The organism is Anaerococcus sp. C0059F3, assembly GCF_056590475.1.
Window position 1 is genome coordinate 115,344 of record NZ_JBWPWE010000002.1, and the last position, 50,026, is coordinate 165,369.

Below are 50,026 nucleotides of genomic sequence, written 5' to 3' on the forward strand. Positions count from 1 at the left end.
TATGTCGATTATTGTTGATGAACTTAAGACTCTAACTGTAATTGACGTTAATACAGGCAGCAGAAAATCAAAACAGGGAAAAAAAGACTTTCTTTTGAATGTAAATTTAGACCTAGTTGACTTTATTGCTTATAATCTGAAATTAAGGAATATCGGAGGAATGGTTGTTATTGACTTTTTAAGGTCAGACGGGCAAGATTTGATAAAAGACACATTTAAAAAATTAGCAGAAGCTTACGGTCTAGAGGCAGAAATATTTGGGTTTTCTCCCATGGGACTTTTTGAATTATCAATAAAAAGAAGAGGCGATAGTTTAAAAGCTAACCTTGCGAAAAGATCTTTACTTTTCTAGGTTAAATGCTTTTACTAAAGCCTCTTTTTCTTTTTTTGTAAGTTTTTTTATCCTTGCCTCAAGCTTAAGGCCAATGGATTTGCTGTCGACTCTTTTGTAATAAACTAGACTTACAGGAAGCCTTGACCTGGTGTACTTAGCACCTTTGCCTGAATTGTGGGCCTTAACTCTCTCTGTGACATCATTGGTATAACCAGTATAGAGGGAATTATCCCCACACCTTAAGATATAAACAAAGTGCATCAGGAAAATCTCTCGTTTAGGACTTGGTTGATGATGTCAACATCGAATCCCTTGCTTGCAAGGTGCCTAAAAACCTTGGCCCTGTTTTCATAAGAAAAGTCGTTTTTGATCTTCTTATCAGCAAAAAATCCTGCTTTCTCAGCTTCTCTTTCGTCAGAAATCATATAGATATAATCTTCGATTAAATTATCATCGATGTGTTTTCTTTTGAGCATAAAGCGAATCTTGCCCCTAGACCAGTTTGAAATCTCATCCTTATCCCTTATGTAGGCCTTGACATAGGACTCATCATCGAGAAATCCATAGTAATCAAGATAGGCAATGATTTTTTCTATTACATCTTCTGAAAACTTTTGTTCTTTTAGTTTTTGCCTTATTTCATAGGTTGATTTTTGCGAATAAGAAATCTTATTTAAGGCGTAATTTTTGGCCCTATTAAATTCATCATTGGCTAAAATCAACTTGTAGGTAGGAAAGTCAATTTCCTTATCAATTTCAAAGGCATTTTCGTAGTAGAGATCGTAGTCTACATAAAATTTCTCATTTGATATTGTAAGTCTAATTAAATTGTATTTGTCTGAATATTCAATATTTTCGATAATCATTTCATAGAAAGAATTGCATTATAAACTAAGGGAGCAACCATGGCTATAGAAATGACAATTGCAAATATTTTTAAAATTAATTTCCTTGTAGTTTTCATAATTCACCTCTGTAGATATTTTACTACAAAGAATAGAAAAAGAAAATTTTTAAAAAATTTGCATTATTTTTAAATCCATGGTATTATATTATTTGTCAGTAGGAAAGACCTGGGCTAATTACTTTGGAAATACTAAAGAAATAATAAAAAATATTTGACAAAAGTAAATAAAAGTTGTATACTTATATAGTCAGTATGAATAGTGAAGATACAAACGTGGTGGGTATAGTCCAGTTGGTTACGACACCTGGTTGTGGCCCAGGAGAGCGTGAGTTCGAATCTCACTACTCACCCCATGCGGGATTGGCGGAATTGGCAGACGCGCTAGACTTAGGATCTAGTGAGAATTTCTCGTGAAGGTTCGACTCCTTTATCCCGCACCAATTAATAAGCTTTAATAGCTTGATTTCAACGATTATAATTTTACGGTTACCAGTAAGTTACCAGTAGAATTATAATCGTTGTTTTTTTATGCTTTTTTCTATTTCTGTCCCTGCTTCTTATCCTGCTTTTAGTGCAGTTTTAAAATTATAGGTTTGGAACTGGTTATATAGATATATATCTACTACTTGGATATAAGATTTCTTTGTGGTTTCTATGGATTCGTGTCCCATTAAGTCCATGAGATCTATATCACTTATGCCTGACATATGAGCTATTGTGGCGAAGGTATACCTACATTGTATAGGGGTTGTTTCTTCTAGTCCTGCCTTTTTGAGTGCTCCTTTAAAGATTGTGTTTCTAAAGGTGGTATCACTTGGATGAGATGGCTTTGGGTTTTGTGGGTTTATTCTTGTGTTTTCTACTATATAGCCTGTGGTTGATTCTTGAGCTAATTCTTTTAATATATCGTAGATTCTATCGTGTATAAACATTATCCTTCTTTTGCCTTTATTGGTTTTCATACCAAAATCTCTAATGATTCTTTTTTTGAAGTCAATGTTCATAGTTTTTAATTTCCTATATTCCGATGTCCTCATCCCTGTAAATATCATGCAGAGTATGTGGCGAGCGTCGGGGTTGTATGGGATAGATTTGAAAAGTTTGTCTATATCTTGGGTGTAGAATATAGTTTTTTCTTTGGTGTTTTCTTTACCTTTTACATCCAGTAGTTTTGCTCTATCTTTATCTACTAATTCATGTTTTTCTGCAAATTGGTAGATTTTACTTGCTACGTGTTTTAACCTTGAGATTGAGTCTTTGGAGTAATCTTTTCTTATTTTTTGGCCGTTGATGGTTTCATAGTATCCTTCTTTTACTTTCTGATCTATACATCTTTGCATCTCCATAGTTTTTATTTCCATTATGTTTTTATTCCAGATAGGGTGGAAGGATAGGAAGGCGTCCTCGTATCTGTTTTTTGTTTTATAACTTAGTTTTAAAAAATCATCTGTCTTTTTATATGCTTCGTAAATTTCCCTGAATGTTTTTATGTCGTCTACACATACATAATTGTCTAGGGCGGCTTTTGCTTCTTTCCTTGATTTATAAAATCCAACTGTGGGTCTATATTCTTTACCATTTATGTCATAGGTGGCGGGGAGTCTTGCCCACCATGGTGATTTTCTGCCTTTGACGTAGGTGATTGAGCCTTCACCATTGGCGAATTTTCTATCTCTTTTCATTGTTTTGTCCTTTCTTTTTTATGTTTTACCCGGGTTTTACCGTTGGTTGTGGTATGGTAATTGTGTACGATTCCTGCCCTTTATTGGGCGGGGATTTTTTATTGTCTTTTAGTGTCTGTTTGTTTAATTTTACAGACTTTGAGTGTCTATTGCCAGGGTTTTTTTTAGCCTCAGGGAGGGTAATCCTGAGGCTGTGGGTTGATTAAAATCCACTTACTTCGTAGTCGTCTAGGTCGATGACTTGACCTTCGTCGGTGCTGAAGCTCATGGCTTCGAATTTCCATGTTTCTCCTGCTTTTAGGTTGTTTATGTTTGCCATGGCTGTGCCTAGTTTGTTGCCATCTTTATCTTTTACTGCGAAAGTAATTTGAATATAAGATTTGTCTGAGTCGGTGTTATTTTTTAAGATTCCTGTTGCTTTTGGCGTAAATCCTGATTCATCAACTTTAAGGTCGGTGATTTCGTATGCGACTTTTTCTTCTGGTTTTGCTTCTTCTTTTGTTTCCTCTTTTGCTGCCTCTTGTGAAGTTTCTGATGTTGGTTTATCAACCACTTTTGCCTTTTCTTCTTTTGGAGAAAAAATTACCCCTAATACAATAATTACTACAATTGCGATGAACCATTTTCTTTTATAGATTGGTTTCTTTTGTTTTTCTGCCATAATTTACCTCCTATATAGCATTTTTTATATAAAGCCTTTCGGCTAAATATCAGATTTTTCTTCTTATCTCTTTTACTATTCCTAAGATCCTGACGGGGTCGTCGCCTTTTCCGTAGGTTGTGGGTGAGTAGTTGGGATTAATTGGTTGTAGGGTTATTGTGCCGTTTTCATTTTTTATTACTGTTTTTAGGGTCGCTTCATACCCATTGACGTAGACTGCAGCATCGGTGCCGCTTTCGCAGTCGGGACATTTTTCTATTATCACGGTGTCGCCATTTAGGTATTTTGGGTACATGGAGTCGCCTTCGACTTTTAGACCTAAGTATTCTTTGTTTTTGTCGTATTCTTTTAGGGATAGGTCTTCGGTGTCGGTGATATCTTCTATTGCTTCTATTGGGATGCCTGCTGGTATGCTGCCGTAGACGTTGATTGTTATGTAGTCTTGGCCTTCTACTGGGCGTTCGTTACTTAGAATGTAGTCTAGGGTTACATCGAATGTTTGGGCGTACTTTTTAAGTATGTCTGCCCCTGGCTCTCTTTGATTTCTCTCGTACATGCTAACTGTAGACTTTGCTACATTTAAAATCTTTGCCATATCTGTTTGGGTTTTATCATTTTGTAGCCTTAAGTTTTTTAATTTTAAACCAATATTCATACAAGTCCTCCTTTGTTAACATATGGTGTATTTATTATATATTATATACACTTATAGTGTACTTGTAAATAGTGTAAAGTAGACGATTTGAAAACTTTTTGTTAAATATCTAATAAAACGCTTGACAAGTACACGAATTGTGTATATAATATGATTAACAGTTTAGAAAAGGAGGTTGTATGAAAGCGGAAGATATTAAAAAATTCCTTGAATTTAGAATGAAATTTACAAGAAGAGAATGGTTTGAGATTAATAAGGCTGTTGCTGACCAAGAGAACAAAAGAGCCGACCAAATAATGTTGGACGACTCTGATGTTAATGAGATTCAAAACAGTTTAAAAAATAATTCTTTTTTAGAAATCTGTTAACTGTATGAATATTGGATTAATTCTATAAGAACGTCCCTTGTAGATTAATTCAACATAATCCATCTGATAATATGAATGTTCTTGTTTTTTCTTGTTAGGTGCCCAAAGTTCAGCGTTTTCTTCAAACCACATAGCTGGAGATCTCATGCTGGCCCCTACCTTGCAATCAGGGTCATCATTTAGGCAAACCCATTCTCCTAATAAACAGGCATGTATTCTTGGCATATCAACACCTCCTTTCTTGCTATTATAATAATATTATACCATATATAGGGGGTAAATAAATATGAATACAATATGTAGTGGTTTAAGAGAATTAAGGATAAAAAATAAGAAGACTCAAAAGGAGATGGGAGAGATTTTAGGAACTAGTGCTAATATGTATCAAAAGTATGAGTATAGGCAGGTTGAATTACCTGTAAGGCATGCCAAGAGGTTAGGTGAATACTTTAAATTTGATTGGTGGTTACTTTATGAAGATTAGAGGGGGTGGTTGTTATTGAAAAGGTAAATACTAAAATTGCTAGGAAGTTAAGGAGTTTAAGAGAAAAAAGTGGTAAGACTCAGAAAGAGTTAGCTGATATAATGGATATTTCGATAAGTGCTATTAGTATGTACGAGAATGGTGAGAGAATACCTTCTGATAAAGTTAAGAAACAATATGCTTTACTTTTTGATGTTTCTATAGAGGATATATTTTTTTAACTTAAAAGTACACGTAACGTGCACAAAATGAAGAAGAAGTACACGAATGGAGGAATTATGAAAGAATTAAAAATATTTGATAATGAAGAGTTTGGGCAAGTTAGAACATCGATTATTGATGATGAACCATATTTTAGTTTGAATGACGTTTGTAGGATTTTAGAGATAAACAATCCTAGTCAAGCAAAGTCAAGACTTAATAAAGATGGGGTCATTAGTAATGAGGTCATCGATAGTATGGGAAGAACTCAATTAGCTAATTTTATAAATGAGTCGAACTTATACAAGCTAGTTTTCCAAAGTAGAAAACCAGAGGCTGAAAGATTTGCGGATTGGGTTACATCGGAAGTGCTTCCAGCTATCAGAAAGCACGGGGCTTATATGACTGACGGTGTAATTGCAAGAACTTTATCTGATCCCGATTATTTGATTATGCTTGCTACTAATCTCAAAGAAGAAAAAGCTAAAAGAGCCTTGGCAGAGGCACAAAACGAACGTAACAAACCTAAAGTCTTGTTTGCTGATGCGGTTTCTGCTTCTAATAAGTCTTGTTTGGTGGGTGAGCTTGCCAAGATGATTAGCCAAGAGGCTATAAGGACAGGAAAGGCACAAAAGAAGATTGGACAAAATAATCTCTTTGCATGGTTGAGAAATAACGGCTATTTGTGCAAGGCTGGAGAGAGAAAGAACCAGCCTAAGCAAGTCTACATCGAGCAAGGACTCTTTGAGATGAAAAAAGGATCTTATGTTGATAGCAGCGGGGCAAATGTTGTGACTACAACTACAAAGGTTACAGGCAAGGGGCAGATATATTTTGTTAATAAGTTTTTAGGTTAGGAGGTGCTTATAGGTGGAGAAAAGATTAGTTAAGAATGAAGGAGTTAAGGAAGCGGCAAAGATACTTGGTGTTACTGAGTATGCGATTGTTTGCGGTCTTAAGGCTGATAAATATAGCTTTGGTGCTACTTTTGTTGGCAAGGGTAGTGATCAGATGATTTATGTTGATATGTTTAGTTTGAAGTTAGTTGAAGAAGGAAAGATTTCACCTTTTAAAGGTGGATGGGTTTTATAAGAAGGATTAGATGCAAGTTTTTAAGATACCAAGAAAAGAGAGAATTGAGCTGATGAATAGCAGGAAGAAAGACCTTGATTTTATGGATAAGATTAAGCGTAGGGAGTTAGAGGGGGCGATTAAATTTCGCTTGACTGAGAAAATCCTGGTTACCCTTATAAGTCTGATGTGGCTAGGTTTAGGGATTGGAGGTTTTACTCCTATGTGCGAGATATTGTGCATACCTTTTGCGATTATCACACTTTTTGGTGGGTTGTGGATTATATAAAGAAAAAAGGCCTAGCCGAAGCTAAGCCAATTTAAAAAATAACTATAAGAATATTATACCAATTTTGGAAGAAAAGAAAAGGTGGAATATGAAAACTAGGGAATTTATGCAGCTTGAGGACAAAGAGAAAGAGAAGAAGTTTTATTTGGAGCATAAGTATCGAAGGTCTGTCGGTGGCAAATCGCTATATTTTACTATATACATTTCCCACGATTTGCTGCTTGTAAAATCTCGAATTGTTAGCGAAAATCTCAAACAAAAATTTACTCTTAAAGAAATTGAAGAGATCAAAGAAAAATACGATACTGATTTAACTGACTTTGAGTTAGTGGAGGTTGAAAATGAAGGCTAAAGATCAAGTGAATTTCTATGATGCGGTTTGGAGCATGGAGGTAGAAAGTTTAGAAAAGGTTAGAAAGATTCTTCTTAAAAAGAAGATGACTAACGATAACATCACTAAGCTTAATTTGGTTGATGTTGCGATTGCGGAAAAGCACAGAAGAAAAGGATATATGGAGAAGTTATGAAAATAAAATTTATACAAGAAAAAGAGTTTGAAGTTGATATTGATTTAGAGGTAGTTTACAAAAAGTTTGATGGGGATGTGCAGAAGGCGGTTGAAAGTGGCGATTATGAACCAGTTTATGTTGGAAATAAAGATTTGGTAGTTTTTGATAGTGATTTATCACATAAAGATGTGCTTTTTAGAGATTGCCTTATAGAAGAAAAGCGTAGAGAGATGGAGAGGGCAAGAGCATGAGGATTAGTTTTGCACTTACTAAAGAGTATGACGTTTGGATTGATATGGAAGAGATTGATAAAAAATACCTCGGTGATACTAAAGCAGCGGTTAAGGATAAGCTTAAGGAGGCGGAAGAGACCGACATTTATTTAGATGATATTGAGATTTTAGAGGAGGAAAAGCACTTCCCGGATTTGATGTATCAAGCAAGTCAGGAAGCAGCGTATCAGGCAGAGAGAGACCTGCAAGAGAGCCAGTATTTGAGGGATTTGATATGAAGAAGATTGCTAATGTTGCTAAGTTAAGCCGTGAAGAATGGCTTGAGATGAGGACTAAGGGCCTTGGCGGGTCGGATGCAGCGGCCGCCTGTGGTCTTAATCCATGGAAAAGTCGAGCTAGCCTTTACCTTGAAAAGACGGGTCAGGTTGTAAAAGACTTTGATAATGAAGTCATGAGGCAGGGTCGAGACCTTGAGGATTATGTTGCTAAAAGATTTACCGAGGCGACTGGCAAGAAAGTTAGAAGAAATAACTTTATGATGGCATCCAAAGAACATCCTTTCTTACTTGCTGATATTGATAGGGAAGTGGTCGGGGAGAATTCCATCCTTGAGTGTAAGACTACTAGCCCTTTTGCAAAAGATAAGTGGGCAGATGGGGCTATTCCTATCAATTATGAGCTGCAATGCCACCATTACATGATGGTTACGGGGGCTGAAAAATGCTATATTGCTTGCCTTATCTTTTCTACTGATTTTATTATCAGGGAGATTGAGAGGGACGAAGAAGTGATTGGGATGCTGAAAGCCCAAGAGGTTGATTTTTGGGAAAATTATGTCTTGGCTGGTCAGATGCCTGCACCTGATGGGTCGGCTGAATATGATACAGCTCTTAAAGATAGGTTTAAGGGCGGTCTTGAAGATTCTATTGATCTAGATGTTGATGAGTTAGATTTCAAGTCCTATCTTGAGACCAAAGACCTTATAAAGGACTTGGAGACTTCTACAAAGGAGTTTGAGCAAAAGATTAAGCTACAGTTAGGAGACCACGATTTTGGAGCGACAAACTTTTTACAGGTTAGCTATAAGCCTTTTACTACTACTAGGATTGATACTGCAAGAATAAAGAAAGAAAGACCAGAGATTTTTGAGGAGTTTTCAAAGACAAGCGAGTCTAGGAGATTTAATTTGAAGGAAGTTGTGAATGAATAAAAAGAATTATAGGGATATTAACGCGTTGTTGGAAGAGCTGATAAAGATATCAATGCATGGAACGATAGATACTATGTGGGAAAGTAGCGAAGAAGAATTGATGAAACATTTCGAAAGGGTAATGACTACGCCAGACGATGAAAATCGTCCTACATTATTTTCTTTAATGCAAATGGCAGGATTAATAGGAACTGTTTTAGTAACGAGACACAAGAAAGATGAAAATGAGCTAATGAAGATGTTGAAAGATAGCGACGCTTTATTTGTGAAGGAGATTATAAGTGAATAAGAGAAACAAAAATTATGCAGATGTTTTAAGCGATGTGACAAAAGATTATATCGAGACTTTAAAAACTGAAATCACTAGGTTGAGAGTTGAAAAGGCTCAGCTTATAAATAAACAACATGAGATTCTAGGACAGTTAGATTTAGCTAGAGATCAAAGGAATAAATATTATCAAATGACGGAAAAACTCGAGAAAAGAATATCAGAATTAGAAAAACAAGAAGAGGGATTTTAGGAGGATAAAACATGACTAATGCAAAACAAGCACTACAAAAAAAGAATGATTCTAGGACACCAGCACAAAGGAAGCAAGACACAGTTAGGGGACTGCTTAAGTCTATGGAGGGGGAGATTAAGAACGCTTTACCTTCTTACTTACCTGTTGAAAAGTTTATCAGGACTGCCCTTACTGCTATTAATTCTAATCCTAAGCTTGCATCTTGTAGTCAAGAGAGCTTACTTGCTGCCATTATGAACTCAGCACAATTAGGCCTTGAGTTTAATACACCACTTGGGGAGGCTTACCTCATCCCTTATGGTAATAAGGTTAATTTCCAGCTTGGCTACCAAGGACTTTTAAAACTTGCCTATAATACTGGGCAATTTAAGAGGATTACAGCCCGTGAGGTTAGGGAAAACGAAAAATTTGATTTCGATTATGGGACTGGTGAGATTACTCATAAGCCTTGCTTGACTGGCGATAGTGGGGATGTTATCGGCTACTATGCAATTTACCAGACCAAGGACGGCGGGCAGGATGTCTTTTATATGTCAAAGGACGATGCAAGAAATTATGGGATAAAGTTTTCAAAATCTTTTAATTATAGTGATAGCCCTTGGCAGACTAATTTTGATGCTATGGCTAAGAAGTCGGCTCTGATCCAAGTCCTTAAGTATGCACCTAAGGCTATTGAAAGTCAGGCTCTAGTACAGGCGACTAACTTTGATAATGCTAACTTTGAAAAGTCTAGGACTGTTGAAAGCGGTGAGAGGGTTTATCAGGTTGATTATGATCTTGAGCCTACTGAGGTGGTCGAGGTCGAGGAGAAAGAGGCTCCAGCTAATGTCGATAAGGAGACTGGCGAAGTTATCGAGGTGGATAAGCAATCTGGATTATTTGATGATGATTTTGAGCCTGTCAAGGAGGTCTAATTGGGTGATAATAAGAGGTATTATTGGCTAAAATTAAAGGATGATTTTTTTGATAGCCGAAAGATGAAGAAGCTTAGAAAGGTGGCTGGTGGTGATACTTACACCATCATCTACCTTAAGCTCCAGCTTTTAAGCATAAATAATGAAGGGGTTATTGAATTTGAAGGGACTGACGAAGATATTTATCACCAGTTGGCCCTTGACATTGATGAAGAAATTGACGATATAAAAATGACCTTGGCTTTTTGTAATGCCAACGATCTTATCGACTATGTGGATGATGATGTTTTTCTAAGTGAAGTGCCAGCCTTGATTGGGTCGGAAACGGCTTCAACAAGACGTTCAAGGAAGCATAGGAGAAAACAAAAAGCGTTGCAATCGAACGGTCGAGCGTTGCAATGCAACACCAATGCAACAAAATGCAACACAGAGCAAGAGCAAGATATAGAGCAAGAGCAAGAGAGAAGAGAAAAGAGTAAGAGCAGCAGAGAAGAAGAGCTGACTTATCGCTGCTACTGCCAATTTATTAAAAACAACTCAAATATTGATGATAGGGACTTGTTTGATAAGGCTATCGAGCAATATGGTTGGAGAAATGTCTTATATACCCTAGTTGTGATTAGGGATGAAAGAAAGGTTAAGGTCTCTAGTTTTAAGTATGTGCTTGAGATGTTAAGGGACGTAGAAAAATATGATGACTTTACTGTTAGCTATGTGGCTAATAGGGAGATTAACGAAATGGAGAAAAAGAATGAAGATTGATTTTAACAAGGAGGAGCTGGCGGTTTTGTCGGCTCTAGCCCATGATGCTACAAAAAAAGCGATGGCAACTGTACTAGAAAATCCAAGAGTTGTGATCGAGTCAGATTTTTATTTGAGTTTAGCCACTATAAACTTTAAAATAATGCACGCTGTAGAGGATATGAAGGAGAAAGTCGATGAATAAGGTTATTTTAATCGGTCGCTTGGTGCGTGATCCAGAGCTAAGATATACCCAATCAAACCAGGCGGTTTGCACTTTTACCCTTGCGGTGGATAAAAAGTTAAGCAGGGAGAAAAGAGAGGAAGCGGAGGCGGCGGGGAGACCTACTGCTGACTTCCCTAGGATTATTGTTTGGGGAAAAATGGGTGAGAATGCATCTAGATACCTTTTTAAGGGCAGTCAATGTGCTGTCGAGGGCAGGATTCAGACTGGGTCATATAAGGACCAGGACGGAAAGACAATTTACACTACTGACATCATAGCAGAAAATGTCGAATTCCTTTCCAGACCGACTCAGGACGAGCGAAAAAGCAATTCAGGTGTAAATACCCACCAAGGAAATAAAAATCAATCTGACGGCTTTTTTGAGGACGATTTTAGCGAGATTCAGGATGATGGAAGGATACCATTTTGATGATAGGAGGATTGTATGAATTTAGTTGTAGGATTTGTGAGTGGAACAGAAAGAAAAATTGCTATTGATAGTTTTGAAGTGAGTGAAGAATTAGGATGCATAAAAGCCTATAAAAGCAACTTACAGATTGGGATGTTTTCTTTTAATCAAGTTTGTTACTGGTTTGTGGAGGATTGATGGCTTATAACAAGTATAAAAACAGGAAAGTCACTGTTGATGGTATCACATTTGATAGCATGAAGGAGGCTAGGAGATATAAAGAATTAAAGCTTTTGGAGAGGGGCGGGGCTATTAGTGGCCTTGTCCTCCAGCCTAAGTTTGAACTGATCCCCACGATTAAAAGAGAGGGGCAGAAGACGGAGAGAGTAACATATTACATCGCTGATTTTGCCTATACTGAAAAGAAGACGGGCAAGGAAGTAGTGGAGGATGTAAAAGGCTTTAAGACGGATGTTTATAAGCTTAAGAAGAAGATGTTTTTGTTTAAGTATCCTGAGTTGCATTTTAGGGAGATATAGGAGATAAAAGTATGAAAACTACAAAAAGAAAAGAATTTACAAAATGGCTTATTGATAAAGGGCTTGAAATCAATACTCAACACAGAACAATTGATTGTAATTATGAGGGGATGTGTGCTTTTTCAATTAGTGATATGAACAGATATAACTTAACCTTGACTGGTATTTTCAATAAATTGCCAGATGTAGATATCACAGAATTGTATATAAAAATCGTTAATTATGCTTATTTGGATATAGATGAAAGATTTAAGGAATATGAAACTGAAACAATCCCTTTCAATTTGAAATTAAAAATTAGTCACGATGATTACGTTAAGAATAAAAAGTTGAGTAAAGTTGACAAAAGTTGAGTAAAACGGAGAAGAGTTGAGAAGATGAATAAAAAAGTTTATTTAGTTGAAGGATTTCATTATGACAAACCTGAAGGCTGTCTCGATTATATTTCGTTCGATGGTGTGTATTCTGATTTGGACGATGCAAAAAAAAGAATGCTTGAGCTTATGAAAGAGGCTGATGACACCAGAGAAATATACGGGATTAAAGAAATTGAGTTTGACAAGGAAAAGTATGAACGCTTTGGAGGTTATGCTGAATGACAGAAATCAGACCAGATTATTATAAGAGTGGAGGCTTAGAGGCCTTTGACGTTATAGATGCCTTTAACCTTGATTTTAACCTTGGCAATGCTTTTAAGTATATAGCTAGGGCTGGAAAGAAAGATAGCAAGGTTGAGGACTTGAGGAAGGCTGTTACTTATCTTAATAGGGAGATTGAGAAAGAGGAGAAAAACCGACCTGATTGGATGACTAGATGTCTTGGGGAACCAGTTAGGGGTTGTGAGAGAGAAAAATAGGAGAACAAGAAATGATAAAAGAATTAGAAAAGAGAAATTTAACATTGGAAAACTTTAAAGAATTAGTGGAAAAATCAGATAACAAGAAAGCTAAAAAGTTACTACCTTACATGTTAAGTGACGATTGTTCAGAAGAACAACTTAATAGGTTGGTAGAGTCATTTTTCAAATTAGAAGAAAAATCAAATTAAAGCTATCGAAAGCGATTACGAAGCTGGGAGGCAGGAGAATTTATGAGGATTGACGAGCTAAAAAGGATTGCAGAAGAAAATGGATATGAGTTTCACGATGAGCATGGACTAATTACAATTAGCAGAATAAGTCTCGACTATGAAAATATTGTGAAAATATCCAAGGGTAGATTAAATTGTTTATGGATTCACAATACCCGTTGTGATGATAAAGATTTAAACGTGATTAAGGCAGCGATTGATTTTGCAGAAACACCTCCAGAGGATAGGGAGGAACAGAAGAAGTTTTACTTGAGGCATAGAAGGATTTGCAGCAAAGGTTTTTACTTATACTTGCAAAAATTGTCTGATGTTGCCGATATGATGAGTGTTAGAGTTTTTGACTTTAGCGGTAATGATGATATAAAGTTTAGCGAAAAAGAGATTGAAGAAATCAAGAAAAAGTTTGATACGGATTTGAAAGATTTTGAGTTGGTGGAGGTGGAAGAATGACCTTAAAACCAACTAAAGATGTTAAAGAATATGAAAAGTACGGGTTTAAAAAGTGTAAAGGTATTTATGGTAAAAATGGTTGTTATTACTTATGTGTAGCTAAAGGTTGCAAAATGATTTTTCTAAGCCAAGCAATGATTGATATTATAGATTGGTCTGATAGCGACCCAAGAATCCACAAAAGACCTAATTGTAGATATAGCGATACGAGGACAGCCTTAGATATCGTTACAGGTCTTGCAATTAATGGAATGATTATCACGGAATAATTGATTATAGAACGGAAGGTTGAAGAATGAAAGTAAAAGATTTAATTAAAGAATTATCTTTATATGACGGTGAAGATGATGTTTTAGCTTATTTTTATGAGAAAGAAAGCGATGTAGAGTACGAGTGCGATTTTAAGGTTGACGGCGATGTAATCCCTTTATTGAATCTGGAAGAAATTAGGAGGTATTGAAAATGACTAGAAAAAGGGATATTAACGACTGGCTATTGTGGCTGATGGTTTTTAGGATTTTTGTGGATTTTCATGATTTGCAGGTTGCGATTTTGTATTTTGTTATGGCAGTAGTTTTGTTTTTAGCAGAAAGAGGATTGGAGAGATACTTTGAGAGGAGCAAGGCATGAAAGTAAAAGATTTTTTAGATTGGTTTTCTGACTATGACCCAGAAAGCGAATTGAAATTTGAATTGTTTGAATTAAAAGACGAGTTAAGGCGATGTGGAGTAGTTGAGACCCCTTTAGATGCTATAGATGTTAATTATTCTGATAAAACTGATAGTGTTTTTGTAACCATGAAATGGGGAGATTAAGATGAAAAAATGTAAGCTTGAATTAAACGATAAAGAAGTGACGGCTGATTTTTATGGTATATATCAGTATTCTAAAATCGTTGATTTGCAACCTATAAGAGGAAGGTTAGAAGAGGGAATTATTACACTTCCAGTAGCTGTGGTTGATTATGGTCGTGGTTTAGAATTGGTAGATGTAAGAGAAATTAAGGCGGTTAGTGGTAGAAGTTTAAGGGATTTTTTTAGGAGTGAATGGAATGAATTTTGAGGATTTAAAAGATAAGGTTTTAAAATGGGCAGATGATAAGGATTTGCTCCATTCAGAAAATGCGGATAAACAGTTTATGAAGTTTATCGAGGAGGTTTTTGAGTTTAAGACGGAGATGGACTTCGACATGAAATTTTTTAAACCACAGTTTAAAATATGGCTAACAGATGATGATATAAAAACTGAAATGGGAGATATTTTCGTTACTTTGATTATCCTTTGTGAGCAGATTGGGATTGACCCTGAGGAGTGTTTGTCTATGGCTTATGAAAAGATTAAAAATAGGCGTGGTAGGACTCTACATGGGACTTTTGTGAAGGAGGAGGATCTTGATGAGTAGGATTATATATTTAATTTCTATTTTAGATAAAATAAGTAGTTTTGCTTTACTTTTTTTAATTTTATCGATTGCAGCTTTACTCATAGGGGGATTGCCCTATCTTGATACTGTTGGCATACTAGATGATGCTGAGAAAAAAATGGTTAAAAGGTTTTTAAAGGGTGCTGGGATATTTTTTGTAGTGTCAACCCTAGCTACTGTGCTTATACCTGCCAAGGAGGAGATGTATATGATGGCTTTGACTAAGGATTATGAGGTTGAAGATGTTTACAGGATGACCAAGGATGAGATTAAGGGAAGTATTGATTATGTTTTTGATAAGATTGAGGAGTTAAAAAATGAGTAGATTTAAGGATAAAATCAATCGTGCTAGGGACCGTGAGAGGTGCGGTCGTGTGAAGGAGAGGCTTAGGAGGTATGAGCTTGACCTTGATACTATGGCGGAGGTTTTGGATGAAATCGAAGTTAAAAGGGATAGGCTTGATTGTCTTAAGTCGGGGATGGGTAATTCTAATCCTACGAAAGGGGGTGGTTCTAGTCAGGAAGATAAGATTGTTAAGATTCTGGATGATTTGAGGGAGCTTGAGGAAGGGCTTGGTCACTTGAGTGCTGAGACTAAGGAGGTTAGGGAGGCTATTAAGGCTTTGCCTGATCCTCAGATGGCGACTATTGTTTATTCGGTTTGGATTTATAGGTCTGAGTCGATGAGGTCGCTTGGGGAAAAGTATAAATTGAGTCATTCAGCTATTTGGAAGAAGTCGGATGTTGCTTTACTTTTCTTGTATAAAAAGCTTTTTAATTAGGCTTTAGGTTGACAAAAACAGCCTTTTATATTACAATTAAGGTAGAATGTTAAAGTGTAACTAATTTTAGATGTTCTGTATTAACTCGAAATCAATAGACGGCGATTGTGCCGTCTTTTTTTATGCTTTTTTAAGTCTATGAGTCAGGCTATCCACTTTTAGCACCTCCTTTTTAAATAGATTTTTCGCGGTACTCGGGAAGTGGGTTTTTATTGTTCTTTCCCCACTTATAAGAGAGTGACTTCTCTTAAATGTTTTTCAAATGCTAATTGTTATTGGTGGATGGTCTGGCTGATAGGCTTAAATTATGGGAAATATAAAGATAAAGAAAGTAAAAAAAGGTTATATTTTGTATGATGCTTGTGGGGGGTGGTAGACATTCCCACTTTTTTAATAGAAGGGCTGCGAGGAGGTGTTTGACTTATATAAATAAGGGCATTTTACCTAGTCAGCCTTATTTTGTTGAGTCTTGTAGGAGGTTGTTATCTAAGAAGGAGTTCGAGAGGTTGAGACCTCAGAAGAAGAAGGATAGGTATTTTAATTCTCAAAAGGGTGTTAGGAGATAGAAAGGGGTGATGCTCATTGGCGAGGGATGAATATGGTCTTACGTCTAATCAGAGAGCCTTTGCTGATGAGTATATCAGGAACAAGGGCAATGCGACGCAAGCTTATTTGTTTGCTTATCCTCATATTAAAAAAGAAAATACTGCTTGGACAAATGCTTCAAGATTGCTAAGGAATGCTAAGGTTTCTAAATACATTGCTGATAGGACTAAAGAGATTCTAGACAAGCAAAAGATGGGGCAGGATGAAATAATCACTACCCTTACTTCGATTGCTAGAAGAGATGTTCAAAAGTCTTATTTTAAGTCTTATAACCATCTTACAGGTGAGGTTGAAAAAGAATATACTAATGAGTTTCAACCAAGTATGAAGGATGCTACAGATGCTTTAGATGTATTAGTTAAGTTTCTTGGTGGTCCTACTAATAATAAAAAGACTGAAATGCAAATTAAGAAGATGGAGGCTGAAATTGAGTCTTTGTCGGCTAGAGATGATAGGGAGCTTAAGATTGATAAGTTTTTGGATCTAGTAGAAGGTGAACTTGATGAGTAGGCTTAAAGAAATTTACACTGATAAGCAAATAGAAATATTAAGAAAAACACGGTCTCAAGACTGGTTTATGTTAATTAATCACGGGGCTAAGCGAAGTGGTAAGACTGTTTTAAATAATGATTTGTTTCTTATGGAATTAAGGCGTGTTAGAGATATTGCAAAAGCTGAAGGTGTTGATGAGCCTATGTATATTTTGGCTGGTGTATCTTCTAAAACTATTCAGAATAACATCTTGACTGAACTTACTAATAAGTATGACATTGATTTTAAGTTTGATAAGCATGGTTCTTTTAAGATGTTTGGAGTCAAGATTATACAAGCTTTTACAGGGACTATTGGAGGATTGGGAGGTATCAGAGGTATGACAGCCTATGGGGCATATATCAACGAGGCCTCACTTGCAAGACGTGAAGTTTTTGACGAGATTGTTTCGAGGTGTTCGGGTAAAGGTGCTAGGATATTATGTGATACTAACCCTGACAATCCTGAGCATTGGCTTAAGAAAGAATATATCGATAATCCGACTGATAGGATTTTGTCTTATAAATTTACTATTTTTGATAATACTTTTTTGGATAAAAGATATTTGCAAGATACCATCGAGACCACGCCTGCTGGGATGTTTACGGAGCGTAACATTTACGGGAACTGGGTGTCTGGTGATGGAATGGTGTATAAGGATTTTGATGGAGAAAAACATTTCATCGATGATATTTCTGATTATAAATTTAAAAGATATATAGCTGGTGTTGACTGGGGATACGGTCACTATGGAGCTATTGTGGTGTTTGGTGTGACTGATGATGATAGATATGTTATGATTGAGGAACACGCCGAGACAGGAAAAGAAATAGATTATTGGGTGGATATTGCTAAAGGTATCAAGAAAAGATACGGCAATATCCCTTTTTATTGCGATTCTGCGAGGGTCGAGCATATAGATAGGTTTATCCATGAGGGATTAAAGGCTTATCTAGCTAATAAGGCGGTTATACCTGGTATTGAGTATGTGGCTACCCTTTATAAGACTAATAAGCTTTATATTTATAAGCCTGTGGCTAAAAGATTTTGTCAAGAAATATATTCTTATGTTTGGTCTGATAGAGCAGGGGCTGATAAGGTCAAGGAAGAATTTGACGATGTGCAGGACGCTATTAGGTATGCCCTTTATACTGATAAGGCTGATGGTGGTATCAAGACCATGAGTAGAAAAGCACTAGGAATTTAAAGGAGTTAAAATATGAAGGTTTATTTGGTATTAGAGACTAACTTTGGAACGGTAGGGGACTATGGTTCTTCTTCTGGTTTGATTTGGGCATCTTTGAATAAAAAAAAGGCTAAAGATTTCATTGATGAGAAGAAAGAAAAATTAAACGAAGATGGAACAATAAGATTTGATTGTGATATTGATGAAGAAGATCGTGACTATTCAAGACGTGGCTATTCAAGATATGATTATCGATTATTAGAGTATGAATTGGAAAAAGAAGAATATCAATACATAGACGGACTAATTGAGTAGGAGATAGGATTTGAAAGTTGAAAGTTATATAACAGAAAAGATGGAGTTGCCAGAAAGGATTTGCTTACCAGCAGATACCGAGGTGACTCCTTCTTTGATTAAAACATTAATTGAGATTAAAAACGAAGATAACAAGAGGTATTTGACTCTACAAGGATATTATGAGGGTAGGGCAAAGATTGACGAGAGGAAGAAAGAACCGCATAAATCTAATAATAAGATGAGTCTTGATTATGCTTCTTATATAGTGGATATCCTCCAAGGTATGGCGGTTGGTAGACCTGTTATATATGGGGTTAGTGTTGAAGATAGAGAAAAGTTTTCTGTTGTTCAAGATATATTAGATTTAAACGTAGAGCAAGATGAAAATACAGCACTGGCAAAGATGAGTGGTATTAATGGATTGGGTTATGAAATAAATTATGTAGATGAAGAGGGAAATTATAAATTCAATGAGGTTAAGCCTCAAAATATAATCTATATTTATGATGATAAGATTAATCCTAAACCATGGTTAGCCCTTTATGTGAGGGATGAGATTAGCCTTGAAAACCTAACTGCAGATGAAAAGAGTCAGGCGGTTACGGCTTATATGGTGGATAGTATCCAAGAGTATAAGACGGGAAAAGATGGTTATATTCTAGTAGATGAGTATGAGAATATCCTGCATAAATTCCCTGTTATAGAGTGGGCAAATAACGATGAATTTATAGGTGATTTTGAAAGAGTTTTATCTTTAATCGATGCTATAAATTTGATTTACTCTGACAATGTCAATAATTTTGAGGAGCAGGTCAACGCCTTACTTATTTTATGGGGAATGGTAAATACTGATTCTGAAGATTTTAAAAAGCTAAAAGAAGATGGTGTGTTACTTGCTACTAGTCAATCGGCAGGCAAGCAAGATGCCAAATTTATTACAAGAGATATAAACGATGATTCTATACAAAACCTTATAAAGAATTTAGATGAGGCAATCCACAAGTTTTCTAAGGCTCCTAATGTATCAGATGAAAAGTTTTCTGGTGTTGCATCTGGAGAAAGTCAAAAATACAAAGTCTTTGCAACGGATCAAGTGATTGAGTTAAAACAAAGAAAATACCATACAGCCCTAACTCAAAGGTTAGACCTTATATGTGAGTATATAAGACTTAAGCATGGTATAGACCTTGATTATAGGTCCATAGCCATTAATTTCCAAGATAATAAGCCTTATGATGAACTTAAAAATGCACAAACTGTAAAACAATTATTAGATGCAGGTACTTCTAAACAATTTGCTTTTTCTAAATTAAAAGGAATTGATGATGTCGGTGAAGAATTAGAAAGACAAAGGCAGGAAAAAGAAGAAGCCTATCAAGATTATGCGGATTCTTTTCTAGCTGATACAAAAGAAGAATGGGTAGAAGATGAAGGCGGAATTCGAGCGTATTTCACTCGCGATTGAGAAGTTAATCAAGAAAAGGTGTAAGGGTATCAATCAGAATTACAACCGCTCCTATAAGCGAATAAGACGTGAATTAAGGAGACTCTATGATGAGTGCGAAGTAGAAGGACAATTGTCGATTGACGACTTAAGGAGATTTAAGGAGTTGGAAAGACTTGATGCCTTGACTAGTCAGATTGTAGTGTCGATGTTTAAGGATAACGAGGCCCTGATTGAAAAAATCCTTTATGATATAGCGGATAAGACTTATAAAGAGTCTGTAAAGCTGACGGATTCGGGGATTGTTGCCATCAACAAGCCTATAAATGCTAAGGACATAGTAAGAAAGAGGGTAGGAGGTCGTGTTTGGGTCGAGAGGGTCGAGCATAGGGCTTCCAATACTAATTATGATGTTAATTCTCTTATTCGTGCTGGTATGGAGCGAGGGGATTCTTATACTCAGATTGCTAGAGACCTTAAGGGTAAGCTTGCCAAGGATAATGCTAGCCTTAATCGATTAGTAAGGACTGAGGGGTCTAGGGTGGTTGAGGATAGTAAGTTCTCCACTTTTGAAGAGATTGCGAAAAATCCTAAAATCGAGGTCTACAAGATTTGGCACACTATGAGCGATGAAAGGGTCAGGTCAAGCCATCAAGCTATGGAGGGTGTCAAGGTCAAGATGGATGAAGAATTTACCCTGCCTAGTGGGGCGACTTGCCTATATCCTAAGACTACTGGATACCCTGAGGAGGATATCAATTGCAGGTGCTATGTTGAATATGTGACGGAGATTAACAAAGATGAATGATTTTGATGAGGATTTTAAGGCTGATTTATCTAAAATTCTTTTTGCTTTGATAATAGTAATCTTAGAATTAATGATTCCTACAGAATCTTCTGGAAATGAATTTGTGGATATGTTATTAAATTTTGGAATATTTTGGTTAATCGCGGAAATAGTTGGTTTGTAAATTTAATCGTGAATTAATCGTGTGAAAAATCACACAAAACAAGTAAATATCAAAGAATTAATCGTGCGGAAATCGTGCGATTTTTTATTGTCTTTGACTGGTTAGACGTTAAAGAAGCTAGGGATTATATGGTTGACGAACCTTAAACGGGAGGATGTATGGAAAAATTATTGATTAGTGATATTGACTTGCAAAGATTTGCTGAGGAAGGCGAGGGTGCAGGTCAAGACCAAGACCAAGATGTCAATCAAGGTCAAGAAGGGCAGGAAGAAGCAAAGACTTATAGCCAAGAAGATTTAGATAAGGCTGTAAGCGAGGCGACTAAGGGCTATGTGAGTCAAGAAAAGGTTGAAGAAATCATTGCTAAGACCATAGCCAAGGAGAGGAAGAAAGCAGAAGATGCCGAGAGGTTATCAAAACTTTCTGAAAAAGAAAGAGCTGAGGAACAGGCTAAGTTAGATAAACAAGAGATTGAGGAATTAAAAGCTAAGTTAGCTATGAAAGACCTTGAAGACGATACGATCAAGGAGCTAAAAGAGCAGGAATTGGATTCTGATTTTCTTGAGTTTGTTATAGCAGATGATGCGGAAAAAACTTTAGAAAAGATAAAAAGGTTTAAACCGTTATTTGATAGGGCTGTTAATCAAGCTGTAGACGAGAGAGTAAGAGGGAAAAGTCCACAGGGGACTAACAACTTAAGAACTAAGAAAGATGTGCTAAGTGCTGAAGATATAAGCGAGTATGCACAAAAACAAAGAATTATTTAAGGAGAAATAAATTATGGCAAAATTACAAACTAATGCAAAATTCAATCCAGATAATGTTTTATTATCAGATATGAAGACTGGAGATGTACCAGCAGAACAAGCGGAGTTAATACTTAAAAAAGTAGTAGACCAATCACTAGTGACTAAATTAGCTAAATATGAGCCTATGAATGCTTTAAGGAAGAAATTTAATTATCTAGCTGAGGGTCCAGGTGCTTATTGGGTAAATGAGGGTGAAGTTATTCAAACTTCTAAATCTAAATGGTTACAAATTGAGATGGAGGCTCACAAACTAGGTGTTATTATTCCTGTTTCTAAAGAGTCTTTAAAGTATTCTGTAACTGATTTCTTTAATCTACACAAAAAAGAAATTCAAGATGCTTTCCAAATAAAATTTGATAAGTCAGTTTTATTTGGTGGAACTGATTCACCATTCCCTAAAGGTATATCAGTATTTGAAAGAGCTACCACTGAAGGTAATATTGTTGAACAAACTGCAAGCCCTTATCAAGATGTCAACAATTTGATGGCTTTAATAGAGGATGCGGACCTTGAACCACAAGCTGTGGCTACTACTAGAAGATATAACAAAGACTTAAGAGGTGCTGTTGATACTAGAGGTCTACCAATCTTTAATGGTCCTAGGGATGGTGTTACTCCTGATGTTTTAGGTTTACCAATTGTATATGGTAATGGCAAGTCTTGGGATAAGGATAAGGCCGTTGCTATTGTCGGTGATTTTGATAATCTATACTACGGCATCCCTCAAGGTATTGAGTATTCAATTTCTGAAGATGCTACACTTACTTCAATTGTTGGAGAAAATGATAAGCCTATAAACCTATTTGAAAGGGATTTAATTGCACTTAAGGCGACTATGTATGTTGCTTTCTTGACTGTTAAGGCTGATGCCTTTGCCGCACTTAAACCTAAGGCTGTAGCAGGAGCTGGAGCATAATGTTTTATAAGGCAAAGGGTCCTAAGGGGGACATAATCGAGGTTACCTCAAAGACTTATAGGGTTCTCTATGAGTCTAGAGGGTATGTCCTTGTAGAAGAAGAACCAACTATTAGGGAAAACCTAAAAGTTGATGAGGAAGTTGATTCCAATAAGGAAAATACTGATGAGGGAAAATCTTATGAGGATATGACGGTAAAAGAGCTTAAAAGCCTTTTAGACGAGAGAGAAATTCATTATAAGGGAAATGATAAGAAAGAGAAATTAATCGAGCTAATCGAAGGATAGGAGGTGTCTATGGATAAGTTGACGCCTGACATGAGATTTGAAAGAGACCTTGACAATGAACTTGTCGATGAAGCTTTGGCAAGCGAAAATATCGAAGAAGAATTTGCAAGATTAAGACCGCTTTATAAGGAGTGGGTCGAGGATTATTGCAATGTGACTTTTGAAGATGGGAAAATCCCTGCCTCTGTCAATATGGCTTTAGATGAGTTGGTCAAGACTGACCCTAAAAGTTTTAATATATCATCTGAAAAGTTATCTGATATGTCTATAACATACATTGGAGGCTCTTCTGGAGGCGGAAATGGCGGGGGCATACCTTTATATATCCTTGCATGGTTAGAGCCTTATAGGAGGCCTTTTTTAGTGTCTGACAAGAGGAAGAAGCCTTATGTTAGAGATTGACCTTATAGATAATTCAGGACTAGATGAGGTTATAAAAAATCTTGAAGAGTTGGAAAAGTATTATGTTGTAGTCGGGATTACTGCTAAAAATGACAGTAAACTTATCATGATTGCCAATGTCCATGAATATGGATGTGATATTCCTGTTACTAACAAGATGAGGGGTTTTTTTGCTTATAACTTTGATGTCCACTTAAAGAAAAGTACCAAGGTTATAAAAATCCCTGAAAGGTCTTTTATCAGGTCGGGATTTGATAAGTGCAACGAAAAATTTGCTGATTATCAAGATATCCTTATGGCAGTTGTCGATGGGAATATATCGGCAAAAACCTTTTATGAGATTATAGGCCAAGGTGGGGCTGATATGATTAGGGATTTTCTAATCAACGAGGTAAAAAGCCCTGCTAATTCTGGATTAACTATGAAGATTAAGGGGTCATCTAATCCCCTTGTTGATACTGGTAGGCTTGCAAATGCCATTGATTATGAAGTAAGGAGGACTTGATGTTTAATTTTAAAAATTTGATAGATAAGTACTCCAAGGGGAAGGTCGTGGCAATTGTAGAAAGCGAGGGCTATTACGATCAAGACCAAGCTGGAAAGTATATCGAGGGGGAGAAAAAGGCGGTTATCTTGAAACCTGCTGCAATTGTCCCTTTATCCAAGGACGACTTAAGGCTTGATAAGGGCGGTTTTTACTCATCGGATAATAGAAAGCTTTATTGCTATAAAAGACTTGAAAAAGGGGTCTACATCTACAATGTGCAGGCTGATAAGACCAAGGCAAGATATGGGATAATGGCTGAGGCTGACTATTCTGATTATGATAAGGGTTTGTTTATCTATATTTTAGAAAGGGCAGATAAAGATGATTGGGAAACTTAAAGAAGAAATTGTAAGGGGTCTACATGCCTATACTGGTTTAAGGGTAGTTGATACTGATAATAACTTTAGGCGTCCTAACAAGCCCTTTATTAGCTATAAAATCACGTCTATTAAGACTAATGCTAATGGGGAGGGTAATTACTCATCTGACTTTCCTAAGTCGCTTAAAAGTCAATTTAAGCACGATTATAGGGAAAAGGTCGAACTCCAGCCCCAAGTGGTGATTAGTTTTTCTTGCTATAGTGATGATATTGCTGAATGTATGGATAAAACCTACCAAGTTTGGGATTATTTTAAGCATGGCGGAAATGATGAGTTAGCCCTTAAAAATATTGTAGTTGTAAGGGTCGAAGATATCACGGATAGGACTATCGTATTGGGTGATAGGTATGAGTATAGGTATGGATTTGATGTGGAATTACGATTCTTGCATGAGATCGAGAGGATAAGACCTACTATAGAAACATATGAATTTAAGAAAGGAAATAATAAATGATATTAGATTTTCCAGTAAATATTACTAGAAAAACTGTTGCGGTATCTGAGAGAGGATTCGGAACAATCTTAATCCTTGATACTGAAACAGAGAGAAAATTTGAAGTCTTAAGCCCTGAAGGGATTGAGAAATTAGGCAAGGGAAAAGCTTATAAGATAGCACAAAGACTTTTTATGCAGAAACCGCAACCACAGGAAGTGGCTATTTTTGGTAAAAAGGGAAGTGCGGAGGAAGCTTTCAAAGGAGTGTTAGAAGTCAATAGCGACTTCTTTTTTGTTGTTTGTACTGATAATTCGGTTGAGGCTATCGAGGCTTTATCTAATCAATGCCAAGTAAACAATAAAATTTATGCGGTTACAGTTAACGATTTAGACCAAGCAAAGGCTCTTAAAGGTGTTGGTGATAATACTTTTGTAGGTTTCCATAACAATCCTGAAGCTTATCTTGCTGAGGGTCTAGCTGTGGTTATGTCTTATAAGATAGGTGGTAAGACTGCTAAATTTAAGCAAATTCAAGGGGTTGATGAGGCAGAGATTGGTCTGACTGACCTTAAAGAATTGGAAAAGAAAAATATTTTCACCTATATTAAAAAGCTTGGAGTACTTCAAACTACTGAGGGGAAAATGCTTTCAGGTGAATATATCGATATTGTCCTAGGCGAGTATTGGATAAGATTTAGGATGGAAGAGAGGATGCAAAGGCTGGCTATTACTCAAGATAAGATTCCATATACTAATCGAGGTATCGGGATGCTGGTATCTGTGGCTGAGCAAGTCCTTAATCAGGCGGTGGATATGGAGATTATCGAGGCTGGTCAATATAAGGTGGATTACAGAAAAAGAGAGGATGTCCCAAGTAATGATGTAGCCTTGAGAAAGTATGACTATATAGTCTGGACTGCTATGCTCCAAGGGGCTATCCATAGCGGACAAATTTCTGGATATTTGACTTATGATTTAGTGAATAAGGAGGATGAATAATGGTTAGAACTTACGATCCTGATAAAGTTTTAATTTCATTGGGGGCTATGTTTCTTACAGGTCATGCTGAAGATACCAAAGTTGAGACTGAAAAAAATGAAGATGACGTTTATACTACTGTCGGTATAGGTGGGGATGTTACTTATAGTGAAAATGCTGATAAGACTGCAAAGGCTAAGATAGCTTTGATGACTTCTAGTCCTTGTTTACCAAGAATTTATGAATTGGCTAAAAATAAAGAGTCTTTCCCACTATCAATTATCGATATGAATGACGATTCTGAAAATATTGTCTGTGATGATTGTAGGATTATAAAAAGACCTAATAAAGTGACTAAAAAACAGGCAGAAGCCGTTGAATTTGAAGTTTTTATACCTGAATGGAAATAGGAGGATTAGATGACTGAAAGCAAGTTTAATAATAAAAAAGTAGAAGCAGGTGGGGAAGAATATGTTATTCAAAAATACCCACTTTTAGAGGCTTTAAAGATTAAAAAATCTTGGCTTAATAAAAATATGCCTGAAGGGATTGATGATATAAAGATGTATGAGGCTTGCCTTGATAACTTTGTAATATCACCTAAAAAGTCTATAAATGATTTTGAAAATCTAGAAGATTTGACTGACTTATGTATGGAGTGTCTAGAGTATAACTTTATGGGAAAGTCCAAGTAAAAGCCCTTGAGGATGAGGTAGCGGGTTTGTATGAGTCATATTACAGACCTGCTATGATTCTTTTAAGGGACGGGATTTTGTCCTATGATGATATAAAAAAACTCACTGATGATGAGTTTAGAGAGGTCTTTTATGCTTATAGCCTGCTTCGTGAGGAGGAGGACGAGGAGTATGAGAGATTAGAGGAAGAAGCGAGGAGGAAGGCTAAGAATGGCTGATTCAAGAGAATTAATTATAGGTATTAGGACAAAGGATGCCAGCAAAGCCTCCAAGGATATTAAAGATATAGACAAGTCCATAAAGGGGGCTGAGAAGTCTACTAGAGGCTTTAAGAAAGAAACCGACGGGGCGAGGAAGTCCCTTTTTTCTATGGCTGGAGCTGGTAAGGGCTTACAGGATTTAGGGGGCAAGATTAGTGCTTTAGGCGGTAAAGTTAAGAAATTTGGGACTGGACTTTCTAAGGCTACATTGCCACTTATGGCGGCTCTTGCTGGTGGTACTAAAATGTTTCTTGATTTGGATAATTCGATTAGGAAGGTGTCTACCTTAAGTGGAGATGTATTACCTGTTGAAAAAATCAGGGAAGAAACTAGAAGAATATCTGATATGTCGGGTATTGCATCTAAAGAAGTTGCTGAGTCTATGTACGAAGCTTTATCGGCTGGTGTAGACCCTAGTAAGGTTACAGGATTTACAGAATCGGCTGTTAAATTAACTAAGGCTGGATTTACTGATATGGCAACTGTAATTGATGCAACTACAAGTGTTTTAAATGCTTATGGTGATAAGGCTTATGATGTGAGTAAAATTCATGATATTATGGTTATGACTCAGAATAAAGGTAAAATCACGGTCGATGAACTGGGTAAGTCTTTAGGTAGGACAATACCAGTAGCTGCTGCTAGTGGGGTTGCTTTAGATCAATTAGGGGCTGCGTTCTCAATACTAACAGCAAACGGTGTGCCTGTAGCTGAGACAACCACTTCTATTAGAGGGTTATTATCTGAATTATCTAGCTCAGGAACAAAAGCTGATAAGGCATTAAGACAAAAAACAGGTAAGAGTTTTAAAGACTTAACAAAAGACGGGAAAAACCTTGCTGATGTTTTGAAAATATTAAATAAAACAGCAACTGCAAATGGCCAATCAATAAAAGATATGTTTGGAAATATCACTGCACAAACTGCAGCTGATGTTTTAAATAATAACGGTCTGGATAAATTCACAGAAATGCAAAAAATAATGAATGAATCAGGCGGGACTGTTGATGCTAACTTTGAAAAGATGTTAGGACCTGGAGAAAAGCTTGCTAGGGTAAGTAATAAGATTAAGAATAATTTAATTGATTTAGGCGGTCAGGCTGTGCCTTATCTTGAGATTTTAGGAGATAAGATTGGAGAGCTTTCTGACTGGTTTAAAGGTCTTGACGATGGTACTAAGTCAACCATAGTGCAATGGGGATTATTGCTGGTTGCAGCAGGGCCTTTAATTGCTATATTTGGTACTATTTTAGGAGTTTTAGGCAAGGTCTTTATAGTAGGCGGATTTCTTTTAAAAGGTGTCGGGCTATTAGCAAGTACTGCTGGTATTTTAGGACAAGGCTTGATGTTTATTGTTACTGCTGGAGGACCTGTTATATGGGTTTTTGCAGCGATAGGCGGTGTTATAGTTTGGTTGATAACACACTTTCAATCTATCAAGGCAAGGGCTGACGAGCTAGGAGGCGGTCTTGGTTGGCTAAGGGCTATTGTTGAAGAAGCTGGGGCTTCTTTTACCAATATGGGAAATTTAGCTCACGGAGCTTTGGAGAGAGTGCGTGCCAAATGGGAAGCGGTTAAAAACTTCTTAAAAAATCCTATAAAGGGTGTTATCAGTATTGTATCTAATGTCGTTGGTGGGATTAAAAATGCTATATCTGGCGGTAATGCTAAGGGAGCGAGACCTGCATCTCATGCGACTGGTCTAAATTTTGTACCTTATGATAATTACCTTGCTAATCTCCATAAGGGTGAAATTGTCCTTACTGCCAAGGCTAGTGAAGAGTATAGGGCTATGGGCGGTGATAAGGATAGAGTGCCAAGGATGGTGACTAATAATTCAACCACTAATACAAGCACTAATACTGTTAATAACACTAATAATAATTTGCCTCCAGTAAATATAAATGTTTATGGCAATTCGTCTCCTACTGATACGGCTATAGAGGTTAAAAATGTAGTAGAAGGCTTATTCAGAGATTTGAGACTACAGAGGGTGTAAATATGCAGAAAATGTTGATTAGACTAGGGGATGTCAAGCTTGATGCCCTTGTTAGAGAAAGCACTGATTTTGATGCGGAAGTTACATCTAAGGAGGTAGAAAAAGGGGCGGATATTTCTGACCACATGAAAACCAAGCCCTTGACTGCTTCCTTATCTGGAGTTATGGTTGAGGATGCGGATGCCAAGCTTGAGGCTTTGAAGAAGTATCAGAAAGAGGGGGAACTATTAACCTATATAGGCAAGTCTACTCTTGAAAATGTAGTAATTACTAGCTTGCAGATTGAACATACAGCAAAGAATGCCAAGGGATATGACTTTGATATTAGGATACAAGAGGTTAGGGTTGCAAGCCCTGAAACCTTTAAGGTATCGGTTAAAAATCCTAAGAGCGGTAAGCAGGATAAAAAGACAGCTAGTAGGGTTAAAAAGCCTAGTAATGAGGGAAGAAAGCAGGTGCGATCTAAATGAGATACATTGATATTGAAAAAGAGAAAATTCCATATAGCTTTGAGGTCGTGCTTGCTAACGAAACCTTCCAATTTGAAGTCTTCTACAATGTAGTGGGGGACTTTTTTACTGTAAATTTATATAAAAATCATGAGCTTGTAGTACTTGGGGAAAAAATTGTTTACGGTGTAGATCTCTTTGATAATCTAAAACATTTGCCAGTGCCTAAGGTGACTATAAGGCCTTTTGATACTACAGGTCTTGCTAATCGTATAACTTATGAAAATATGAACGAGGATGTGTTTTTGTATGTTTTGGATTAGAGATATAGAAGTACTTGCTGGAGGTAAGAAGTTTGAGAGCCTAGGAGAAAACGGACTTACTATTGGATTTGATATAAATTTTTCAGATGGCAAAGAGCCTGATGTGTCGGAGGTTACAATCTACAATCTTTCTGATGACTCTATAAACCAGATTAAGAAAGATGGATATTGTCTTGTAAATGCGGGATATAAGGCTCTTGAAAATAAGGGAAATGTCCTATCTGGAGATATAGAAGAAGTTACCACCACGTGGCAGGGTCTTGATAAGCTTATTAAAATCAAGGTTACAGACGGTGGAAAATCATGGAGAAAATCTTGGATTTCTAAGACTTATAAGGAAAATACCAAAGCGAGCCTTATCATGAGGGATATTGTCAATATTATGGGCTATGAGATTGTCGAAATTAAGCCTAAAAATGACAAGGTCTATAAATTAGGGAAGACCATAAATGGTTATTGTTCTGATATACTTAAAATGCTTGTTAAAGATACGGATTCTAAGATGTTTGTAAATAAAAATAGGATAACAATCAGAGACCAAGAAAAAGGCTTTGAAACAGGCTTTGTTTTAAGTGCTGAGTCTGGGCTGGTTGGTAGTCCTACTATCAATAGAGATAATACTGGAGATAAAAAAGAAAAAATTACTTGGGAAGTTAGGTCTTTACTTAATCCTAAAATCGAGACGGATTCTCTTATCATGATTAAGAGTAAGGTTTTAAATGGAAAATTTAGGGTTATCAAGGGCAAGCATACCAAGGATTTTGAGACAGTTATCACGGTGGAGGAGGCATAGATGGAAAATGTTAATAAGTTTTTCAACGAGTTAGGCGAAGGGATAAATAAGGGCTTAAATGTAGCTAAATTAGCTAAGGTAGTTAAGTTTTATCCTGAAAATATGAAGGTCGATGTTATGCCTTTTCCTACCAAAGATTCAGCTATGATTCTTAATGTCCCTTTAGCGACTATATCCACTAAAGATTACCTAGTTTACTACCCTTTAAAGCCTGATGATATAGTAGTGCTTCTTTTTATTGATTATGATACGGACAATATCTTACTTGGTGAAGATAGCCTTGAGACCGAGAGGGGGCATGACTTATCTGACTGTGTCGCTATTGGCTGTATTTCTCTTTTTAAGGAGTCTTTAATCCCTGCGGATATAAATGGTCTAGTCATACAAGATAAGGGCGGTAAAACGGCGATTAAAGTCAATTCTGGGGGTGTAGAGATTGAAGCTCCTACCATTACCCTTAAAGGATTAGCGACTTATAAGGGCAAGGAAATTGCAGTCAAGGGGGATTCAGTTAGTCTGGATAATAGAATTATATGAGTTATAAGCATACTTTTGAGATGATAGGCGGAGATATTGTTGTCGATGGGGACTTAAGGCTTGTAAAAGGGCAGGAGGAACTAAGACAAAATATAGAAAACCGCCTATCTGTTAATAAAAATGAATGGTTTCTTAACCTTGGTCTGGGGCTTGATTATTCGGCTATATCTGGAAAAGGTATCACGGATAAGGAGATTGAGCTTGCGATTCGTGAGTGTTGTCTGCAAGATGATAGGATTAAGGAAGTTAGAGAGGTAAAAGTTAGTCGAGATAGTCGATTAAGGACGGCTAACATCGATATAACAATTATTGATAAGGAAGAAAATGCCATCTACTTAAAGGAGGTGGTCGATATTGGATAAGGAAATTATGCGTATAAGTGACGGAAAATATGGAGTCACTAAGTACGGATTTAGGAGAAAATTATATAGTGAGGCTCTGCAAGAACGTATCACACGTGCAAAGAGGGTTTTCGGTGTAAATGTTGATACATCGGAGACCTCTTTTCTTGGGAAATTTATAAGAAATGCGGCTTGGGATGAGGCTATCCTATGGGAAGAGATTGAAAAGGTCTATAAGTCGGCTTTTGTTGGCGATGCGGAAGGTTCTAACCTTGATGGGGTCGGTCAGTATCTGACAATTACAAGAAGGCCTGCGGTTAAGGCTAAAGGGACTGTAAAATTTACTGGTCGAGATGATACCTTAATCCCTGCTGGCTTTAGGGTCGGTACTCCTGATGGGCGTTTGTATGAAACTCTCGAGATTGCTTATATAAAATCAGGGTCGGTTGAAGTTGCTGTACGATCAATAGGAGCTGGCAAAAAATATAATGCTAATATTGGTGAAGTTACTGAAATCATTAATCCTACTTTCGGGATTGAGAGTGTTGAAAATTTAATCCCTATTGAGGGAGGTCTTGACCTAGAAACTGATGAAGAATTTAGGGAGAGATATAAAAAATCCTACTCTAGAGGCGGAGGGTCTACCTTGCCTGCCTTGACTGCTGCGATTTTAGATATTGATGATGTAGTCGATGCGGAAATTAGAGAAAATACGACTATGGAAACCATTGATGGCATCCCGCCTAAGTCGGTTGCTTGTTATGTTTTTGGTGGTACTGATGATGAAATAGCTGAAACCATATACAAAAATAAGCCTGCTGGTATAGAAGCTTTTGGTGAGGTTGTGAAAAACATCGAGGATACCAAGGGAAATAAGCATAGGATAGGCTTTACAAGGGCTAGGACTGAGGAAATATACATTAAGGTAAGCCTAAAAAAGGGTGAGGACTATAAGGGAGATGAAGCGGTCAAGCGTGCAATTATAAATTATATCGGCGGTACGGATTCTGACGGTATAGCTTATAACGGATTAAAATTAGGTAAAGATGTAATCCTATCAAAGGTTATAGGGTCGATGATGTGTCTTGGTGGTGTTGATGATGTGGTGGTTACGATGGGAAAAGATAAGAAAAGTCTTGAGGAAAAGTCAATCACCATTGATAGCAAGGCCATAGCAAGAACCAAGCCAGAAAGTATAGAGATAGCCTATGTATAAGTATGAGGAAGCTTTTAGCCGACTACCCGAGCGATTCAGGAAGCCTAATAATAAGAAGTTATACTATGTCCTTTATGGATATGGTTTTGATGAGATGGAGAAGGCTCTGGAAGGTGTCGAGGATAGCCGAGATTTGAAAAAGGCTAGCGCTCGAGCTTTGGATTTGCTTGGAGCAAATGTCGGGCAAAATCGCCAAGGCGAAGATGATGAGAGATACAGGCTTTTAATCCAAACTAAGATAATAGCTAACTTATCTATGGGTGATATACCTACTATAAACCACGTCTTGACTACCCTGATTGATGATGAGTATCTGGGGCTTGTAGAGGGCTTTAAGGAGATGAGAGAGCCTGCAAGCTTTTTAATTGATTTTGATGGCTTTACTAATCAAGATTTAGATGTTTTGATCTCTAGAGTAAAAGCGGCGGGGGTTGCCTATAAGACTAGAAGGGTATATAAAACTGATGTCAAGTTTTCATCCGCCTCTATTTCTGGGGAGCATATAGTAATATCCCAACCTGCACTTGATGACCTTATAATTGACAGGCCTTTTACTGTTAGGGCTACAAATAGCGGTACTTATGAGCATATCGAGATTAAAAATTAGGAGTATTTATGAGTGAGAAATTTTATAGTTTAGTGACCAAGGTGGGGCAGGCTCAGATTGCTAATGCCTTGGCTTTGGATAGAAAAATTGAATTTGGGGATTTTGCTTTGGGTGATGGGGGTGGTAGTGTTTATGACCCTTCTGATGACCAGCAAGCCCTCAAAAATGAAGTTTGGAAAGGGAAGATTACATCCTTGACTGTTGGAGAAAAAAATCTTAATGAAGTTGTTATTGATACCTATGTGCCATCCGATGTTGGAGGTTTTACCATTCGTGAGTTTGGGATTAGGGATAAGGCTGGTAATCTTTTAATCGTTGGTAAGCATCCAGAGACCTATAAACCTATAGCAATTGATGGGACTACTAAGGATTTGACCATAAGGGTCATCCTTAACATATCAAATGCGGAAAATGTCATAATCCAGATTGACCCGTCTGTGGCTCTTTTGACAGAAAAGGACCTTGACAGGCATAATTCAGACCCTAAGGCTCATGGTGGCTTGCTTGATTTTCATATCAAGGATAAGGATATTCACACCACCAAAGAGCAAAAAAACCAGTGGACGGAAGCTAGTAGGCTAACTTTAAAGCATATAGAAAATGCTGATATCCACGTGACCATTGAGGATAAGGCTAAATGGAATTTAGGGACAGGCAAGGCTGATAAAAATCAAAAAGATATTGAAGCCTTGACTGTGGAAAGTGCTGACTTAAAGGCTGACCTTGATAAGATGAGGCAACTCCTACTAACTGATATAAGGGAGAATGAAATAAGCATTGATTTTGCTGACCTTGAGGGGATTAAGCTATCATCTGGAGTCTATAATACTGATAGAAAGAGGGTGGAAATATAATGGTGAAAAGATTAAGAGATTTGCCTGTTGGGGCCTTGGTTAAGGATGAAGATACCAAGTATTATGGGAAACCCATTATCTGGAAGATTGCGGATAAAAACCATGAGGGGTATCCTGCAAATTCTGTAACTTTAATTACTGATAAAATAATTTCGCTAAAAGCCTTTGATGCTAAAGAAGCAAAGAATAGCGATGGCGATAGAAGAAGCAGCGGAAATAATTATTATAAATATTCAAATTTGCTCCAATGGCTAAATAGCGACAAAAACTCTTGGTACACAGCTCAACACGGAGCGGACGCTCCGCCATCAAGAGACAATGTTTGGGGCAATCATAACCCATACGACAGTGAACCAGGATTTTTATATAACTTTTCAGTGAACTTCAAAGAAGGTATGTTAGAAACTAGCTTAAAAACCGTTAGGCACAGCCTAGATGGCGGCGGAAGCGAAAACGTAGTTAGCAAAATGTTTTTAGCTTCTAGTACAGAAGTTGGCCTAGCTAACGAAAACGGAATCGCAGAAGGCAGCAAATTTCCTATATTTGACGGAGATTCAAGCAGAAAAGCATATCTAACCCAGGAAGCAGCTACTAAAATTGGCGAATCAAACTCTTCTAAACCTCGTATTTGGTTTCTTAGAACCCCTTATACGTCCTATTCGGAATACGTCCGCTGTGTCAGTATCAACGGTAACTTGAACTGGTACTTTGCGTACTATAGCGGCTATGGCGTTCGCCCGCTTTGCAATCTAAAATCAAGAATAATGGTATCTAACGATACAGATTCGGACGGAGCATACACTATAGAGTGGAATGAACCACCTACTAAACCTGCTAATCTTAAAGCCTCTGATAAAGTCATCTCAAAATTAGAAACCGAGATTACATGGTCTGAGTCTACTGACCCAGAGGGAGATGCAATTTCCTATAAGCTTGAGAGGGCTTTGGATAGGGGGACTTTTGTTGAGGTCTACAAAGGGGCTTTAACTAAATTTAAAGATGTAATCAAGGATAAAGGGCATAGGCTGGTGGTCTATAAAGTTACCGCTATAGATGCTAACGGTGATGCTTCTGAAAGCCTTGAAAGTGGAGAAATCCCTGTGATTGATAATGAAATCCCAGTTATCGAGACTGCTTCAAGTGATTTAGGTAAGCTTACTACTTCCTTTAATGTGTCTTATAAAATCAAGGACGGAGACTCTGGGCAAACATGGACTGTGACCGAAAGCCTTGATGGAAAAGTTTTAAAGACTTTTGATGCCAAGGTAGGGACTTCTTATAACTCTAAGTTATCAGCTAGCGACTGGCAAAAGGTCTTGAATGGTAAGCATATCTTAAAAATTGAGGTTGTCGACTCCGAGCAAGGTAAGGATGTTAAAGAGATTAGCTTTGAGAAGGATGTAAGAAAACTTGACTTTGAGTGTGCTAAGGCGGGACTCCAAGGGATAGATAAGATGCCAGAAAGGGCGATTTTATCCATGGGGGCAACCATACCAAGCGGAGCTAGTATCAAGGTTGAAATCACCAATAATGCCTTGGATTCTAAGCCCGTTTGGCAGGATTGTACAACTCAGGTCCTTGGTGGTGATAAGATTTTCTTTAGCAATAAATCAAAGACTGCGACTAAATGGGCAGTTAATATCAGGGTTACAGCTGATAAAAAGACTGCAACCGAGGTCTTAAGTGTATCAAGTATAGGAGGATTTTACGACTAATGGGCGTTAAACATAAAAAGCATGAGCCTTTACCAAAGGTGGAGGATGTGGCAAAAGAGATTAAAAATGTGGAAAAAAAGATGAGTGATACAACCTCTTATTTTGCTGAGGCACAGATTGAGGGGATAGAAAAGCAGAGTCAGAGTGAGCAAATGCTTTCGATGGGGATCGCTGAAATTTATGATGAGATTACAAAAATCAAAGAAGTACTCAAAATTGAATAGGTTAAGTATGGCAGTATCAGTTGGTACTGCTTTTTATATACTTAAAAGTTTAAGAGAGAAAGGGGGTGAATTTATGATAGGGATAGCTTTTTGTTATGCAGTTTGCATAGTTAATGGTACTAGAAAATTCTCAGATGTTAAAAATCCTAAGCTTAAAGCTTTAGTTAAAAAGCAACTTGAGGATATGGGAGCTGGTGATCTAGCAGTAGAAGAGTAAGGATCTAGGGGCTTTATAGCCCCTTTTCTTTTTTATGGGGAGTGATTAAATTGTGATTAATATTATTAGAAGTATATCAGACCTAGGAGTCTTGATTGTTATAGCTGGGATATATCTCTGGGTCTCTATCTCTGACAGGAAAGAGTATAGACAAAGTCAGACCAAGTGGATGGAGGAGTCAACAAAAATATCTGAAAAATTAGCAAACATTATAGCAACTAACACCGTCAGGTTAGATAATTTTGAGGATAAACTCAAAAATCATGATAGTGTGGCGGAAAGTCACTTTGATGACTTGGGGTCTAGGATAGAAAAGATTGATGCCAAGCTTGAGACCTTGCAAGAGACTACAAAAGAGCTTGCGACTAAGGAGATGGCGGAGGAAATCAAGAAAGAAGTGAGAAATTTAAAAAAGGATTAGGGATTAGCTAAGTCTAGTCTCTTTTTTGATGCACAAGGTTTTGGATTATCTTCACAAGGATAGTCACAAGACCTTGATTAAATGTTGAAATTGCAAGTGTTTGATTTGCACACCTATATGCACAAGGAGGTATATATGGGAAGTATTGAAAAGATGATGAAGTATGCGGAGAGTCGCTGGCATAAGCCTAGGTATGTTATGGGCGGAGGTAGGATTGGAAAAGAGGCTTCCTATCAGTCATCTACTGATGATTGCTCTAGCTTTACCTTTAAGTGTGGCAAGGTCGGAGGATTTATTCCTGAGTCTATGTATAATGGCAGCACTGAAGACCTTTTTAAGCTAGCCCGTCAAGGAAAATATCTAAAAGAGATACCTTATAGTGAAGTACGAAGGGGAGATATTTTTGTTAAGGGTCGTGAAGGTGGGTCTGGTGGTGCTTATGGTCATACTGGATTATTTACCAGAAAAGGGGAGATTATCCACTGTAATTATGGCAATGGCACGGTAACCACTAATAACGAGAGCGAGGGCTATTCTTACTATTTGGATAGTTCAAAGGTGCCTGTCCGCTTTTTCAGGTGGGTAGGTGCTGATACTGAAAAGGCTAAACCACAAAAAAGCTTGCAGGATTTAGCAAAAGAAGTGATTGACGGCAAGTGGGGTGTTGGTGCTGATAGGCAGGCCAGACTCCAGAGGGCAGGTTACTCTTATAGGGATGTCCAGAATGAAGTCAATAGGCAACTAAGAAACCGTCCTGTTTACTATGTTGTAAAGGCTGGGGATAGCCTCGGGGCGATTGCCAAGGCTCATGGTGTAAGCCTTGATAGTGTGATTAAGCTTAATCCACAAATTAAAAACCCTAATTTAATTTATAAGGGTCAGAAGATTAGGATTAAGTAGAAAGGATAAAAGATGAAAGATAGTTTTATGATTTTAATTGGGATTGCTTGCATGATAGCGGTTTTAAGCTTTGTAAGAGAGCAGATAAAGTTGACTAGGGTTAAAGTGGAAAAGGAAGAAAATCAAACTAAGAAGTATGTCTATGACCAAGTGCTGGATTTGGCGGAGACTATAGTTGCTAGCCTTAATCAAACTATGGTCGAGCCTTTAAAAGAAAGCGAGACTTTGGAGTTTGACGAGAAAGCAAAGGAAAAAGTCTTGAAGGATGCCAAGGAGAAAATCAAAAAAGATTTGGATGCTAAAAGCAAGGAGCTTTTAAAAGAGTATCTTGGATCAGAGGAAATTTTTGATGAGTATATAGACGACGCAGTCCATAGAAGAGTCCACGAGGCTAAGAAAAAGAAGTAAGTAAGTAAAAAAGTTTATGCCGACTGGCTACAGTACAAAAATATATAGAAACGAGGTATTCCGAGATTTTACACTAAAACCCGCCTGTACTGGGGCGGGTCTTTTTTTGTGTTTTTTTTAAATTCTTGTATATGTAGGTCTTTAGTTAATCTTTTCAGAGGGTATTTATATGCCTTGATAATTTGAGGGGCTTAAAACGTAAAATATGAAGCTTTGTTGAAATTTCAATGTTTATTTTTTATGTTTATTGATTTTTTTAGATATGTTTGTTTTATGAGATATTAGTCGTAAATTTTTAAAAAAAAGTCTTGACAATATATAACACCCGTGTTATAATAAGATTAAGATAAGAGATACAAAAAATAAAAAAATTAAAGGAGATCAAAATGGAAAAACAATTAAAAGCTTATGAAGATAGAAAAGATTACACAGTAAAAGGCGAACAATATGACAAAGGTCTAGAAGATTTATTTTTAAATTTGCAAGCAACAGCTAATATTGATTACACAATATATATTGATACTGTAACTGGCGATATAGACGCAATGCCATCTTGCAACTATAGAAGCTTAGCTGATACTTACTATGGTAGAAAGGTAGCTATACTTGATTGGAAAGCAGATGGTGGCGACTCAAGACTAGGTGATGCCTATACTTATGATGAGCTAGAAGATTACGCAAGCGAAGAAGATATAAAAGAATTAAGAAAAAAATTTGAGGAAGAACACAAAGACGATTTAGATTGCTATGACGAAATTGAAGATTTTTATAGCGACTTTGCAGATGATTACAAAGAATTTTTATTCAACGCTGAAAATAAAGCTATAGACAAGGGCGTAGATGAATTTGCTAGAGAGTCAATCGATATTTATATAGATCAATTTGATGAAGCTTATGCAGCACTTTTAGAAAATAAAGAATTTTAATAATAGCTCCGATTAAGGGGCTTATGAAAAATACATAAAAATTTTAAAGGAGATAAAAAATGACAAGAGATATTTATATAGATGTTGATGCAAAGGTTAGTGGTCAAGATTTGCTAGATATGTTTAGAGAGGTTGATTACGATGGACAACCTGAACATGAAGTAGTAAGGCTTGAAATCAATGAGGATGGCGAATATTGTTTTAAAGATGATAATTGTGGTGAAGATGATGATACAGTTTATACTCAAATATACGAAAGAAGTGAGTGGTTAGAAGACCCTAACGAAGAAGTTATTATGGAATATTGGGTTCACGCACTCAATGAGTTTTATCGCCACAATCCTATAAAGATAGGCAGAGAAAGATATATTAAAGAAAACGAAGATGGCGAAGAAGAGTATGTTGTAGAGCATAAAAGATTATGGGTTGCTTTTTATTAAAGCAATGTAGGGAAAATTGGTATAAAAAAGCTCTCATATAGAGAGCTTAGTCGCCCCGCTAATGCGGGTATAAAATTTTTCCCCTTAACTTTTTAAAAAGTAGGGTCACCTCCGCTAATGCGGATATCTATAGTTTGATTATATTACAAAAAAGAAAAAGTGTCAAGAAAGAGGTATAAGATGTTACAAATAATAGATTTAATCAACGATATTATATATGCACAAGGCAAGAACGAAAAAGAAATAATTAATAATTGGAACGAAAATTTAAAAGGAAAATTTGATTGGGTAGAAGATGAAGAGCTTTTGGAGGAGATTACTGAAGAAGTCTATAGTATAGAAAATATTAAAGATGTACTTGATACAATCAATGAAGCTTTTGATAGTCAATATATAGATGCAATCGAAGATGGCAAGGCTCTTAAGTGGTCACATATAACTAACGCTTTAGTTGATAAAAAATATTATTAATCATAGCTAAGCCCCTGATTGGGGCTTTAAGTTTAGGAGTAGATGATGGCAAGGAAAAGGCAAGTCGAGAAAACAGTTGATACTAACATCGTAAAAAGAGGTGACAAGTACAAAGTATCATTGGTAATAAAAAAGAAAACAGTATATATTGGTAGTTTTGATACTTTGGATGAGGCTAGAATAGCGAGAGATAAGGCAAGAGCAGAGAGATCTAAATTAAAAGATGGTCGTACAATTAGAGCTGAGAAGCGAATTGATAAGCTAAAAAAAGAGTTGATAGGTAAAAGGGTTGGAAAGCTGACAATCCTTGATGTCTTTGCCGAGACTAGGGAGGGTAGGAGAGCTTATTATTTAAAGTGTAAGTGTGATTGTGGTAATTTTACATCTCCTTTGATGAGTACAGTTATAGGAGATACTGCAAATGTGGTATCGTGTGGGTGTTACCGAGAGGATAAGGGGAAAGACACGCTTAATACTTATCTATATAAGGGTACTAGAGTTACTAACTTGAATTATAAGCCAAGAAGCATTACTGGAGTAAAAGGGGTTAGCAGAAAACCATCTGGCAATTATAGTGCTATAATCAATTTTAAAGGCGAACAGATATATTTAGGTACTTATAGCACCTTGGAAGATGCAAAAAAGGCGAGATTAGATGCAGAAAAGAAATATTTTGAGCCTATTTTAAAGGAATTTAACGAGCAGGCAAAATATAAGGTAAAGATAGAGGAGGAAGAGGATGGAAAACAAAACAAGTGATGCACAGGTCAAGGCTAGCAGAAAGTGGGAGGAAAAAAATCCTGATAGGAAAAGATATATAAGGTATAGGTCTAATGCAAGAACTTTTGTTAGGCACTGGGCAGATGAGGAAGACCTGAAAGAGCTGATAGATATTTTTTGGGATGAAAATCCTAATGCAAAAAAAAAGGAGGGGTGATGCCCCTCTTTAAAATTGTTACCAACCAGTTACCAACGGTTAATGTTTTTTGTTGCTTTTCGTGTGCTATTATTTTATGCTATGCAAAGATGCCTATATATAAGGAAGGTAATGTCCCTTTATCCCGCACCAAATATTAAAAAGAAGCATTGATTCCAGTGCTTCTTTTTTTGCGTGTGTGCAATGTGTGTAATAATTGGGAATTAATGCATTTGAATTTAAGGAACAGGCGGATTTAGGTTCTGAAAGGCTAATTATTAATAAATTTAAGACTTAAATTTTTTTCGAATTAATAATTATTTGACACCATCTTTTATTTACCATAAAATAGACTTAACAGGGGAGCTTATAGCTGAGAGGAAGTTTTGACTTCGACCCTTTACTTGATACGGATAATGCCGGCGTAAGGAGTCTTTTTTTAATGTGCTAACCTTGCGGTTAGTTTTTTTTATTTGCTTTTCTGTGAGTATATTTTAAAGGAGTATTTATGAATAATACAAAACTTAAGAAATTAGTTCTAGCGTCTTTTTTAGTAGCGCTCGCAGTAGTAGGATCTACATTTTCATTTCCTGTCTTTTTTTCCAGGTGTGCACCAGCCCAACATATAGTAAATATGTTTGCAGCAGTAACCCTAGGTCCTTTTTATGGAATAGTGATAGCCTTTGTGGCCTCATTAATTAGAAATATGGCAGGCCTTGGCAGCCTAATGGCATTTCCAGGTTCTATGTTTGGTGCCCTTCTTTGTGGAATAGTCTACAAAAAAACCAAAAACCTAACCTTGACTGCATGTGGAGAAATCTTTGGCACATCTATCTTAGGCGGTCTAGCAGCCTATCCTGTTGCAGTCTTACTTATGGGCAAATCTGCCGCAGATATAGCCTTTTACACCTATATCCTTCCATTTTTTGCATCAACAGCAGGTGGAACAATCATTGCTTGTATAATTTTAGCAAGGCTTAAGGACAGCAAATTTGTAAAAGAAATTTATAACTAAAAAGGAGAATAATATGAAAACTTGTTTGACAATTGCAGGTTCTGACTCATCAGGCGGTGCAGGTATCCAGGCCGACCTTAAGACTATGACCGTCAATGGGGTTTACGCTATGAGTGTTATCACAGCTCTTACTGCACAAAATACCCAAGGAGTGACTGGCATCCTTGATGTAAGCCCAGAATTCATCACAGAGCAAATGGATGCAGTTTTTAATGATATTTACCCAGATGCAATTAAAATCGGCATGGTATCTTCGCCAGAAATCGTAGAAGCAATAGCTGCTTCTCTTGAAAAATATCAGGCAAAAAATATTGTCCTAGACCCAGTAATGGTTGCCACATCTGGAGCTAAACTCCTAAAAGAAGAGGCTATGGATAGTTTGATTAACAGATTAATCCCTCTTGCAGATGTGATTACACCAAATATTCCTGAAGGGGAAATCCTAGCGGGTATGGAAATTACAAATGAGGATGAGATGATTAAGGCAGCAGAAAAGATTGGCAAAAAATACGACTGTGCAGTTCTCCTTAAGGGAGGGCATAGGGTTAACGATGCCAATGACCTCTTGTATAGGGATGGCGAATTTAAGTGGTTTAGGTCTGAAAGAATCGATAATCCAAACACCCACGGCACAGGTTGTACTCTTTCTAGTGCTATAGGGGCAAATCTTGCCAAGGGTTATGACATTGACCAGGCAATAGAAAAGGCAAAAGACTACCTAACAGGAGCTTTAAGAGCGGGTTTAGACTTAGGCAAAGGCTCTGGTCCATTAATGCACAATTATAAAATAATTTAATAAAAATAAACTAGCAAGATATTAAAAAAACTTGCTAGTTTTTATTTTGAGAAAATAGAGAGCAAAATCAAATAGTAATCATAACTATCTATATTTTTAATCCCAATTATGGTAGAATATTCATAAGATTTTGCAAGGAGCAGATATGAAAAAAGACCGAAGAGAATTGATTTTAAATGGAAATATTTACAGGGCAATTGCTGTAATTTCCATTCCAATTATATTAAATAACTTTATCCAGCAATTATATTCATTAGCTGATGCCTTCTGGCTTGGTAAGCTTGGAACTGCAGAATTTGCAGCAACTTCCTTTACTTGGCCTGTTATTTTTTTGTTTAATTCCATAGGTATAGGCCTATCAATAGCGGCGATTTCCTTAATTTCCCAGCTAATAGGCATGGATAATGTAAAGCTTGCCCAAAAATACAATGACACAATTATAAATATCTCACTTTATTTTTCATTAATTTTTATGGTTGTGGGATATTTTACAGCAGAAGCTATTGTGACCATGATGGGAGCGACTGGAGATTTACATATATTTTCTGTGGAATATTTGAAATATTCTTATTTTGGGATCCCCTTTATATTTTTGTATTTTATTTATGCGGCAATTTTCCAAGCTCAAGGTAAAAACTCAATTCCAACTATAATCAGTACAACTTGTGTAATTTTAAATATGGTTTTAAATCCATTTTTTATCTTTGATACTATCCCTATTTTTGGATTTACAGGCCTAGGACTTGGTGTAAAGGGAGCAGCTATAGCAACAGTTTTGACCCAGACCTTGATGTGTCTATTTGGTTTTATACACCTTAGGACAAATAAGGACCTAATCAAACTAAATTATGAATCCCTATTTTATATCAAATGGGAAAAGCAAGTTGTTAAGAAAATTTATACCATAGCTACACCAGCAGTCATTGGACAAATGGGAACAGCTGCAGGTTTTATTATCCTAAACTCCTTTATTCAATCTTACGGGACAGACACAGTTGCGGCCTATGGTATGGTTAATAGGATTTCAGGCCTACTAAATATTCCTCCAAGTGGGATAGGATCAGCGATTACAAGTATTATTGGACAAAATATAGGATCTGGAAATATAAAAAGAGTCAAGGAAACTTTCAAGAAAGCATCTATTATAGTAGTTATTATGTCAATTATAATCGCTATAATTAGTTATATCTACAGGTTCCAAATCCTCCAATTTTTCATAGACGCACCACTTGATTCAACCCTAATGAAGGAGGCTGACACCTATATGGCCTATACCTTAATTACCCTTGTCATGTTAAATATGTTTTTCATTTACCAGGGACTTTTCCAAGGATCAGGCAATGCAAAATACTCAATGTTTATTGATGTATTAAGGCTTTGGGTAATAAGGATTCCTCTCCTGTTTTTCTTTAAATACTTTACAGACCTTGCCGCTACGGGAATTTGGCTTGCTATGTCTATTTCTAATGTAATGATTAGCATTATTGCCCATATTATCTATCTTAGAGGCAATTGGATGAATGGGTCATTTTAACTTTTGGACTCAAAAAAGATAAAAATATAAAGACTTGCAAATGTTATCATTTATAGGTTATAATTAATAATAAGTAGGAGGAATATTTTGCAGGATACAAAAAGAATTATATTAAAATTAAGCGGCGAAGCCCTTTCCGGCAAGACTGGATTTGGATTTGACGATGAGATGATTAGCAAAATTTGCGAAAATATCAAAATCCTTACTGAAAAAGGGATTGAAGTTGCCATAGTTGTTGGTGGGGGAAACTTCTGGAGAGGAAGATCAGGTACTACCATAGATAGGGCAAGTTCTGATAATATCGGTATGCTAGGAACAGTTATGAATGGTCTTAGGGTCCAAGGAACTCTTGAAGAAATTGGCCTTGATACAAGGCTAATGACAGCCATTTCTATGAAGGAAGTAGCAGAGCCATATATTAGACGCAGGGCTGTAAGGCACCTTGAAAAGGGCAGAGTTGTAATATTTTCAGCAGGAACAGGACTTCCATATTTTTCAACTGATACTACAGCAAGTCTTAGGGCTCTAGAAATTGGCGCTGATGTAATTTTGCTAGGCAAGACAGGCACAGATGGTATCTATGATAAGGACCCAAATGTTTACCCAGATGCCAAAAAATTTGACAAGCTAACCTATAAGGAAATTCTTCAAAGAGAATTAAAGATAATGGATACAACAGCAACCTCACTTTGTATGGATAACAACATGCCATTAATTGTTTTTGGAATTGATGATCCGGCAAATATGGTAAGAGTATTTGAAGATGAGAATCTTGGAACAAGAGTAAAGGAGAGTTTTTAAAATGCTATACGAACAAATAAAAAAAGACGCAAATGATGGAATGAAAAAAGCTGTAGATTCTTTTGAAAGAAGAATATCTACAATCAAGGCTGGCAGAGCAACAGAAGCAATCCTTGATGGTATAACCTTCTCTTATTATGGAACAGAAACACCAATCAACCAAGCTGCTACAATATCAATCCCAGAAGCAAGACTACTTGTAATCAAGCCATGGGATAAAAATAATATTGGACCAATTGAAAAAGCAATTCTTAAGTCAAATATAGGTATCACTCCAGGTAACGACGGTGAAATCATAAGACTTCCTTTCCCTGCCCTAACAGAAGAAAGAAGAAAAGAATACACCAAAGAAGTAAATACCTATGCAGAAGATGCAAAAATAGTAGTAAGAAATGTAAGACGTGATTCTATGGATGAGGTTAAAAAATCTGAAAAATCAGGTGATGTTACAGAAGACGATAGATACACACTTGAAGATGAAATCCAAAAAATCACCGATAAATTCATTAAAACTATCGAAGAATTAGCTGAGAAAAAGAACAAAGAATTAATGAATGTTTAATTGAATAGGGAAAATCTTAACAGGATAGTAAGTATTTTAAATAAGGACATAGGACCTAAGAAGATAGATTCTAGGACTATGTCCTTGTTTCTAAGCGAGCTATCCTTGCTTTTAAATTCAGGCATAAGTTTATATGATAGTTTAAATATTATCCTAAGGCAGAGACCAGATAAGAGGGTTGGTAGAGCAGTAAAGCTAATAAAAGATGGCCTTGATAGGGGACTTGAGACCTATGAGGCTTTTTATCAAGCAAAAGATTATTTTTCACCCCTAGTCCTTGCCTTTATTAGAACTGGGATAAATACAGGTTCTTTGGGAAAAATTTTAAAGGATTTGTCAGATTTTATTTTTGAAGAAAGTAAAAATAAATCCACAGTTAAGCAAGCCATGACCTATCCAATCTTGGTACTAATAGTAAGCATCCTAGTAATTATTGCAATCATTAAATTTGTTATGCCAAGTTTTATTGAAATTTTTAAAAGTTCTGACATGGTCTTGCCCCTTCCTACAAGGATAATGCTAGCCATATCGAACTTTTTTGCTGAATACCACCTAGTGATTTTCCTTTTTATCACTTTATTTGTCTTGGTATATTTGCTATTAAGGACAAATTATAAAAGAAGGGTAATGATTGATAAATTTATTTTTACCAAGGGACCATTTTGGGAAATCAATAGGTTAAGAGTCGAATACCAATTGACATCAATTTATTATATCCTAAAAAGAGGGGACATAGAAACTATTTATTCCTTTGATATATTGGCGGATTCTTTTAAAAATGCTTATGTAAGGGAAAGCCTACTTGGAATTAAAAGTGCTGTGAATAAGGGAGTGAGCCTAAGTGAGGCTTTTAAGGATACGGGAGTATTCTCACCTTTGTTAATTTCTATGGTTGAAATTGGGGAAGAGACCTCAAGTCTTGATGTCACTATGAAAAAAGCTAATGAATATTTTGCCAATGAATACATATTTAAGATCAAAAGGCTAACCAGCCTTGCTGAACCAGTTTTGATCATAATAATGGGTCTACTCGTAGCTTTTGTTGTGTTTTCGGTTTCTATACCGATGTTCGATTCTATAAATGGATTAAGTGGGGTGTAATATGAAAAAGAAAAGACAAGGATTTACCTTAATTGAATTAATAATAGTAATAGCTATCTTGGGAATTTTGGCGGCTATTGCTATTCCTAAATATAATAAATCTAGAATACAGGCTGCAGTAACAGCCCACAAGGCAAATGTGGAGATGTTAAAGTCTGCGGCTAGGATGAAGATTCTGGATGAGGATAAAGCTTTTACTTGGAAAGGGAAGGCAGGAGACGATAAAACCTATGAGCTCTATATCGAAAAATGGCCAGATGTTCCAAATGGACTTAGCGATAATGATAAAATCTATGAAGTTAAATATGAAAATAAAGTAATTACAGTAAGTCCAGGAGAAAATGAGTTTGATGGATTAATAGAGAAAAAACCTCAAACTAATAGTGGAACTTGATAGAATAATATAAATGGAAAATAAATTAGCCGTTATTTTAATATATTTTTTAATATTCATGCTAGGGGCTTCTATTGGATCTTTTATAGGAGCCTTGGTTTATAGGCGAGAAGAAGGGATTTCAATCCTTTCTCCTCCTTCTTTTTGCGACCATTGCGGCAAAAGGATTTTAAAAAGAGACTTAGTGCCAGTTTTTTCCTTTATTTTATTAAGGGGAAGTACTAGGTGCTGTGGGGAAAAAATTTCTATAGACGAGGTCTTATTAGAAATTCTAGGAGGCCTTGGCTTTGTTTTTGCCTTTTTTTATTATGGTTTTTTTGAGGGGATTTTTATCGGACTCGGCCTAAGTCTTTGTCTTTTAATTTCATTTACAGATTACAAATACATGGAAATATACGATAGGGACCTAAAAGTGCTTTTGATTTTGGCTTTCATTTATAGGTTGATATTCTTATCTGTTGACCTAAAATTTTTAGCCTATAGTATTATTTTCAGCCTAGGATTTTTGCTCATTAGATGGGTTTCCAAGGGCGGACTAGGTGATGGGGACTTATTTTTCTATTTGGGCCTATTTTGTTTTTTAGAAAATCCGCTAATCCCATGTTTTATTCTATTTTCAATTTGGGTTGGAGCTGTATTTGCGATTATAAAAGCTTTAATACAAAGATCCTTAAAGGGGGCTATAGCTCTTTGTCCAGCCATTTCAATCGGATTTTTACTTGTTTTATTTTTTAAGGACTACCTATGAAAAGACGTGGATTTACTCTAATAGAATTAATTGTGGTCTTGGCAATAATTAGCATTAGCTTTGGAGTTTTAACCTTAAAGTTTTCAATAATTGATAAAATTGGTGCAAAAAACGAAATACAGACTTTTGTTGATGACTATTCTTACTTGAGAGATCTATCACTCTCATCTGGGACTAAAAACTTTATAAAATTTACTGATTCTGGATACATATTAAGTGGTTATAAGGAAAAAACTAGAGATTTGAAATACATAAAATCCTTGAATACAGAAAATATTAGATTTAATGAAGATGCTTATGTTTCTTCAGATAAAATTGAGGAGGCTTATAATTTAGATTTTGTTTCAAAAAAAGATCCTAAGATCAAATGGAATTTTACAATCCAAGCTGTAGGAGGTTACCTAAGTGAAAAAAACAAGTAAGGCCTTTTCTTTAATAGAAGTGCTTCTTGCTATCCTACTTTTAAGTTTTATAAGTCTATTTTTACTACCTTCACTAGGGACAAATCTTGACCTTTCTAGGAAAACCAAAGATACAGCTGATACTTCTTTTGTTTTGCAAGAGGCAATAGAAACAAGTAGGAATAAAAAAATTGGTAATTATATAGAAGAAATAAATGGGAAAAATATAAATATAAGTATAGAAAAATATAACAATCCATCCCTTAAGGGAACTTATAAAAAGATTAGGGCGAGTTATGGAGAAAAGACTTTTGAATTGATTGAGGCCTATAATGAAAAAGGGATTTAGTTTAATAGAGCTTATCATAAGTCTTGCTATAATTTCTTTTTTGGTCCTTGTTTTATCAAATTTGTTTTCACTTAATATCAATACATTAAATAGGTCATACGAGGATGAAAAAGAATACAAGCAAGCTTACACAGCTATGGCTTTTATGGATAATACTTTGAGAATGAGCCATAAAATCGAAGTTGCTGCTAATAAAGATTCTAATTTTAATGCTTTCATATATAGGTCTAATAATAACAATGGTTATAGAAAAATGTGTTATAATTTTTATTCCAAAGATGGATTTTTATATGTTCACAGTTCTGATGAAAGCAAAGATTCAAATGGAACAAATAATAAAATAAGTGAGTGCGGACCAATTAATCTACAATATGATGAAATGACAAAAATTATTAAAATTAATCTTACAAGTAAGAATGGTAGATATAATTTTGAGACGGCAATCTATGTAGGAGACAAAAAATTATGAAAAAGGCCTTTATAAGTATATATGTTTTGTTAATTCTCCTAGTTTTTGGCCTTACAATTACCTTTATTTACAAGGAAAATGAAACAAATTTTGATTCCAGCCAGGCTCTTTATAACAAAAAAATTGCCATGTATGAGGCAGAATCCTTCTTAAATATCTTAGTAGCCGAAAAAAACATAGATCCATCCATAAACAATTATGACATTTTAAAAAAATTTGGCCATAAGTCAGAGATTAAAATTAATAAGGGGCAATCAGATGCTAAAAACAATGAAGGCAAGGATACTAAGGTTATAGCTATAACAGCGAAGTATAAAGGGTCGATTGGCCAGGCAATTTTAAAATATAAAGAAGATGAAAATAAGAAAATCCAAATCGAATACAAGAATGTTTATTGAGATTGCCAAAAAAACATTTACGGTATAATGATTATAGAAATTTAGAAAATAAATTGGAGGAAAAATGAAAGTATTAGTAATTAACTGTGGTTCATCATCACTTAAATATCAATTGTTTGATATGGATAATGAAGAAGTAATGGTAAAGGGTCTTGTTGAAAGAATCGGCATTGAAGGCTCAAAACTTATCCAAGAAAAGGGTGATGATAAATATATAATAGAAGAAAATATGAAAGACCATACAGAAGCGGTTTCACATGTTTTTGATGCCCTAGTTGACAAAGACAATGGTGTTATATCAGATCTTAACGAGATTGATGCTGTAGGTCACAGAGTTGTCCACGGCGGAGAAAAGATAACAAAATCAGCTCTTATAGACAAAGAAGTAAGGGAAGCTATAGTAGAATATCAAAAATTTGCTCCACTACACAATCCAGCCAACCTTATGGGTCTAGAAGCGTGCGAAAAACTATTACCAAATGTTAAAAACGTAGCAGTATTTGATACAGCCTTCCATCAAACTATGCCAAAAAGAACTTATCTATATGGTATAGATTATAAATACTACGAAGAAGACGCTATTAGAAAATACGGCTTCCACGGAACAAGCCACAACTTTATTACTAATAAAACAGCAGAAGCCCTTGGTAAGGATGTAAAAGATTTAAATATAATTTCTGCCCACCTAGGAAATGGTTCATCTATTTGTGCAGTTAAAAATGGAAAATCTTATGATACATCAATGGGGCTTACACCACTTGAAGGCCTTGTAATGGGTACAAGATCTGGTGACATGGATCCTTCAGCTGTAACCTATATAATGAAAAAAGATAATTTATCTCCAGATCAAATGGAAAATGTACTAAATAAAGAATCTGGTGTACTAGGAGTTTCTGGCGTATCAAGCGACTTTAGAGACCTTGAAAGTGCAGCAAAAGAAGGCAACGAAAGAGCTCAAGCAGCCCTTGATATGTTTGTAACAAGAGTTAAGAGATATATTGCTGGATACATGGCAGAAATTGGCTCATGCGATGCTATAGTATTTACAGGCGGTATCGGAGAAAACTCTATTCCAATGAGAGAAGACATCATGAAAGGTTTTGAACAATTTGGAATCAAAATTGACCCAGAAAAGAACAATGTTCGTGGTGGTTGTCATGTAGTTTCAACTGATGATTCTAAGGTTAAAATCATGGTTATAGCTACAAACGAAGAATTAATGATCGCTCGTGATACAAAATCTCTCGTAGAAGCTT

Annotated in this window: 89 protein-coding genes, 2 tRNA genes and 1 riboswitch (1 of these 92 running past the window's edge); of the genes, 85 read left to right on the forward strand and 6 right to left on the reverse strand. The window is 36.2% G+C overall.

Translation table 11 applies throughout. The annotated features are described in order from the left end of the window. Position 1 precedes the first annotated feature (1 nt). A complete protein-coding gene (locus AC1EJ5_RS01705; RefSeq protein WP_479814130.1) occupies positions 2-352 on the forward strand; it encodes a ribonuclease E/G in 351 nt (116 codons plus the stop codon). On the opposite strand, the gene AC1EJ5_RS01710 is transcribed toward AC1EJ5_RS01705, so the two are convergent. Both AC1EJ5_RS01710 and AC1EJ5_RS01715 read right to left on the reverse strand, forming a co-directional pair. Then, positions 341-595: a GIY-YIG nuclease family protein gene (locus AC1EJ5_RS01710; RefSeq protein ID WP_223417514.1), complete on the reverse strand. Its 255-nt coding sequence runs from the start codon at positions 593-595 to the stop codon at positions 341-343. The genes AC1EJ5_RS01705 and AC1EJ5_RS01710 overlap by 12 nt on opposite strands. After that, on the reverse strand, positions 595-1,200 hold the full coding sequence (locus AC1EJ5_RS01715) for a regulatory protein RecX (protein WP_479814132.1): 606 nt from the start codon (positions 1,198-1,200) through the stop codon (positions 595-597). Before AC1EJ5_RS01715 ends, AC1EJ5_RS01710 begins: the two co-directional genes overlap by 1 nt. 317 nt (positions 1,201-1,517) lie before the next feature. On the opposite strand from AC1EJ5_RS01715, the gene AC1EJ5_RS01720 reads away from it, so the two are divergent. Together AC1EJ5_RS01720 and AC1EJ5_RS01725 are read left to right on the forward strand one after the other, a co-directional pair. Further along, positions 1,518-1,594: transfer RNA gene (locus AC1EJ5_RS01720), tRNA-His, on the forward strand. 1 nt (position 1,595) lies between these two features. After that, positions 1,596-1,681, forward strand: a tRNA-Leu gene (locus tag AC1EJ5_RS01725). Between the two features lie 117 nt (positions 1,682-1,798). Here the strand turns inward: AC1EJ5_RS01725 and AC1EJ5_RS01730 are convergent. From AC1EJ5_RS01730 to AC1EJ5_RS01740, 3 genes are all read right to left on the reverse strand, one after another. Next, positions 1,799-2,923, reverse strand: a complete 1,125-nt coding sequence (locus AC1EJ5_RS01730) for a tyrosine-type recombinase/integrase (RefSeq protein ID WP_223417518.1) — start codon at positions 2,921-2,923, stop codon at positions 1,799-1,801. Between the two features lie 202 nt (positions 2,924-3,125). After that, on the reverse strand, positions 3,126-3,584 hold the full coding sequence (locus tag AC1EJ5_RS01735) for an FxLYD domain-containing protein (RefSeq protein ID WP_479814134.1): 459 nt from the start codon (positions 3,582-3,584) through the stop codon (positions 3,126-3,128). Positions 3,585-3,633: 49 nt separating this feature from the next. Next, positions 3,634-4,239: a LexA family protein gene (locus tag AC1EJ5_RS01740; RefSeq protein WP_479814136.1), complete on the reverse strand. Its 606-nt coding sequence runs from the start codon at positions 4,237-4,239 to the stop codon at positions 3,634-3,636. Positions 4,240-4,418: 179 nt separating this feature from the next. Between AC1EJ5_RS01740 and AC1EJ5_RS01745 the strand changes: the two genes are divergently transcribed. Continuing rightward, a complete protein-coding gene (locus tag AC1EJ5_RS01745) occupies positions 4,419-4,607 on the forward strand; it encodes a hypothetical protein (protein WP_479814138.1) in 189 nt (62 codons plus the stop codon). On the opposite strand, the gene AC1EJ5_RS01750 is transcribed toward AC1EJ5_RS01745, so the two are convergent. Then, positions 4,593-4,832: a hypothetical protein gene (locus AC1EJ5_RS01750; protein ID WP_479814140.1), complete on the reverse strand. Its 240-nt coding sequence runs from the start codon at positions 4,830-4,832 to the stop codon at positions 4,593-4,595. The two genes, AC1EJ5_RS01745 and AC1EJ5_RS01750, sit on opposite strands and share 15 nt — an antisense overlap. Positions 4,833-4,893: 61 nt before the next feature. Here AC1EJ5_RS01750 and AC1EJ5_RS01755 point away from each other — a divergent pair, with 61 nt between their 5' ends. The 81 genes from AC1EJ5_RS01755 to AC1EJ5_RS02155 form a co-directional block, all read left to right on the forward strand. After that, entirely contained in the window at positions 4,894-5,091 is a 198-nt protein-coding gene (locus AC1EJ5_RS01755) for a helix-turn-helix domain-containing protein (RefSeq protein WP_479814142.1), read from the forward strand. Between the two features lie 5 nt (positions 5,092-5,096). Next, the gene (locus AC1EJ5_RS01760; RefSeq protein ID WP_479814144.1) at positions 5,097-5,312 is read left to right on the forward strand and encodes a helix-turn-helix transcriptional regulator; all 216 of its coding nucleotides are present in this window, start codon (positions 5,097-5,099) and stop codon (positions 5,310-5,312) included. Positions 5,313-5,369: 57 nt separating this feature from the next. Then, entirely contained in the window at positions 5,370-6,149 is a 780-nt protein-coding gene (locus AC1EJ5_RS01765; RefSeq protein ID WP_479814146.1) for a phage antirepressor KilAC domain-containing protein, read from the forward strand. 13 nt (positions 6,150-6,162) lie between these two features. Further along, positions 6,163-6,384 (forward strand): hypothetical protein, encoded by a 222-nt coding sequence (locus tag AC1EJ5_RS01770; RefSeq protein ID WP_223417524.1) that lies wholly within the window; start codon positions 6,163-6,165, stop codon positions 6,382-6,384. A gap of 10 nt (positions 6,385-6,394) precedes the next feature. Then, positions 6,395-6,652 (forward strand): hypothetical protein, encoded by a 258-nt coding sequence (locus tag AC1EJ5_RS01775; protein ID WP_479814148.1) that lies wholly within the window; start codon positions 6,395-6,397, stop codon positions 6,650-6,652. An 88-nt stretch (positions 6,653-6,740) separates the two neighbouring features. Continuing rightward, positions 6,741-7,004 (forward strand): hypothetical protein, encoded by a 264-nt coding sequence (locus AC1EJ5_RS01780; RefSeq protein ID WP_479814150.1) that lies wholly within the window; start codon positions 6,741-6,743, stop codon positions 7,002-7,004. Beyond that, entirely contained in the window at positions 6,994-7,179 is a 186-nt protein-coding gene (locus AC1EJ5_RS01785) for a hypothetical protein (RefSeq protein ID WP_479814152.1), read from the forward strand. The genes AC1EJ5_RS01780 and AC1EJ5_RS01785 overlap by 11 nt, the downstream gene beginning before the upstream one ends. Then, positions 7,176-7,412 carry a hypothetical protein gene (locus AC1EJ5_RS01790; protein ID WP_479814154.1) on the forward strand — a complete coding sequence of 79 codons (237 nt, stop codon included), beginning with the start codon at positions 7,176-7,178 and terminating at the stop codon, positions 7,410-7,412. The genes AC1EJ5_RS01785 and AC1EJ5_RS01790 overlap by 4 nt, the downstream gene beginning before the upstream one ends. Next, on the forward strand, positions 7,409-7,672 hold the full coding sequence (locus AC1EJ5_RS01795) for a hypothetical protein (RefSeq protein ID WP_479814156.1): 264 nt from the start codon (positions 7,409-7,411) through the stop codon (positions 7,670-7,672). Before AC1EJ5_RS01790 ends, AC1EJ5_RS01795 begins: the two co-directional genes overlap by 4 nt. Next, positions 7,669-8,604: a YqaJ viral recombinase family nuclease gene (locus tag AC1EJ5_RS01800; RefSeq protein WP_479814158.1), complete on the forward strand. Its 936-nt coding sequence runs from the start codon at positions 7,669-7,671 to the stop codon at positions 8,602-8,604. Before AC1EJ5_RS01795 ends, AC1EJ5_RS01800 begins: the two co-directional genes overlap by 4 nt. Then, entirely contained in the window at positions 8,597-8,893 is a 297-nt protein-coding gene (locus AC1EJ5_RS01805) for a hypothetical protein (RefSeq protein WP_479814160.1), read from the forward strand. The genes AC1EJ5_RS01800 and AC1EJ5_RS01805 overlap by 8 nt, the downstream gene beginning before the upstream one ends. Continuing rightward, entirely contained in the window at positions 8,886-9,125 is a 240-nt protein-coding gene (locus AC1EJ5_RS01810; protein WP_479814162.1) for a hypothetical protein, read from the forward strand. Before AC1EJ5_RS01805 ends, AC1EJ5_RS01810 begins: the two co-directional genes overlap by 8 nt. Before the next feature lie 11 nt (positions 9,126-9,136). Further along, positions 9,137-10,042, forward strand: coding sequence for a recombinase RecT (locus AC1EJ5_RS01815; RefSeq protein WP_479814164.1), 906 nt, complete (start codon positions 9,137-9,139; stop codon positions 10,040-10,042). Then, positions 10,043-10,804, forward strand: coding sequence for a phage replisome organizer N-terminal domain-containing protein (locus AC1EJ5_RS01820; RefSeq protein ID WP_479814166.1), 762 nt, complete (start codon positions 10,043-10,045; stop codon positions 10,802-10,804). It abuts the gene before it with no gap. Beyond that, positions 10,794-10,988 carry a hypothetical protein gene (locus AC1EJ5_RS01825; protein ID WP_479814168.1) on the forward strand — a complete coding sequence of 65 codons (195 nt, stop codon included), beginning with the start codon at positions 10,794-10,796 and terminating at the stop codon, positions 10,986-10,988. The genes AC1EJ5_RS01820 and AC1EJ5_RS01825 overlap by 11 nt, the downstream gene beginning before the upstream one ends. Beyond that, entirely contained in the window at positions 10,981-11,439 is a 459-nt protein-coding gene (locus AC1EJ5_RS01830) for a single-stranded DNA-binding protein (RefSeq protein WP_479814170.1), read from the forward strand. Before AC1EJ5_RS01825 ends, AC1EJ5_RS01830 begins: the two co-directional genes overlap by 8 nt. Before the next feature lie 15 nt (positions 11,440-11,454). Beyond that, positions 11,455-11,616, forward strand: a complete 162-nt coding sequence (locus AC1EJ5_RS01835; RefSeq protein WP_479814172.1) for a hypothetical protein — start codon at positions 11,455-11,457, stop codon at positions 11,614-11,616. Continuing rightward, positions 11,616-11,957 carry a DUF1064 domain-containing protein gene (locus tag AC1EJ5_RS01840; RefSeq protein ID WP_479814174.1) on the forward strand — a complete coding sequence of 114 codons (342 nt, stop codon included), beginning with the start codon at positions 11,616-11,618 and terminating at the stop codon, positions 11,955-11,957. The genes AC1EJ5_RS01835 and AC1EJ5_RS01840 overlap by 1 nt, the downstream gene beginning before the upstream one ends. Before the next feature lie 11 nt (positions 11,958-11,968). Then, positions 11,969-12,310 (forward strand): hypothetical protein, encoded by a 342-nt coding sequence (locus tag AC1EJ5_RS01845; RefSeq protein ID WP_308748444.1) that lies wholly within the window; start codon positions 11,969-11,971, stop codon positions 12,308-12,310. Between the two features lie 24 nt (positions 12,311-12,334). Next, a complete protein-coding gene (locus AC1EJ5_RS01850) occupies positions 12,335-12,556 on the forward strand; it encodes a DUF7336 domain-containing protein (protein ID WP_479814176.1) in 222 nt (73 codons plus the stop codon). Further along, positions 12,553-12,813 (forward strand): DUF3310 domain-containing protein, encoded by a 261-nt coding sequence (locus tag AC1EJ5_RS01855; RefSeq protein WP_308748442.1) that lies wholly within the window; start codon positions 12,553-12,555, stop codon positions 12,811-12,813. The genes AC1EJ5_RS01850 and AC1EJ5_RS01855 overlap by 4 nt, the downstream gene beginning before the upstream one ends. A gap of 11 nt (positions 12,814-12,824) precedes the next feature. Continuing rightward, positions 12,825-13,004: a hypothetical protein gene (locus tag AC1EJ5_RS01860; protein WP_308748441.1), complete on the forward strand. Its 180-nt coding sequence runs from the start codon at positions 12,825-12,827 to the stop codon at positions 13,002-13,004. A gap of 42 nt (positions 13,005-13,046) precedes the next feature. Beyond that, entirely contained in the window at positions 13,047-13,496 is a 450-nt protein-coding gene (locus tag AC1EJ5_RS01865) for a hypothetical protein (RefSeq protein WP_308748440.1), read from the forward strand. Next, a complete protein-coding gene (locus AC1EJ5_RS01870) occupies positions 13,493-13,765 on the forward strand; it encodes a hypothetical protein (protein ID WP_479814179.1) in 273 nt (90 codons plus the stop codon). Before AC1EJ5_RS01865 ends, AC1EJ5_RS01870 begins: the two co-directional genes overlap by 4 nt. A gap of 26 nt (positions 13,766-13,791) precedes the next feature. Then, on the forward strand, positions 13,792-13,956 hold the full coding sequence (locus AC1EJ5_RS01875; protein WP_223417552.1) for a hypothetical protein: 165 nt from the start codon (positions 13,792-13,794) through the stop codon (positions 13,954-13,956). Positions 13,957-13,958: 2 nt separating this feature from the next. Then, on the forward strand, positions 13,959-14,126 hold the full coding sequence (locus AC1EJ5_RS01880) for a hypothetical protein (RefSeq protein WP_223420659.1): 168 nt from the start codon (positions 13,959-13,961) through the stop codon (positions 14,124-14,126). Further along, a complete protein-coding gene (locus AC1EJ5_RS01885) occupies positions 14,123-14,311 on the forward strand; it encodes a hypothetical protein (RefSeq protein ID WP_223420658.1) in 189 nt (62 codons plus the stop codon). Before AC1EJ5_RS01880 ends, AC1EJ5_RS01885 begins: the two co-directional genes overlap by 4 nt. A 1-nt stretch (position 14,312) precedes the next feature. Then, on the forward strand, positions 14,313-14,558 hold the full coding sequence (locus AC1EJ5_RS01890) for a hypothetical protein (protein WP_223420657.1): 246 nt from the start codon (positions 14,313-14,315) through the stop codon (positions 14,556-14,558). Then, positions 14,548-14,898, forward strand: coding sequence for a MazG-like family protein (locus AC1EJ5_RS01895; protein ID WP_479814182.1), 351 nt, complete (start codon positions 14,548-14,550; stop codon positions 14,896-14,898). The genes AC1EJ5_RS01890 and AC1EJ5_RS01895 overlap by 11 nt, the downstream gene beginning before the upstream one ends. Then, the gene (locus tag AC1EJ5_RS01900; protein ID WP_479814184.1) at positions 14,891-15,244 is read left to right on the forward strand and encodes a hypothetical protein; all 354 of its coding nucleotides are present in this window, start codon (positions 14,891-14,893) and stop codon (positions 15,242-15,244) included. Before AC1EJ5_RS01895 ends, AC1EJ5_RS01900 begins: the two co-directional genes overlap by 8 nt. Beyond that, positions 15,237-15,701 carry a hypothetical protein gene (locus AC1EJ5_RS01905; protein ID WP_479814186.1) on the forward strand — a complete coding sequence of 155 codons (465 nt, stop codon included), beginning with the start codon at positions 15,237-15,239 and terminating at the stop codon, positions 15,699-15,701. Before AC1EJ5_RS01900 ends, AC1EJ5_RS01905 begins: the two co-directional genes overlap by 8 nt. A gap of 582 nt (positions 15,702-16,283) precedes the next feature. After that, a complete protein-coding gene (locus AC1EJ5_RS01910) occupies positions 16,284-16,817 on the forward strand; it encodes a terminase small subunit (RefSeq protein WP_479814188.1) in 534 nt (177 codons plus the stop codon). Continuing rightward, on the forward strand, positions 16,810-18,045 hold the full coding sequence (locus AC1EJ5_RS01915; protein ID WP_479814190.1) for a PBSX family phage terminase large subunit: 1,236 nt from the start codon (positions 16,810-16,812) through the stop codon (positions 18,043-18,045). Before AC1EJ5_RS01910 ends, AC1EJ5_RS01915 begins: the two co-directional genes overlap by 8 nt. A gap of 12 nt (positions 18,046-18,057) precedes the next feature. Next, a complete protein-coding gene (locus AC1EJ5_RS01920; RefSeq protein ID WP_479814191.1) occupies positions 18,058-18,339 on the forward strand; it encodes a hypothetical protein in 282 nt (93 codons plus the stop codon). 10 nt (positions 18,340-18,349) lie between these two features. Continuing rightward, complete coding sequence (locus tag AC1EJ5_RS01925; RefSeq protein WP_479814193.1) at positions 18,350-19,786, forward strand: phage portal protein; 1,437 nt, start codon at positions 18,350-18,352, stop codon at positions 19,784-19,786. Further along, entirely contained in the window at positions 19,749-20,573 is an 825-nt protein-coding gene (locus tag AC1EJ5_RS01930) for a phage minor head protein (RefSeq protein WP_479814195.1), read from the forward strand. The genes AC1EJ5_RS01925 and AC1EJ5_RS01930 overlap by 38 nt, the downstream gene beginning before the upstream one ends. Next, the gene (locus AC1EJ5_RS01935; RefSeq protein ID WP_479814197.1) at positions 20,566-20,736 is read left to right on the forward strand and encodes a hypothetical protein; all 171 of its coding nucleotides are present in this window, start codon (positions 20,566-20,568) and stop codon (positions 20,734-20,736) included. The genes AC1EJ5_RS01930 and AC1EJ5_RS01935 overlap by 8 nt, the downstream gene beginning before the upstream one ends. A 158-nt stretch (positions 20,737-20,894) precedes the next feature. Then, a complete protein-coding gene (locus AC1EJ5_RS01940) occupies positions 20,895-21,503 on the forward strand; it encodes a DUF4355 domain-containing protein (protein ID WP_479814199.1) in 609 nt (202 codons plus the stop codon). A 13-nt stretch (positions 21,504-21,516) separates the two neighbouring features. Next, positions 21,517-22,461 (forward strand): phage major capsid protein, encoded by a 945-nt coding sequence (locus tag AC1EJ5_RS01945; RefSeq protein ID WP_479814201.1) that lies wholly within the window; start codon positions 21,517-21,519, stop codon positions 22,459-22,461. Further along, positions 22,461-22,748 (forward strand): HeH/LEM domain-containing protein, encoded by a 288-nt coding sequence (locus AC1EJ5_RS01950; RefSeq protein WP_479814203.1) that lies wholly within the window; start codon positions 22,461-22,463, stop codon positions 22,746-22,748. The genes AC1EJ5_RS01945 and AC1EJ5_RS01950 overlap by 1 nt, the downstream gene beginning before the upstream one ends. A 9-nt stretch (positions 22,749-22,757) precedes the next feature. Then, complete coding sequence (locus AC1EJ5_RS01955) at positions 22,758-23,150, forward strand: head-tail connector protein (RefSeq protein ID WP_479814205.1); 393 nt, start codon at positions 22,758-22,760, stop codon at positions 23,148-23,150. Continuing rightward, positions 23,137-23,655, forward strand: coding sequence for a hypothetical protein (locus AC1EJ5_RS01960; protein ID WP_479814207.1), 519 nt, complete (start codon positions 23,137-23,139; stop codon positions 23,653-23,655). Before AC1EJ5_RS01955 ends, AC1EJ5_RS01960 begins: the two co-directional genes overlap by 14 nt. After that, positions 23,655-24,035: a hypothetical protein gene (locus tag AC1EJ5_RS01965; RefSeq protein ID WP_479814209.1), complete on the forward strand. Its 381-nt coding sequence runs from the start codon at positions 23,655-23,657 to the stop codon at positions 24,033-24,035. The genes AC1EJ5_RS01960 and AC1EJ5_RS01965 overlap by 1 nt, the downstream gene beginning before the upstream one ends. Next, positions 24,019-24,531: a phage neck terminator protein gene (locus AC1EJ5_RS01970; protein ID WP_479814211.1), complete on the forward strand. Its 513-nt coding sequence runs from the start codon at positions 24,019-24,021 to the stop codon at positions 24,529-24,531. Before AC1EJ5_RS01965 ends, AC1EJ5_RS01970 begins: the two co-directional genes overlap by 17 nt. Beyond that, the gene (locus AC1EJ5_RS01975) at positions 24,528-25,511 is read left to right on the forward strand and encodes a DUF3383 family protein (RefSeq protein WP_479814213.1); all 984 of its coding nucleotides are present in this window, start codon (positions 24,528-24,530) and stop codon (positions 25,509-25,511) included. The genes AC1EJ5_RS01970 and AC1EJ5_RS01975 overlap by 4 nt, the downstream gene beginning before the upstream one ends. Then, positions 25,511-25,900 carry a phage structural protein gene (locus AC1EJ5_RS01980; RefSeq protein WP_479814215.1) on the forward strand — a complete coding sequence of 130 codons (390 nt, stop codon included), beginning with the start codon at positions 25,511-25,513 and terminating at the stop codon, positions 25,898-25,900. Before AC1EJ5_RS01975 ends, AC1EJ5_RS01980 begins: the two co-directional genes overlap by 1 nt. Positions 25,901-25,909: 9 nt before the next feature. Then, on the forward strand, positions 25,910-26,185 hold the full coding sequence (locus tag AC1EJ5_RS01985; protein WP_479814217.1) for a hypothetical protein: 276 nt from the start codon (positions 25,910-25,912) through the stop codon (positions 26,183-26,185). 26 nt (positions 26,186-26,211) lie between these two features. Then, positions 26,212-26,403 (forward strand): hypothetical protein, encoded by a 192-nt coding sequence (locus AC1EJ5_RS01990; RefSeq protein ID WP_479814219.1) that lies wholly within the window; start codon positions 26,212-26,214, stop codon positions 26,401-26,403. Next, positions 26,396-28,444 (forward strand): phage tail tape measure protein, encoded by a 2,049-nt coding sequence (locus AC1EJ5_RS01995; RefSeq protein WP_479814221.1) that lies wholly within the window; start codon positions 26,396-26,398, stop codon positions 28,442-28,444. The genes AC1EJ5_RS01990 and AC1EJ5_RS01995 overlap by 8 nt, the downstream gene beginning before the upstream one ends. Positions 28,445-28,446: 2 nt before the next feature. After that, entirely contained in the window at positions 28,447-28,914 is a 468-nt protein-coding gene (locus tag AC1EJ5_RS02000; protein ID WP_479814223.1) for a phage baseplate protein, read from the forward strand. Next, positions 28,911-29,216 (forward strand): phage baseplate plug family protein, encoded by a 306-nt coding sequence (locus tag AC1EJ5_RS02005; RefSeq protein WP_479814225.1) that lies wholly within the window; start codon positions 28,911-28,913, stop codon positions 29,214-29,216. The genes AC1EJ5_RS02000 and AC1EJ5_RS02005 overlap by 4 nt, the downstream gene beginning before the upstream one ends. Beyond that, a complete protein-coding gene (locus AC1EJ5_RS02010) occupies positions 29,203-30,009 on the forward strand; it encodes a phage protein (RefSeq protein ID WP_479814227.1) in 807 nt (268 codons plus the stop codon). The genes AC1EJ5_RS02005 and AC1EJ5_RS02010 overlap by 14 nt, the downstream gene beginning before the upstream one ends. After that, a complete protein-coding gene (locus AC1EJ5_RS02015) occupies positions 30,010-30,546 on the forward strand; it encodes a Gp138 family membrane-puncturing spike protein (RefSeq protein WP_479814229.1) in 537 nt (178 codons plus the stop codon). Beyond that, entirely contained in the window at positions 30,543-30,908 is a 366-nt protein-coding gene (locus AC1EJ5_RS02020) for a contractile injection system sheath initiator (protein WP_479814231.1), read from the forward strand. Before AC1EJ5_RS02015 ends, AC1EJ5_RS02020 begins: the two co-directional genes overlap by 4 nt. Further along, complete coding sequence (locus AC1EJ5_RS02025) at positions 30,901-32,103, forward strand: baseplate J/gp47 family protein (RefSeq protein WP_479814233.1); 1,203 nt, start codon at positions 30,901-30,903, stop codon at positions 32,101-32,103. The genes AC1EJ5_RS02020 and AC1EJ5_RS02025 overlap by 8 nt, the downstream gene beginning before the upstream one ends. After that, on the forward strand, positions 32,096-32,710 hold the full coding sequence (locus tag AC1EJ5_RS02030) for a hypothetical protein (protein WP_479814235.1): 615 nt from the start codon (positions 32,096-32,098) through the stop codon (positions 32,708-32,710). Before AC1EJ5_RS02025 ends, AC1EJ5_RS02030 begins: the two co-directional genes overlap by 8 nt. A gap of 8 nt (positions 32,711-32,718) precedes the next feature. Next, positions 32,719-33,564 (forward strand): phage tail protein, encoded by an 846-nt coding sequence (locus AC1EJ5_RS02035; RefSeq protein ID WP_479814237.1) that lies wholly within the window; start codon positions 32,719-32,721, stop codon positions 33,562-33,564. After that, positions 33,564-35,279, forward strand: a complete 1,716-nt coding sequence (locus AC1EJ5_RS02040; RefSeq protein ID WP_479814239.1) for a DUF6273 domain-containing protein — start codon at positions 33,564-33,566, stop codon at positions 35,277-35,279. Before AC1EJ5_RS02035 ends, AC1EJ5_RS02040 begins: the two co-directional genes overlap by 1 nt. Further along, complete coding sequence (locus tag AC1EJ5_RS02045; protein ID WP_479814241.1) at positions 35,279-35,503, forward strand: hypothetical protein; 225 nt, start codon at positions 35,279-35,281, stop codon at positions 35,501-35,503. Before AC1EJ5_RS02040 ends, AC1EJ5_RS02045 begins: the two co-directional genes overlap by 1 nt. Positions 35,504-35,576: 73 nt before the next feature. Then, complete coding sequence (locus tag AC1EJ5_RS02050; RefSeq protein WP_479814243.1) at positions 35,577-35,720, forward strand: hypothetical protein; 144 nt, start codon at positions 35,577-35,579, stop codon at positions 35,718-35,720. Positions 35,721-35,772: 52 nt separating this feature from the next. Continuing rightward, a complete protein-coding gene (locus AC1EJ5_RS02055) occupies positions 35,773-36,141 on the forward strand; it encodes a hypothetical protein (protein WP_479814245.1) in 369 nt (122 codons plus the stop codon). Between the two features lie 135 nt (positions 36,142-36,276). Continuing rightward, complete coding sequence (locus AC1EJ5_RS02060) at positions 36,277-37,041, forward strand: peptidoglycan amidohydrolase family protein (RefSeq protein ID WP_479814247.1); 765 nt, start codon at positions 36,277-36,279, stop codon at positions 37,039-37,041. A 12-nt stretch (positions 37,042-37,053) separates the two neighbouring features. Further along, complete coding sequence (locus AC1EJ5_RS02065; protein ID WP_479814249.1) at positions 37,054-37,449, forward strand: hypothetical protein; 396 nt, start codon at positions 37,054-37,056, stop codon at positions 37,447-37,449. A 386-nt stretch (positions 37,450-37,835) separates the two neighbouring features. Further along, positions 37,836-38,375: a hypothetical protein gene (locus AC1EJ5_RS02070; RefSeq protein WP_479814251.1), complete on the forward strand. Its 540-nt coding sequence runs from the start codon at positions 37,836-37,838 to the stop codon at positions 38,373-38,375. A gap of 59 nt (positions 38,376-38,434) precedes the next feature. Further along, positions 38,435-38,815 (forward strand): hypothetical protein, encoded by a 381-nt coding sequence (locus AC1EJ5_RS02075; RefSeq protein WP_479814253.1) that lies wholly within the window; start codon positions 38,435-38,437, stop codon positions 38,813-38,815. Between the two features lie 180 nt (positions 38,816-38,995). Next, positions 38,996-39,286, forward strand: a complete 291-nt coding sequence (locus tag AC1EJ5_RS02080; protein ID WP_479814255.1) for a hypothetical protein — start codon at positions 38,996-38,998, stop codon at positions 39,284-39,286. A 45-nt stretch (positions 39,287-39,331) separates the two neighbouring features. Next, the gene (locus tag AC1EJ5_RS02085; protein ID WP_479814257.1) at positions 39,332-40,045 is read left to right on the forward strand and encodes an AP2/ERF family transcription factor; all 714 of its coding nucleotides are present in this window, start codon (positions 39,332-39,334) and stop codon (positions 40,043-40,045) included. Continuing rightward, positions 40,026-40,223, forward strand: coding sequence for a hypothetical protein (locus AC1EJ5_RS02090; RefSeq protein ID WP_479814259.1), 198 nt, complete (start codon positions 40,026-40,028; stop codon positions 40,221-40,223). Before AC1EJ5_RS02085 ends, AC1EJ5_RS02090 begins: the two co-directional genes overlap by 20 nt. A gap of 328 nt (positions 40,224-40,551) precedes the next feature. After that, a riboswitch (TPP riboswitch) is annotated at positions 40,552-40,650 on the forward strand. Between the two features lie 60 nt (positions 40,651-40,710). Beyond that, entirely contained in the window at positions 40,711-41,217 is a 507-nt protein-coding gene (thiW, locus tag AC1EJ5_RS02095; protein ID WP_479814261.1) for an energy coupling factor transporter S component ThiW, read from the forward strand. Between the two features lie 13 nt (positions 41,218-41,230). Then, a complete protein-coding gene (gene thiD / locus AC1EJ5_RS02100) occupies positions 41,231-42,013 on the forward strand; it encodes a bifunctional hydroxymethylpyrimidine kinase/phosphomethylpyrimidine kinase (RefSeq protein WP_479814263.1) in 783 nt (260 codons plus the stop codon). A gap of 145 nt (positions 42,014-42,158) precedes the next feature. Next, positions 42,159-43,547 (forward strand): MATE family efflux transporter, encoded by a 1,389-nt coding sequence (locus AC1EJ5_RS02105; protein WP_311486976.1) that lies wholly within the window; start codon positions 42,159-42,161, stop codon positions 43,545-43,547. Between the two features lie 87 nt (positions 43,548-43,634). Further along, positions 43,635-44,348, forward strand: coding sequence for a UMP kinase (gene pyrH / locus AC1EJ5_RS02110; protein ID WP_223420612.1), 714 nt, complete (start codon positions 43,635-43,637; stop codon positions 44,346-44,348). A gap of 1 nt (position 44,349) precedes the next feature. After that, the gene (gene frr, locus AC1EJ5_RS02115; RefSeq protein WP_223420611.1) at positions 44,350-44,910 is read left to right on the forward strand and encodes a ribosome recycling factor; all 561 of its coding nucleotides are present in this window, start codon (positions 44,350-44,352) and stop codon (positions 44,908-44,910) included. Further along, entirely contained in the window at positions 44,911-46,011 is a 1,101-nt protein-coding gene (locus AC1EJ5_RS02120) for a type II secretion system F family protein (RefSeq protein WP_479814265.1), read from the forward strand. 1 nt (position 46,012) lies between these two features. After that, positions 46,013-46,405 carry a pilin gene (locus AC1EJ5_RS02125; RefSeq protein WP_479814267.1) on the forward strand — a complete coding sequence of 131 codons (393 nt, stop codon included), beginning with the start codon at positions 46,013-46,015 and terminating at the stop codon, positions 46,403-46,405. A gap of 13 nt (positions 46,406-46,418) precedes the next feature. Beyond that, complete coding sequence (locus AC1EJ5_RS02130) at positions 46,419-47,153, forward strand: prepilin peptidase (RefSeq protein WP_479814269.1); 735 nt, start codon at positions 46,419-46,421, stop codon at positions 47,151-47,153. Further along, positions 47,150-47,575 (forward strand): pilus assembly FimT family protein, encoded by a 426-nt coding sequence (locus tag AC1EJ5_RS02135; protein ID WP_479814271.1) that lies wholly within the window; start codon positions 47,150-47,152, stop codon positions 47,573-47,575. The genes AC1EJ5_RS02130 and AC1EJ5_RS02135 overlap by 4 nt, the downstream gene beginning before the upstream one ends. After that, positions 47,559-47,903: a prepilin-type N-terminal cleavage/methylation domain-containing protein gene (locus AC1EJ5_RS02140; protein ID WP_311486982.1), complete on the forward strand. Its 345-nt coding sequence runs from the start codon at positions 47,559-47,561 to the stop codon at positions 47,901-47,903. Before AC1EJ5_RS02135 ends, AC1EJ5_RS02140 begins: the two co-directional genes overlap by 17 nt. Then, positions 47,887-48,372, forward strand: a complete 486-nt coding sequence (locus tag AC1EJ5_RS02145) for a type II secretion system protein (RefSeq protein WP_311486983.1) — start codon at positions 47,887-47,889, stop codon at positions 48,370-48,372. Before AC1EJ5_RS02140 ends, AC1EJ5_RS02145 begins: the two co-directional genes overlap by 17 nt. Next, positions 48,369-48,770: a hypothetical protein gene (locus tag AC1EJ5_RS02150; RefSeq protein ID WP_311486984.1), complete on the forward strand. Its 402-nt coding sequence runs from the start codon at positions 48,369-48,371 to the stop codon at positions 48,768-48,770. Before AC1EJ5_RS02145 ends, AC1EJ5_RS02150 begins: the two co-directional genes overlap by 4 nt. A gap of 64 nt (positions 48,771-48,834) precedes the next feature. Next, positions 48,835-50,026: the 5' portion of an acetate/propionate family kinase gene (locus AC1EJ5_RS02155; RefSeq protein ID WP_479814274.1), read on the forward strand. 2 nt of this gene lie beyond the right edge of the window; 1,192 of the gene's 1,194 nt are visible here — the first part of the coding sequence; its start codon is at positions 48,835-48,837; only part of the stop codon is in view: it crosses the right edge, with 1 base visible at position 50,026.

Excerpts from the sequence above, each read along its gene's own strand:
- AC1EJ5_RS01705 (WP_479814130.1), top strand. The coding sequence starts at position 2 with ATGTCGATTATTGTTGATGAACTTAAGACTCTAACTGTAATTGACGTT.
- AC1EJ5_RS01710 (WP_223417514.1), bottom strand. The coding sequence starts at position 595 with ATGCACTTTGTTTATATCTTAAGGTGTGGGGATAATTCCCTCTATACT.
- AC1EJ5_RS01715 (WP_479814132.1), bottom strand. The coding sequence starts at position 1,200 with ATGATTATCGAAAATATTGAATATTCAGACAAATACAATTTAATTAGA.
- AC1EJ5_RS01730 (WP_223417518.1), bottom strand. The coding sequence starts at position 2,923 with ATGAAAAGAGATAGAAAATTCGCCAATGGTGAAGGCTCAATCACCTAC.
- AC1EJ5_RS01735 (WP_479814134.1), bottom strand. The coding sequence starts at position 3,584 with ATGGCAGAAAAACAAAAGAAACCAATCTATAAAAGAAAATGGTTCATC.
- AC1EJ5_RS01740 (WP_479814136.1), bottom strand. The coding sequence starts at position 4,239 with ATGAATATTGGTTTAAAATTAAAAAACTTAAGGCTACAAAATGATAAA.
- AC1EJ5_RS01745 (WP_479814138.1), top strand. The coding sequence starts at position 4,419 with ATGAAAGCGGAAGATATTAAAAAATTCCTTGAATTTAGAATGAAATTT.
- AC1EJ5_RS01750 (WP_479814140.1), bottom strand. The coding sequence starts at position 4,832 with ATGCCAAGAATACATGCCTGTTTATTAGGAGAATGGGTTTGCCTAAAT.
- AC1EJ5_RS01755 (WP_479814142.1), top strand. The coding sequence starts at position 4,894 with ATGAATACAATATGTAGTGGTTTAAGAGAATTAAGGATAAAAAATAAG.
- AC1EJ5_RS01765 (WP_479814146.1), top strand. The coding sequence starts at position 5,370 with ATGAAAGAATTAAAAATATTTGATAATGAAGAGTTTGGGCAAGTTAGA.
- AC1EJ5_RS01775 (WP_479814148.1), top strand. The coding sequence starts at position 6,395 with ATGCAAGTTTTTAAGATACCAAGAAAAGAGAGAATTGAGCTGATGAAT.
- AC1EJ5_RS01780 (WP_479814150.1), top strand. The coding sequence starts at position 6,741 with ATGAAAACTAGGGAATTTATGCAGCTTGAGGACAAAGAGAAAGAGAAG.
- AC1EJ5_RS01785 (WP_479814152.1), top strand. The coding sequence starts at position 6,994 with ATGAAGGCTAAAGATCAAGTGAATTTCTATGATGCGGTTTGGAGCATG.
- AC1EJ5_RS01790 (WP_479814154.1), top strand. The coding sequence starts at position 7,176 with ATGAAAATAAAATTTATACAAGAAAAAGAGTTTGAAGTTGATATTGAT.
- AC1EJ5_RS01795 (WP_479814156.1), top strand. The coding sequence starts at position 7,409 with ATGAGGATTAGTTTTGCACTTACTAAAGAGTATGACGTTTGGATTGAT.
- AC1EJ5_RS01800 (WP_479814158.1), top strand. The coding sequence starts at position 7,669 with ATGAAGAAGATTGCTAATGTTGCTAAGTTAAGCCGTGAAGAATGGCTT.
- AC1EJ5_RS01805 (WP_479814160.1), top strand. The coding sequence starts at position 8,597 with ATGAATAAAAAGAATTATAGGGATATTAACGCGTTGTTGGAAGAGCTG.
- AC1EJ5_RS01815 (WP_479814164.1), top strand. The coding sequence starts at position 9,137 with ATGACTAATGCAAAACAAGCACTACAAAAAAAGAATGATTCTAGGACA.
- AC1EJ5_RS01825 (WP_479814168.1), top strand. The coding sequence starts at position 10,794 with ATGAAGATTGATTTTAACAAGGAGGAGCTGGCGGTTTTGTCGGCTCTA.
- AC1EJ5_RS01830 (WP_479814170.1), top strand. The coding sequence starts at position 10,981 with ATGAATAAGGTTATTTTAATCGGTCGCTTGGTGCGTGATCCAGAGCTA.
- AC1EJ5_RS01835 (WP_479814172.1), top strand. The coding sequence starts at position 11,455 with ATGAATTTAGTTGTAGGATTTGTGAGTGGAACAGAAAGAAAAATTGCT.
- AC1EJ5_RS01840 (WP_479814174.1), top strand. The coding sequence starts at position 11,616 with ATGGCTTATAACAAGTATAAAAACAGGAAAGTCACTGTTGATGGTATC.
- AC1EJ5_RS01845 (WP_308748444.1), top strand. The coding sequence starts at position 11,969 with ATGAAAACTACAAAAAGAAAAGAATTTACAAAATGGCTTATTGATAAA.
- AC1EJ5_RS01850 (WP_479814176.1), top strand. The coding sequence starts at position 12,335 with ATGAATAAAAAAGTTTATTTAGTTGAAGGATTTCATTATGACAAACCT.
- AC1EJ5_RS01855 (WP_308748442.1), top strand. The coding sequence starts at position 12,553 with ATGACAGAAATCAGACCAGATTATTATAAGAGTGGAGGCTTAGAGGCC.
- AC1EJ5_RS01860 (WP_308748441.1), top strand. The coding sequence starts at position 12,825 with ATGATAAAAGAATTAGAAAAGAGAAATTTAACATTGGAAAACTTTAAA.
- AC1EJ5_RS01865 (WP_308748440.1), top strand. The coding sequence starts at position 13,047 with ATGAGGATTGACGAGCTAAAAAGGATTGCAGAAGAAAATGGATATGAG.
- AC1EJ5_RS01870 (WP_479814179.1), top strand. The coding sequence starts at position 13,493 with ATGACCTTAAAACCAACTAAAGATGTTAAAGAATATGAAAAGTACGGG.
- AC1EJ5_RS01875 (WP_223417552.1), top strand. The coding sequence starts at position 13,792 with ATGAAAGTAAAAGATTTAATTAAAGAATTATCTTTATATGACGGTGAA.
- AC1EJ5_RS01880 (WP_223420659.1), top strand. The coding sequence starts at position 13,959 with ATGACTAGAAAAAGGGATATTAACGACTGGCTATTGTGGCTGATGGTT.
- AC1EJ5_RS01885 (WP_223420658.1), top strand. The coding sequence starts at position 14,123 with ATGAAAGTAAAAGATTTTTTAGATTGGTTTTCTGACTATGACCCAGAA.
- AC1EJ5_RS01890 (WP_223420657.1), top strand. The coding sequence starts at position 14,313 with ATGAAAAAATGTAAGCTTGAATTAAACGATAAAGAAGTGACGGCTGAT.
- AC1EJ5_RS01895 (WP_479814182.1), top strand. The coding sequence starts at position 14,548 with ATGAATTTTGAGGATTTAAAAGATAAGGTTTTAAAATGGGCAGATGAT.
- AC1EJ5_RS01900 (WP_479814184.1), top strand. The coding sequence starts at position 14,891 with ATGAGTAGGATTATATATTTAATTTCTATTTTAGATAAAATAAGTAGT.
- AC1EJ5_RS01905 (WP_479814186.1), top strand. The coding sequence starts at position 15,237 with ATGAGTAGATTTAAGGATAAAATCAATCGTGCTAGGGACCGTGAGAGG.
- AC1EJ5_RS01915 (WP_479814190.1), top strand. The coding sequence starts at position 16,810 with ATGAGTAGGCTTAAAGAAATTTACACTGATAAGCAAATAGAAATATTA.
- AC1EJ5_RS01920 (WP_479814191.1), top strand. The coding sequence starts at position 18,058 with ATGAAGGTTTATTTGGTATTAGAGACTAACTTTGGAACGGTAGGGGAC.
- AC1EJ5_RS01930 (WP_479814195.1), top strand. The coding sequence starts at position 19,749 with ATGAAGGCGGAATTCGAGCGTATTTCACTCGCGATTGAGAAGTTAATC.
- AC1EJ5_RS01935 (WP_479814197.1), top strand. The coding sequence starts at position 20,566 with ATGAATGATTTTGATGAGGATTTTAAGGCTGATTTATCTAAAATTCTT.
- AC1EJ5_RS01940 (WP_479814199.1), top strand. The coding sequence starts at position 20,895 with ATGGAAAAATTATTGATTAGTGATATTGACTTGCAAAGATTTGCTGAG.
- AC1EJ5_RS01945 (WP_479814201.1), top strand. The coding sequence starts at position 21,517 with ATGGCAAAATTACAAACTAATGCAAAATTCAATCCAGATAATGTTTTA.
- AC1EJ5_RS01950 (WP_479814203.1), top strand. The coding sequence starts at position 22,461 with ATGTTTTATAAGGCAAAGGGTCCTAAGGGGGACATAATCGAGGTTACC.
- AC1EJ5_RS01955 (WP_479814205.1), top strand. The coding sequence starts at position 22,758 with ATGGATAAGTTGACGCCTGACATGAGATTTGAAAGAGACCTTGACAAT.
- AC1EJ5_RS01960 (WP_479814207.1), top strand. The coding sequence starts at position 23,137 with ATGTTAGAGATTGACCTTATAGATAATTCAGGACTAGATGAGGTTATA.
- AC1EJ5_RS01965 (WP_479814209.1), top strand. The coding sequence starts at position 23,655 with ATGTTTAATTTTAAAAATTTGATAGATAAGTACTCCAAGGGGAAGGTC.
- AC1EJ5_RS01970 (WP_479814211.1), top strand. The coding sequence starts at position 24,019 with ATGATTGGGAAACTTAAAGAAGAAATTGTAAGGGGTCTACATGCCTAT.
- AC1EJ5_RS01975 (WP_479814213.1), top strand. The coding sequence starts at position 24,528 with ATGATATTAGATTTTCCAGTAAATATTACTAGAAAAACTGTTGCGGTA.
- AC1EJ5_RS01980 (WP_479814215.1), top strand. The coding sequence starts at position 25,511 with ATGGTTAGAACTTACGATCCTGATAAAGTTTTAATTTCATTGGGGGCT.
- AC1EJ5_RS01985 (WP_479814217.1), top strand. The coding sequence starts at position 25,910 with ATGACTGAAAGCAAGTTTAATAATAAAAAAGTAGAAGCAGGTGGGGAA.
- AC1EJ5_RS01995 (WP_479814221.1), top strand. The coding sequence starts at position 26,396 with ATGGCTGATTCAAGAGAATTAATTATAGGTATTAGGACAAAGGATGCC.
- AC1EJ5_RS02000 (WP_479814223.1), top strand. The coding sequence starts at position 28,447 with ATGCAGAAAATGTTGATTAGACTAGGGGATGTCAAGCTTGATGCCCTT.
- AC1EJ5_RS02005 (WP_479814225.1), top strand. The coding sequence starts at position 28,911 with ATGAGATACATTGATATTGAAAAAGAGAAAATTCCATATAGCTTTGAG.
- AC1EJ5_RS02010 (WP_479814227.1), top strand. The coding sequence starts at position 29,203 with ATGTTTTGGATTAGAGATATAGAAGTACTTGCTGGAGGTAAGAAGTTT.
- AC1EJ5_RS02015 (WP_479814229.1), top strand. The coding sequence starts at position 30,010 with ATGGAAAATGTTAATAAGTTTTTCAACGAGTTAGGCGAAGGGATAAAT.
- AC1EJ5_RS02020 (WP_479814231.1), top strand. The coding sequence starts at position 30,543 with ATGAGTTATAAGCATACTTTTGAGATGATAGGCGGAGATATTGTTGTC.
- AC1EJ5_RS02030 (WP_479814235.1), top strand. The coding sequence starts at position 32,096 with ATGTATAAGTATGAGGAAGCTTTTAGCCGACTACCCGAGCGATTCAGG.
- AC1EJ5_RS02035 (WP_479814237.1), top strand. The coding sequence starts at position 32,719 with ATGAGTGAGAAATTTTATAGTTTAGTGACCAAGGTGGGGCAGGCTCAG.
- AC1EJ5_RS02040 (WP_479814239.1), top strand. The coding sequence starts at position 33,564 with ATGGTGAAAAGATTAAGAGATTTGCCTGTTGGGGCCTTGGTTAAGGAT.
- AC1EJ5_RS02045 (WP_479814241.1), top strand. The coding sequence starts at position 35,279 with ATGGGCGTTAAACATAAAAAGCATGAGCCTTTACCAAAGGTGGAGGAT.
- AC1EJ5_RS02050 (WP_479814243.1), top strand. The coding sequence starts at position 35,577 with ATGATAGGGATAGCTTTTTGTTATGCAGTTTGCATAGTTAATGGTACT.
- AC1EJ5_RS02060 (WP_479814247.1), top strand. The coding sequence starts at position 36,277 with ATGGGAAGTATTGAAAAGATGATGAAGTATGCGGAGAGTCGCTGGCAT.
- AC1EJ5_RS02065 (WP_479814249.1), top strand. The coding sequence starts at position 37,054 with ATGAAAGATAGTTTTATGATTTTAATTGGGATTGCTTGCATGATAGCG.
- AC1EJ5_RS02070 (WP_479814251.1), top strand. The coding sequence starts at position 37,836 with ATGGAAAAACAATTAAAAGCTTATGAAGATAGAAAAGATTACACAGTA.
- AC1EJ5_RS02075 (WP_479814253.1), top strand. The coding sequence starts at position 38,435 with ATGACAAGAGATATTTATATAGATGTTGATGCAAAGGTTAGTGGTCAA.
- AC1EJ5_RS02080 (WP_479814255.1), top strand. The coding sequence starts at position 38,996 with ATGTTACAAATAATAGATTTAATCAACGATATTATATATGCACAAGGC.
- AC1EJ5_RS02085 (WP_479814257.1), top strand. The coding sequence starts at position 39,332 with ATGGCAAGGAAAAGGCAAGTCGAGAAAACAGTTGATACTAACATCGTA.
- AC1EJ5_RS02090 (WP_479814259.1), top strand. The coding sequence starts at position 40,026 with ATGGAAAACAAAACAAGTGATGCACAGGTCAAGGCTAGCAGAAAGTGG.
- thiW (WP_479814261.1), top strand. The coding sequence starts at position 40,711 with ATGAATAATACAAAACTTAAGAAATTAGTTCTAGCGTCTTTTTTAGTA.
- thiD (WP_479814263.1), top strand. The coding sequence starts at position 41,231 with ATGAAAACTTGTTTGACAATTGCAGGTTCTGACTCATCAGGCGGTGCA.
- AC1EJ5_RS02105 (WP_311486976.1), top strand. The coding sequence starts at position 42,159 with ATGAAAAAAGACCGAAGAGAATTGATTTTAAATGGAAATATTTACAGG.
- frr (WP_223420611.1), top strand. The coding sequence starts at position 44,350 with ATGCTATACGAACAAATAAAAAAAGACGCAAATGATGGAATGAAAAAA.
- AC1EJ5_RS02125 (WP_479814267.1), top strand. The coding sequence starts at position 46,013 with ATGAAAAAGAAAAGACAAGGATTTACCTTAATTGAATTAATAATAGTA.
- AC1EJ5_RS02130 (WP_479814269.1), top strand. The coding sequence starts at position 46,419 with ATGGAAAATAAATTAGCCGTTATTTTAATATATTTTTTAATATTCATG.
- AC1EJ5_RS02135 (WP_479814271.1), top strand. The coding sequence starts at position 47,150 with ATGAAAAGACGTGGATTTACTCTAATAGAATTAATTGTGGTCTTGGCA.
- AC1EJ5_RS02145 (WP_311486983.1), top strand. The coding sequence starts at position 47,887 with ATGAAAAAGGGATTTAGTTTAATAGAGCTTATCATAAGTCTTGCTATA.
- AC1EJ5_RS02150 (WP_311486984.1), top strand. The coding sequence starts at position 48,369 with ATGAAAAAGGCCTTTATAAGTATATATGTTTTGTTAATTCTCCTAGTT.